Here is a 57,362-nt window from a genome sequence, read left to right as displayed (position 1 = left end):
CGGCGGCTGCGGGCGCCGTCGCGGCCCAGCACCCGCCGGAAGTCGCGCGCGACATCGCCGCCTTCGCCGCCGCCAGCAACATCATCACCACGACCGTGGGGACCTACTTCACCCTTTTCATCTCGCTGCCCGCCACGATCTTCGCCTACCGGGTGCTGGAGCCCCTGCTGGGCCGGGGCCGCAAGGCGCACCGCGCGCTCGAGCCGGATGTGGCGAGCGAGGACGAGGACCTCGAAGCGCCCGACTTCGAGGAAGGCAAAGACATCGGCCCCTGGGGCATTGTCGCCTGCTGGGCGGGCTGCGCCCTCATGGCGATCCTGGCCAATGCGCTCAACTACGAGGGTAGCTTCGATGGCCTGACCGCACTCGCCGCGCTCGCAACCGTGGGTGTTGCCGCGCTCGCAACGCTCATTGCCCGCCTCCTGCCGGTGCGCTTGCCGGTGGTGCTGTGGTGTTCGCTCTTCGGCATTCTAGCGACCTACCCGGCCATGCCCTGGTCGGCGACGATTGCCTCCCTGACCGAGCGCCTCAATTTCATGGCGCTCTCCACGCCGATCCTCGCCTTTGCGGGACTGTCGCTCGCCAAGGACATTCCCGCCTTCCGGCGCCTGGGATGGCGTATCGTACTCGTCTCGCTCTGCGCCAATGCGGGCACGTTCCTGGGGGCCACGATCATCGCCCAGTTCTTCGAACACCGTCCTCTCTGAAACCCGTCTGACACAAGGGCCCACGCTGCCATGGACCTCATCGCCCAAGTCGAACGTCTCGCAGGCGCCGAAATGCTGGCCCTGCGCCGCCGTATCCACCGCGAACCCGAACTCGCCTACGAGGAGCACCGCACCAGCGCGCTCGTGGCCGAAGTTCTCGAAGACATCGGCCTCGTCGTTACCACCGGCATCGCGGGCACCGGGCTTGTCGCCACCCTCTCGCGCGGCGAGGGCCCGACGATCGGCCTGCGCGCGGACATGGACGCGCTCCCCATCCACGAGCACGTCGAGGGGCGTGAGCATGCCTCCTGCACGCCCGGTGTCATGCATGCCTGCGGGCATGACGGCCACACCGCGATGCTGCTTGGCGCAGCGCGGGTGCTTGCCGCCGATCCCGACATTCGCGGCACCGTCCACTTCATCTTCCAGCCCGCCGAGGAGTGCGGAGGCGGCGCGCGCGCGATGATCGAGGATGGCCTGCTCGACCGCTTCCCCTGCCAGAGCGTCTACGCGATGCACAACTGGCCGGGCCTCGAGAAGGGGCACATCGCGGTCCAGCCCGGGCCGATGATGGGCTCGCTCGACACCTTCCGCATCGCCGTCACCGGCAAGGGCGCGCACGCCGCCATGCCCCACCTCGCCAAGGACCCGGTGGTCGCGGGGGCCCAGCTCGTCCTTGCCCTCCAGACCATCGCCAGCCGCACCACCGACCCGGCCGACAGCCTCGTCCTGACGGTGACCCAGTGCCACGCGGGCGAGGCCGACAACGTCATTCCCGAAAGCCTCGAACTGCGCGGCACGATCCGCTGCTATTCCGGCGAGGTGCGCCGTGCGACGCATGCGCGCGTGCGTGAGATCTGTGCAGGCCTCGAGGCGATGACCGGCTGCAGCGCCTCTTTCGAGCTCAACGCCGGCTACCCCGCCACGATCAATGCCGAGGCCGAAGCAGGTATCGCTGCGGACGCGGCACAGGCCCTGCTCGGGGCCGAGAAGGTCGCGCGCAGCTTCCGCCCCTCGATGGCCTCGGAAGACTTCTCCTTCCTCCTCGAAGCCTGTCCCGGCGCCTACGCCTGGCTCGGCATCGGCGAGGATGCCGCCCCGCTGCACAACCCGGCCTATGACTTTGCCGACGACGTGCTCACGACCGGCGCCGCGTTCTGGGTCACGCTGGTACGCCGCGAACTGGGCGCCTGACCGCCGCAACCTGTCCCGCCTGCCGCAAGGGGTAATCCATGAAGTCCCGCACGCCTGTCTTCGCCCTGTCGCTTGCAGGGGCTTCCCTCTGCGCCCTGGCGCTGCTGTCCCCCGGCAGCGCCCGCGAGGAGGAGCCGGTCACGACCATGCCGGTCTTCGCCAGCCTGCCCCAAGGGACACAGCCGCTTGCCTCGTCCGCCTTTGCCCAGGACTGCCGGGACCTGACGGCAACCTCGCTGGCGGGAGGCGAGGTCCTGTCTGCCGATCCCATCCGCGACACCCCCGCCGCCGCCTTCCTGGGACGAAATGGCGGCCAGGCCCTGCCACCCCATGCCGAAACGCCGCTGCCTCCGTTCTGCCGCGTTCGTGTGCGCATGGCGCCGGTCAGCGGCTCGCAGATCCACGTCGAGGTCTGGCTCCCATCGCCCGAGACCTGGAACGCGCGTTTCCTGGGTACCGGCAACGGAGGGCCGGGCGGCGCGATTTCCTACTTCGGTATGGCCGCAGGCCTGCACCGGGGCTTCGCCGTCGCCAACAGCGACCTTGGCACTTCGCCTGTCTCGGACAAGGCGACAATCTTTCCCGCCACCGCGCGCCCCGAAAGCGCGGTCGACCTCGGCCACCGCGCCGACCACCAGATGACGCGCGCGGCCAAGACGCTGATCGGCACACTTTACGGGAAGGCCCCGAAGACGTCGCTGTTCGAAGGCTGCTCGACCGGAGGACAGGAAGCGCTCGCCCTCGCGCAGCGCTATCCGGCCGACTACGACGGCATTCTGGCGGGAGCACCGGCCAACAATCGCACCCACCTCCACGCCTATTTCCTCTGGAACTTCCACGTGCAGCAGGCGATCCGCGGCGGGCTGACCCAGACCAAGCTCGCCATGGTCCACGACAAGGTCCTGGAGTCCTGCGCGGGGCGCGATGGCGGCCTTGCCGGCGACGACTTCCTGACCGACCCGCGCCAGTGCGACTTCGACATCACCACCTTGCCGATCTGCCCGCAAGGCAGCGATGCCGACACCTGCCTGACCCACGCGCAGTTCGATGCGCTGGGCCAGCTCTACCAGGGGCCGATCAACCCACGCACGGGCGAGCGGATCTTTGCGGGCGTCCCCTTCGGCGTCGACTGGTCGGGCGTGCTCGCCCATGGCCAGCCGTTCTGGCAGAACATCGACACCTATACGTGGAACTGGACCTTCGGGAACGGGTACGACTACCGGACCTTCGATTTCGACCGCGATCTCGATGCCGTCGATGCCAACAGCGCGTCCTACCTCAACTCGAACAGCGCGGATCTTTCCGAGTTCCGCAACCGGGGCGGCAAGCTCGTCCTCTATACCGGCTCGGCCGACCCGCACATTCCCTATCCTGACACGCTGCACTACTACGAGCGTCTCGTCGCCGCCAACGGGTCCGACCTTGCCGCGACCCAGGGCTTTGCCCGCTACTACGTCGCGCCCGGTATGGGCCATTGCGAAGGCGGGGCCGGCTTCGGCCACTTCGGACAAGGATCGCGCGTGCCCACGCAGCGCCGCAACGACATCCTCTTGCAGTTGCTCGACTGGGTCGAGACCAACAAGGCCCCCAGCCCGGTTGCGCAGCAACTCGCCAAGACCGGCTCGCAGATCACGGCCGAGCGTCCCTTGTGCGCCTACCCGGCCTACCCGGCCTACACCGGCGGGGAGCGCAGCTCGGCGACGAGCTACCAGTGCACCGTCCGCCAGCGGGGCACCGTGCCCACACCCGCCCCGCGCTATCTCAACGCCCCCTGACCGCACACGCCCCGGCCTCAGGTTCCACCAAAACTATGGCCCGCGCCTGCTTCGGCAGGCGCGGGCCTTCGCCGTTTTCCAAGCAACTTCGGGTTTCATTCGCGAACGCGCCTCGCCGCGACGACAGAAATCAACCCGGAACTGCCGCGGGCCTGAAACAAACTGCGGCTATTCGGTCAGGTCGCGTTTCAGTGTTGCGCTCAGGGCAACGCTGCGGTCTCTCCCATGCTGTTCCTAGCCTGTGCAAAGCACGTGATAGTCCGGGCATCCCGCGGGGAGCGGGAACAGAACAATGCCAAGACCAGGGGGGTCACAACGCGCATGAAGCATTCTCTCACACTCACCGCCATGCTCCTGACGAGCGCCGCCTTCGTCGCCGCCTCGCCGGCCGCACAGGCCCAGGACGCGGGCCCGACCATCGGCAATGACATCGTGGTGACCGCACAGAAGCGTTCGGAACGCTCGATCGACGTGCCCGCCTCGATCACCTCGATCGGGGGCGAGAAGCTTGAAGCCGCCCAGGTCGACCAGCTCTCCGACCTCGTCGGTTCGGTTCCGGGTCTCTCGATCTCGAACTACGGCGGGCCGGGCATGAACAGCATCCAGCTGCGCGGCCTTGCCGGGAGCTTCCTCGACGATTTCGCCGGGCCGCTCGTCGCCACCTACATCAACGACCTTCCGGTTGGCTCCTCCACGGCTGCGGGCCGCGGCAACCTCTTCACCCTCGACATCCAGCCCTATGACCTGGAAGCGCTCGAGATCCTGCGCGGTCCGCAGGGCACGCTTTACGGTGCCAACTCGATGGGCGGCCTGATCAAGTACACGCTCAAGAAGCCCGATCTCGACTATTTCGAGGGCCGTGTCGGCACGAACCTTGGTTACACCCACGGCGGAGGTGGTCTCAACGTCTCGCCGCGCGGCGCCTTCAACGTGCCGGTCATCGAGGGCGTGCTCGCCGTGCGCGGCAGCGCGTTCTACTCGAACACCCCGGGCTACATCGACAACGTGGGCACGGGTGAGGCCAACGCCAACAGCTCGGAAAGCTACGGCGGGCGCCTCGCCGCGCTGCTCCAGGCCACCGACCGCCTCTCGATCCAGGCCGGCGTCCTCTACCAGAAGGGCACCGCCGACGACGTCGCGACCGTGCTGGTCTCGCAGGACCTCGACTTCGTCTACGGTCCGCAAGACACCTATTCCGATTTCCCGACGACGATCTCGCAGGAAACGACCAACATGACGCTGGGCGCGGACTACGAGTTCGACTTCGCCACGCTGACCCTCTCGGCGGGCTGGGCCAAGCTCGACACCCTGCTCAATCAGGACATGACCTGGGGCTCGGACGCGCAGCTCTACAACCCGGATGGCTTCGTGCTCTTCGCGCTCGACGGCACCTTGCGCAAGTTCACCAGCGAGGCGCGCCTTGTCTCCGATGACACCGGACCGCTCGAATACACCGTAGGCGCCTACTACACCAACGAGCGCGCTGGCGAGGACACCGCCAACGACGCCTACACCGCCGATGGCCAGCTGCGCGACGACATCAACATCAACTCGGGTCGCTCGCGCTACCGCTACCGGGAAATGGCGGCCTTCGCGAACCTCACCTACAAGTTCTCCCAGGCCTTCGACGTCAGCCTTGGCGGGCGCTATACCAACTACAAGCAGACCGGTGCAGCCACGTCCTCGGGCCTGAGCGGTGGCGGCACCAACCCGGCCGATACCGGCAATGTCGACGTGGGCATCTGGAGCGTCAATGCACGCTACCACTTCAACCCCGACCTCATGGCCTTCGGCCGCTTCGCCACCGGCTACCGTCCCGGCGCCTTCAACAGCCCGACCAGTTCGTGCGACATTCCCGCCGCGAGCGATCCTGACCGTACCGACAACTACGAAGCGGGCCTCAAGGGCCTGATCTTCGGCAACAAGGTCAACTTCGAGCTCACCGCCTACCACATCAAGTGGAAGGGCATGCAGCTCAACGTCAGCCAGCAGCAGGGCGACAACACCTGCATCTTCGTCGACAACGGTGGTTCAGCGACGAGTGACGGCGTCGAGTTCAGCACCGGGATCAGCCTGACCAACGAACTGCGCCTCTCGGGCACCGTGAACTATCAGGACGCCTCGCTGGACGAGGATGTGCCCCAGTCGGGTGGCATGGCGGGCGACCGCCTCCCGCTTTCCTCGGACTGGCAGTGGTCGCTTGCCGCCGACTACCGCAAACCGCTCGATGGGTTCACCGCGCTGGCAGGTGCGAACATCTCCTACAAGAGCCCCTACGACAACTTCTTCGAGAGCCGGGGCGCCTACTACCCCTTCCCTTCGCTGACCCTTGCCGGGGCTTATGTCGGAGCCGAGATCGGCGATCTCAACGCCCGCCTCTCGGTCCAGAACCTCTTCAACGAGCGTTCGTTCGTGGGCATGCAGTACCCGTTCCGTCCCGACTTCGGCATCCGCGCAGTTCCCGCCCAGCCGCGCACCGTCGCGCTGAGCCTCGACTACCAGTTCTAAGCTTTCAGCCAGGGGAGCGCGGCCCACCTCTTCCGGGTCGCGATCCCCACGTCTGGAATCACCCTGACTTGGGCCCTTCCTGTACACCTGCAGGAAGGGCCTTCTTGTATCGGGCCTCGGCCGACACACGCCTCCCCGCAACTGGCCGCGTGCAGAGGGGCACGCGCATCGCGACGTTTGCATCATTGCCCCATCCCTGGTTGCCCCGGCCCCTCTCATCGAATAAAGTCGATGAATGGATTCCGATGCCGCCCTCGCCATACTCTCGGCGCTCAGCCACCCCACGCGCCTCGAGGCCTTTCGCCTGCTGCTGCGCCACGAGCCCGAAGGCCTGGCCACCGGCGCGCTGGTCGAAGCCTCGGGGCTGAGCCAGAGCACTTTCTCCTCGCACCTTGCGGTCATGGCAAAGGCCGGGCTCGTGCGCAGCGCGAAGCGGGGGCGCCAGAACATCCAGCGCGCCGATATCACCGCGCTCAAGGGCCTCATGCTGTTCCTTGCGACCGACTGTTGCCAGGGCCACCCCGAGCTTTGTCAGCCACTCGTTGCCGAACTCACATCCTGTGGCTGAGGCTGGTTGCGGTGCGCCTGGCCCGAAAGGTTCGGTCCCACCGCCTCACTTCCCCGCCTCCTCCTCCCGCTGATCCCAGAAGGTTTCTTTCGACCATGTCCGCACCCGCCCCACGCGCGCGCCTCGCCTTTCTCGACCGCTACCTGACCTTGTGGATCTTCCTTGCGATGGCGACAGGCGTCACGCTCGGCTCGGCCATCCCGGGCCTGCCCGCGGCGATCAACGGCCTCTCGTGGGGGACCACCAACATCCCCATCGCGATCGGGCTCGTCCTGATGATGTACCCGCCGCTGGCGCGGGTGCGCTATGAGGAACTCCCCCATATCCTCGACGACAAGCGCATCCTCGCGATCTCGCTGGTTCAGAACTGGATCATCGGGCCGGTGCTGATGTTCGCGCTCGCCGTCCTGTTCCTGTCCGACACGCCGGAATACATGACCGGCCTGATCCTCATCGGCCTTGCCCGCTGCATCGCCATGGTCATCGTGTGGAACCAGCTGGCGAAAGGCGACAACCAGTATGTTGCCGCGCTCGTTGCCTTCAACTCGATCTTCCAGATTCTGTTCTTCAGCGTCTACGCCTGGTTCTTCCTGTCGGTCCTGCCGCCGCTGTTCGGGCTGGAGGGGAGCGTCATCGACGTCAGCTTCTGGACCATTGCCGAGGCCGTGCTGATCTATCTTGGCATTCCCTTTGCCGCCGGGTTCCTGACCCGCAAGGTCCTCGTGCGCGTACGGGGCAACGCCTGGTACGAAGGCAGCTTCCTGCCCAGGATCGGTCCTGTCACGCTGGTCGCGCTGCTCTTCACCATCGTTGCCATGTTCAGCCTCAAGGGCAACGAGATCCTGGCCCTGCCCGGCGATGCGCTGCGCATCGCGATCCCGCTCACGATCTACTTCGTGATCCAGTTCACCATCAGCTTCTTCATGGGGCGCCTCATCGAAAGCGACTATCCGCGCACCACCGCGGTTGCCTTCACCGCGGCGGGCAACAACTTCGAGCTGGCCATCGCGGTCGCCATTGCCGCCTTCGGGCTGGCTTCGCCCGTTGCCTTTGCCGCCGTCATCGGCCCGCTGGTGGAAGTGCCGGTGCTGATCCTCCTGGTGGGCGTTGCCTTCCGCTTCGGGCGGCGCTGGTTTCCCGACACGGTCCCCGCAGAGGAACGCGGCTGAGCCTTACACGAAAAGGAGCCCCGGAACGCGATGTCCCGGGGCTCCTTTTTCATGGGTGGTTCAAGGCCGCTGCGATCAGAACAGGCCGAGCGCCCAGCCGATGCCGAAGACCGCGATGGAGAAGGCCCACATCGTCAGCAGCGAATAGCGGATGTGGCGCCCGATATCGGCCTGGGCCAGACCCAGCGCCAGCCACATGGCGGGCGAGAAGGGGCTTATGAAGGTGCCGATGATGTTGCCGATGATCATGGCATAGACAGTGGCCTGCGGAGTGACGCCCACCGGCTCGACGACCTGGAGCACCACCGGCAGCAGTCCGAAGTAGTAGGCATCGGTGTTGAGGACGAGTTCGAGCGGAAGCCCGAAGAAGCCGATCACGATATGCAGCATGGAGACGGCCGAGCTCGGCAGGAAGTCGACCAGCGCCTCGGCCATGGCCTTGAGCATGCCGCTGCCATCGAGCACGCCGAGGAAACTGCCTGCCGACAGGATGATCGCGCCCATCAGCAGCGCGGGACCCGAGTGGGAGCGCACCCGCTTCATCTGCTCGTCGATCGAGCGGTAGTTGCAGGTAAGGAGCACCGAAAGGCCGATCATAAAGGTATAGGCCGCAGGCAGGATCCCGGCGACGAGCACGGTCAGGACGGCCAGGAAGATCGCGGCATTCAGCCAGATCAGGCGCGGGCGCAGCAGTTCCTGCTCTTCCTCGCTCAGCTCCGGCGCGGCCTGGGGACGGGTGGCTTTCCCGGCCCCATCGACGTGCGCGATGTGGGTGCCATCGGCCTCCAGCACGGCCTGTTCGGGCGAACCTGCCGCGGCAATCCGGCGGCGCTCACGAAGGCCGAGGAACACGGCGAGAACCGCGAGCAGCGCAATGCCAGCGAGCTGGACCGGAATGAGCGGGCGCCACAGTTCGGTCACCTCGATGCCGGTCACCGCCGCAGCACGGCCGAGCGGCCCGGCCCAGGGCAGCATGTTGGCAATGCCGGCCCCCGTCGCGAGCAGCATGAGCAGGAGATAGCGGCTCATGCCCAGGCGCAGGTAAAGTGGCAGCAGCGCGGGAACGGTGAGAAGGAACGTCGTCGCCCCTGCCCCGTCCAGGTGCGCGCAGGCCCCCACCAGCGTCGTGCCGACCGCCACGTAGACCACGTTGCCGCGTGTCACCCGGATCAGGCCGTTGATGAAGGGGCGGAAGAAGCCAGTGTCCTGCAGCACGCCGAAGAAGATGATGGCGAAGATGAACATCGTCGCCACTTGCATGACCCGCGCCAGGCCATCGCCGAAGAAGGTGGACATCGCCTCGGGGCTGAAGCCGTAGACCAGTCCGGCCACGAGCGGGACCAGCACGAGCGCGACGATCGGCGAGGCCAGCCGCGCCAGCAGCAGGCCGACGACGCACACGACCGTGAGAAGTCCGAAGAAGGCTAACATGAAACTCTCCTGATGGCCTTTTGGCCTGTTTTAATGCGGTATTTCGACAAGGACCGAAGAGGCGCGCGGGGGAGGCCGCGCGCCCGGGCTGCGGTCAGAAGGTGACGCCGAGACGCGCGGCGAGGGTCTGGCCGCTGTCGCTTCCGGCGTAAGGGCCGGCGGCGTCGGTGATGCTCCAGTAGATCCCGTTGAGCTGGATGCGCGTGAAGCTGTTGAGGTACCAGTTGGCTCCCAGCGTCGCGGTCCAGCCGTCAGCGGGATTGGGAATATTGCGGAACGAGACTTCCTCGTAGCGGCTGGTCAGCTCCAGCGCGCCCGAGCCCCCGCCGAAGACGGGGTTGCGCACGTGCGGCTGCCCGAAGTTGCCGGTGCGCGGGTTGTAGGGCGGCAGTTCGCCCGTCACGAACCAGCCTGCCGAGGCGCTGTAGGCGCGAGTGCGGAAATCGGGCGGTCCCCCGGCGCGCCGGGCGTGGCGCTCGCCCGCCTCGGCCATGAACCAGACCGGTCCCTGGTAGCCACCGAATTCAAGACCGTAGCCGGTCGTGCCGGTGCCATCGGGCAGCGGCCCGGTGGAGACCCGCAGGGCCCCGTTGAAACGGGTGCCCATGAAGGTGTTGCGTGTCAGGTCGGTCGCCGAAGAGGCCAGCGCCTCGTCGAAGCCCCAGGCGCCCAGGTGCAGCGCGCCGCGTTTGGAGCGCAGCGGGTTCACGTGCACGCGCGCCATGACCGTGCGGCTGTCGCTGTCGCTCTGGTCGCCGTCGACCCGGTCACCGGTGAGCGAGAGCGAGACGTGCCCGCCCGGGAAGAACACCCGGCCCATCGCGCCCACTCCGTAATAGCCGCGCTCGGGGACCACCGTGTTGGGGACCACGCTGCGCTCGAGGAAGGCGGTCGAATCCGAGCCCGTCGCCCCATCGAAGGAGCGGTCGTTGAACAGGTGGCCCATGCGAAGATCGAAGCTGACGTCCTCGCTCAGACTGTCGCGCCAGCCCATGTAGGCGGTCATGATCTCGGCCCGGTTCTCCGAGAAGTCAGCCTCGATCTGGTAGAAGAAATGGGTGCCCACACCGCCCTCGAAGCCCAGCCGCAGCGCGCGCATGCCCGTGGTGGTCAGATTGCGCCCATCGTGGTCCGATCCGAAGGTCGATCCGACATCGGCCAGAATGCGCCCGCGCGGCTTGAAGGTGTACTGGCCGTCAGCGGAATGGAAGACAGGAAGGCCAGCGCCCCATTCGGTGGTCACGTCGGCCTGGTTCGCCGAGCGCGCCCGCGCGATGTCGCGCTCGGCCGGGCCCGGCGGCACCAGTTGCGGTGCGTAGGGCGGGGTCACGACCACGTGCACGGTCTTCGCTGCGGCATCCTTGGTCTTTGTCTCGGCCTCGACCTCAGCCTGGGGCGCAGAACCAGCCGCCAGCTGCACGGCATCGGCCTCACCCTGGCCTTCAAGCTGCTCGACACGCGCGCGCAGGGTCGCGATCTCATCGACGCGGCTGCGCAATTCGGCGATCTCGGCGGCCTGGCGGCGGACAAGATCGGCCAGGTCTTCACGGCTCGGGGTCTGGGCAAGGGCCGGGCTCGCCGCGACTAGGGCAACGAGCGCGCAGCTGGTGGGAAGAAGGCGCATTCAGGGGGACTTTCCTTGGGCAAGCGCGGCGTTCCACGTGTCGAGGACACGCTGGCGCTTGATCGGATCGAGATTGACGAAAAGACGGGGGCCGCCGGGAATGGCGCGGGCCTGTCCGGGAGCGAGGCGCGGCGGGGCCACATCGCCGCGCACCGGCGGCAGTCCGGCCCGCGCGAGGATGTTCTGGCCTTCACGCGAAAGCAGGAAATCGAGGAACAGGCGCGCGGCAGCCGGATGCGGGGCACCGTGCGCGATGAAGGCCACGCGCGAGGCCACGATGGAATAATCTTCAGGGTAGAGCACGCCGATGCGCGGATCGGCCTTGGCACGCTCCTCGGCGTAAGGACCCACCACGTTGTAGGCAAACGTCACATCGCCGCGCGCCACGGCATCGAGCATGGCGCCTGTGGTCTCCATCAGGACCGGCCGGGTTGCCCCCATCGCCTCGAGCAGGGCCTGCGTGTCGCGTGTCGCGGCGAGGTCCTGGGTGAGGAAGAGGTACCCGATCCCCGAGCGCGCGGGATCGTAGGTCGCGATCTTGCCGGCAAGATCCGTGCGCCGCGCCCGCAGCATCTGCGTAAAGGCCGCATGGGTGCGCGCAAGCTCTTGCTCAGCCACCTGCTCGCGGTTGTAGGCAATGGCAACCGGCTCGGCGGTGATGCGGTAGGACTGGTCATTCCACACCGTCTCTGCGGGAAGCGCCCCCTTTTCCGGGCTCGCATAAGTCTGCGCATAGCCGTCGTTGACGAGCTTGGCCTGCATGGCCATGGCCGAGGACCAGACAATGTCCGCGCCCACCTTGCCCGCATCGGCCTCCCGGCGGAAACGCGCATCGAGCGCATCGGCGCTGAGGTCATGGTAACGCACCCTAATGCCCGCACTGCGGCGCTCGAACGCGGCGATCAGCGGGGTGATGGCGTCCGCATCGACATTTGCGTAGACCTCGACCACGCCCCCTTCGCGCAGGGCCCGGGCCACACGCGCCGCCTCGCCATCCTGGCCGAGATACGACCAGACCAGAAAAGCCAAAGCCGCCAGCCCCCCTAGGAAGACACCGAAAATCAGGTATGAACGCACGACACTCAAGCTCCTCTCGCTCCCCGCACCTTGCGTCGGGTAAGCCGCCAGTGGCGTCGATCTAATCAAACTTGCTGTCAGCAACCTTTCAGGGGTCTTTCCCGCCTTGCGCATCCTCCTTGTCGAAGACGACGATCAACTCGCCCGCAGCCTCGTGAACCTGCTGCGCAGCTCCGGCCACGCTGTCGATCACGTCGCGAGCGGGCAGGACGCTTTGCTCTTCACGCAGCAGGAACCCTACGCCGCGCTCATCCTCGACGTGGGCCTGCCCGACATCGACGGCTTCGAGGTGCTGAGCACGCTGCGGCGGCGGGGAGAACGCATGGCCGTGCTCATGCTCACCGCGCGCGATGCGCTCGATGACCGGGTGCGCGGGCTGGACCTGGGCGCCGATGATTACCTGCGCAAACCCTTCGCGCCGGAAGAACTGGAAGCACGGGTGCGCGCGCTCGGTCGCCGCCGGGGCGGCGATCCCACCCCCGAACTCACCATCGGCACCTTGCAGATCAACCGCTCGACGGGAGCGGCCAGCGTGGCCGGGCGCACGCTCGACCTGCGCCGCCGCGAGGCCGCCGTACTCGACGCTCTGGCCACCCGCGCAGGCCAGCTGGTCACCCGTCAGGTCCTTCAGGGCGAGGTGTTCGGGCTCGACGAACCGGTCGGCCAGAACGCCCTGGAAGTCCACATCACGCGCCTGCGCGCCAAGCTGGCCCCGGACGGGCCCGCCATACGGACAGTGCGCGGGGTCGGCTACCTGCTCGATGTCGGCTGAGGCAACTTCCCCCATTCCGGCCCCCACTCCGGCCCTGCGCACGCGCCTGCTCGTCGCGATGCTCGGCCCGATGGTGGGCGTTGCCATCGTCCTGGGCGTGATCGGCGCGCTCATCGTCACCGACGCGGTGCGCCGCGCCAACGACCGCGTGCTGGGCGGCGCACTGGGAGCCATCGCCGAAACGGTCGAGGCCGAACGGGGCGAGGTCACGCTCGACCTTCCCGCCGCCGCGTTCGGCATGCTCGAAAACCCGCAGCGCGATGCCGTGTTCTACCGGGTCGCGGTGGGCACGAAAACGCTGACGGGCGACCCGGGGCTACCCCCGGCGCGCCCGCCAGCCCTGGAAACCGGCGATGTCACAAGCGAGCCCAGCTACCGCTTCGCCACCTTTCGCGGGCGCGTCATCCGCATCGCCGAACTGCACCGGCACCTCCCCGGCATCGCCGCGCCGGTGTCGGTCCAGATCGCGGAAACGCTGGAGCACCGCCGCGCGCTCGGCCGCCGTCTGATCCTTGCCCTGGTGCTGGGCGAGGCGCTTCTGATCGGCCTTGCCGTCCTCCTCCTGCGCCCTGCGCTCGGCTGGAGCCTGCGCCCGCTTGCGCGCCTGCGCGAAGCGGTCGCGCGGCGTTCGCGCCGGGCCGCGCCCGACCTGTCCCCGCTCGATGCGGGGCCCCTGCCGCGCGAACTAGTGCCCCTCTCGCGCGCCTTCGACAGCCTGCTCGAACGCCTCGATACGGCGACGGCGGGCATGCGCCGCTTCACCGCCGATGCCTCGCACCAGATGCGCACGCCCCTCTCCACGCTCAAGGTGCAACTGGCCCTGGCCCGGCGCGGCGATCCCGATGCCCTGCGCGAGATCGCCGATGCCGCCGATCGCCTCGAACACCTGATGACCCAGCTTCTTGCCCTCGCCCGTGCCGAGGAAGCCGGTGTGGAGCCGGAGCGCGAACAGGTGGACCTGCACGAAGTGGCCGTCGCCGTCATCAACCGGCGCATCGGACAGGCCATCGCAGGCCGTGTCGAACTTCAGCTCGATGCCCCCGACGAACCGGTCCGGGTCTGGGCGCACCGCACGCTGGTCTTCGAGATGCTCTCCAATCTTGTCGACAACGCGATCCGCTACGGCGGCAGCGGGGGCGAGGTGGAGATTGCGATCACGCAGGAAGGCGCCCTCTCGGTCACCGACCGCGGGCCCGGCCTTGCCGAGGCGGACATGGCGCAGCTTGGTCAGCGCTTCGTGCGCTTTCAGCCCGGCTCAGGTCCCGGCGGCAGCGGGCTAGGCTTTGCCATCGTACGCTCGGCCGCGCAGCGTGTCGGCGCGGCGGTCCATGTCGAGTCCATGACCCCCGGCCTTCGCGTCACGATCGCCTTTGCGGCCCCGGTCGAGGCGATGCCGCAGGCCCCAAGCGCCTGAAACCACGCCTCACATCGCGCCGTCTCAGGCGCGCAGCTGCAGGCCCATCGTTTCGCGCATCGCGATCCCGAGCAATCTCGGGAAGGCCGGATCCGCGAACGTGTAGGGCCCCGGCTGGTTACTGACGGTATTGTTGAGAACGCCATACATGACCTGGAAGGCAAAGCGGATGCGGCCTTCATCGATGCTCTCGGCAACGACGCCCGGTTCCGCGCGGACCCGTTCGAGATAGACCGAGGCCAGGTTGCGGGCGTTACGACGAAACGGCTCCCAGGCCTCCGGGTCGACCAGGCTGACCCGGAACGCAGAACGGAAGAAAGCGTCCTGTCCGTCGAAGCGACGCACCTGTTCGGCCAGTAACCGATCAAGGATATCCGGAAAGGGCGTCTCGCGCACGATTGTCTCGAGCAAGGGGCGCGATTCGGCCGCCGCCATGACCATTACCGCCTTGAACAGTGTCAGCTTGTCGGGAAATCGGGCGTAGAAGGCCCCCGTGGAACATCCGGCCTGCCCGCATATCTCGACGATGCCGACATCGTCGAAGGAACGACGCCGCGCGATATCCAGCGAAATCCGGATCAGGGTGTCGCGCAGGAGGCGGCTGCGCGACTGCAGCGCGCGCGGGACACCGGCGCGTTCGAAGTCCTCGTCGAGATCGTCTGACGGCGTGTTCATCGTGCGAGCCATCGCCGATCTCGGCGGCCGTGTCCACGCCACACAAAACAGAACCAGATTCTTATTCGTATTGACGCACGTCGCCGTGACCTGTAAATCGGCCCTCAAGCAGCCCGCAAAGGGTCAGATAAAAACGCGTGGAGAGGTCCTGATGAAGCCCCAATTCCATCCCCCCGTCCTTGGCCGTCGCGCTCTGCTGCGCGCCTCGCTGATGGGTGCCACCGGAGCCATGCTCGCCCTTCCCGGCGCGCGACTGCTGGCCCAGCCAGGTTCGGTTGGCGCCTCCGAGGCCGCCAGCGAGAAAGGCGCACGGCTCGTGCTGCTGGGCACCAAGGGCGGTCCGCGCGTCGGCGGCACGCGCTCGAACCCGGCCAATGCCATCGTCGTCGACGGCAACGTCTACATCATCGACTGCGGCATGGGCGTGAGCGCACAGGCCTTCAAGGCTGGCCTGGACATGGCCAAGATGCGCGCGATCTTCATCTCGCACATGCATTCCGATCACGAACTGGAATTCGGCAACCTCGTCTACAACACCTGGGTCGCAGGCGACCTGCGCCAGAAGATCGACGCCTATGGCCCCAGGGGCCTTGCCGACATGGCGCGCAACTACTGGGCCACGCACAGTTCCGACATCCACACCCGCATCGCGGACGAGGGCCGCACCGATCCCGCTACACTCCTGGAAGTCCATGAATTCGACGCCAGGGAGGGGCTAGTCATGGACGACGGTGTGGTTCGGGTGACTGCGCTCACCACCCCGCACCCGCCGATCAAGGACCTCGCCTACCGCTTCGAGACCCCCTACGGCAGCATCGTCATCTCGGGCGACACCGCCTACAACCCCGCGCTCGCCGAATTCGCGCGCGACTGTGACGTCCTCGTCCACGAGACGCTCTATATCCCCGGCGTCGATGCCCTCGTGAAGCGCGCCCAGCAAGGCGAAGCATTCCGCAACCACATCCTCAATTCGCACACGTCGGCGGAGGATGTCGGCAAGATTGCGACGCAGGCCCGCGCCAAGAAGCTGGTGCTGACCCACTTCGTGCCCGGCGACATGGAGTGGATCACCGACGCCATGTGGAAGGAGGCCGCCGCCACCAACTACGCGGGCGAGATCCTTGTCGGCCACGACCTCCAGAATATTGCGCTGGGATAACCCAGACACCCAAGGCCATAGATCTAACGGGAGAAACCTGATGCGCAGCCACCGCAAGGGATGGCGCGTTGGCGGGTGGGCCGGATGCCTGACGCTGGGACTTGTCGCGCCCGGCCTTGTCCCCACTGTCGCCTTCGCGGCCGACAGCGCCGGGCCAACGGCAGACCTGCCCGCCAACCGCACCGAGAGCGAGCCGAAAGGCGTCCCGGTGCCCACCCCCGCTCCGGCGGACAAGGACGCGCTTGCCTCGCCCTTCCCTGTCGAGGCGGACGGCCTTGGCCCACGCCTTGGCCCACACTACCGCCTGCTGCGCGGCGCCGAGGACTGGCGCTTCATGGGCAAGGAGGGAGCCCCCGATGACCGCTTCGCGCCGCTCAAGGCGATCCCGCTCGATGGGGACGGCAATGTCACCCTGTCGCTGAGCGGAGGGCAACGCACCAGTGTCAGCCATTCGACGCGGCCGCTCCTCAACGACACGCGCAGCCGTACTGAATGGCTCTCGCGCACGAACCTGGCCGCCGACCTGCGTCTGGGGCCTGCCGTGCGCATTTACGGCCAGCTCGTCTCGGGCCACATCTTCGGCACGAACGAGACCCGCCACGTACCGGTCTGGGAAAACGACCTCATCGTCCAGCAGCTCTTCACCGAGCTCCGCGCGCCAGTGGCCTCGGGCGTGGCGCGCATCACGATCGGCCGCCAGGAGTTCTTCGACGGGCCGCGCTTCCTGATCAGCCCGCGCGAAAACCCCAACATCCGCGTCTCGATGAACGGCGCACGGCTCTCGATGGACTGGTCGCGCGTACGTTTCACCGTCTTCGACTTCACCCCCACCGCGCAGGGCAACGGGGTCTTCGACGATGGGATCGGCAACGGCGAGACCCTTTCGGGCGGCATCGCCAGCCTGCTCCTCGCCCGGGACAATGCGCAGGGCCACAACAATGCGATCTACCTCGATCCTTTCTACTACCACTACACCCGTGAGCAGCGCACCAGCGGCCTCCTTTCCGGATCGGATCGGCGCGAGACCTGGGGCGCGCGATTGTGGGGCCACTGGGGGCGCGTTGCCTTCGACTGGAGCGCCATGAAGCAGGACGGGCGCTTCGCCGGACGGCCCGTCGACGCCTGGGCGCTCTCCACCCGGCAGTCCGTGGCACTGGGCACGGGCAAGCAGGCCCCGCGCCTTGGCTTTCACGCCGACTACGCCTCGGGCGGTGGCAGCTACGCCGCCGACGGCAAGGTCGGTGCCTTCAACATCCTCTACAACGCCACGATCATCTTCAGCGACGACAACTATATCGGCGCGAGCAACGTGATGGGCGTGGCCCCCACACTCAGTCTCCCCATCACCCCCACGCTCAAGGTCGCGACGGAAGTCGGCTTCTACTGGCGCCCGAATGAAAACGACGCAGCCTATCGCGGCAACGCGGTCGTCTATGCGGGCACGCAGAATGTGCAAGGACGCCACCTTGCCAACATCGCCCGCGCCCGGATCGACTGGTCCCCCGACCCGCATGTCGTGCTCTCGGGCATCGCCAACTACGTCGATGCCGGCAAGGTCCTGACACGCGCGGGCTATGGCGATAACCTCTTTCTCCAGACACGTCTGACGCTGCGCTTCTGATGGCGGTGCGCGGTCTCCTGGCGCAGGCGCCTGCGCCCCTTGTCCGCGCCGTGTCGGGGAGAGGAAGACAGGCTGCCATGCGTGCGCATCACCGCGAACACCTCATCACGCTGAGCTGCGCCAGCGTCCTCTTCACCGCCGGGTACGCGCTTCAGGCCTTCGCATTCTCCATGCCCGGCCTCGTGCGCGACTGGAACCTCGACGCGCAGGCGGTGGGCCCCCTGCTCGCCAGCGCCATGCTCGGGCTGATGCTCGGCTATCTCGCCCTGTCCCCCCTTGCCGACCGGATCGGGCGCCGCCCGACCGTGCTCGGCTGCCTGGTGGTGATGGCAGGCGGCATGGCTCTGGCGACACTGGCAAGTTCGGTCACGATGCTGGGCGTGATCCGCTTCCTCACGGGACTGGGCATCGGGGGCATGCTGGCCTGCACCAACGCCATCGTCGCGGAATTCTCGAATGCACGTCACCGCAACCTGGCCGTCGCGATCATGGCCTCGGGCTATCCGATGGGCGCAATCCTGGGCGGCTCGATCGCGAGTTCACTGCTGGCAGACGGCAACTGGCGCGACGTCTTCATCTTCGGCGCGCTCGTCAGTGCGGCCTTTCTGCCGCTGGCCTGGTTCCTGCTGCCCGAATCCATCGGATTTCACGTGCACCGCCGCCACCCCGACGCCCTGGCCCGCATCAACGCAGTGCTTGGACGCCTGGGCCACCACGCTGCCGAGGGGCTGCCCGCCGCACGCGACAGCGCCCCCAAGCCCTCGCTCGCCGCGCTCTTCGCACCCCGGCTCGCGCGCAGCACGATCCTGCTCACGCTTGCCTATTTCTGCCACATCATGACCTTCTACTTCATCCTGAAGTGGATCCCCAAGATCGTGGTCGACATGGGCTATCCCGCCGCGCAGGCGGGCGGCGTCCTGGTCTGGGCCAATGTCGGCGGCCTCCTGGGCGCAAGCCTGCTCAGCTTCCTGACCTACCGCATCCAGGTGCGCTGGCTGGTCATCGGCGCGATGCTCGTCTCGACAGTCATGGTCACGGTCTTCGGGCAGGGACAGACGAGCCTTGGCGGCCTTGCCACGGTCGCAGGCGCGGCCGGCTTCTTCACCAACGCAGGCGTGGTCGGCCTCTACGCGATCTTTGCCAGGGCCTTTCCGACCGAAGTGCGCGCAGGCGGAACCGGCTTCGTGATCGGCGTGGGGCGCGGCGGCGCGGCGCTGGGTCCGATCGTGGCCGGGTTCCTGTTCACCGCGGGCTTCGGCCTTGCCGAAGTCGCCCTGCTGATGGCCTGCGGATCGCTGCTGGGTGCCGCCGCGCTCGTCTTCCTCAAACAGGACTGAGCACGGCGGCGTTCTCTGTCAGAACAGGTAGCCGATCCCCCAGAGCGGATCGTCGGAATTGAGGAGAAGGATCTCCTTGCGCGCCATGCGCAGGCCCTCGCCCGTGCGCACCAGGTGGTAAGTGACGTCCGCGCCGATGACGCGGGTGCGCTCGAACTTGTACTCCACCAGCATCTGCGCGCAGCGCACCAGGACGCCGCCGTCGGGCGCCTCCTCGAGCACGAAGCGCGAGGTCGTGCGCACCGTGCGCGCCGAGGGTGCCGACGAGATCGAGAACCCGCTCTTGAGGCGCTTCACACGCATCGCGCGCATCTCGGCATCGTCATAGGCGATGTTGAGTTCGCCGGCGCGGTCCTCGGCCTCGCGCTCGATCGGGATCACGTAGAGCCCTTCGGGCGTGAACAGGGGAAGCCAGGCCTTGTAGTCCTGACGGTCGAGCAGTTCGGCTTCGCGCCAGATGAAGGCGCTCGCCTCTTCCAGCGTGATGGCGGCCAGATCGCTGCGGGTCATTTCGGTCGTGCTCATGCCGACATCATCCTCTTCCATTCCTGATAGGCCGCGCGCATGCCGGTCTCGGCGCTGACGTCGGTGACGTGATCGCCCGCCGCATGGCCGATGATCGGCGCCTGCCCCCGGTTGACCAGTATCCACAGGTCATCGCCCGCCGCCGAGCCGCGCTGGACGCGCTCCCAGCCCTCGGCATCGTCGGGCGATCCAAAGCCCATCGGCCCCTGAAAGTGCTCGTGCAGGCGCAGGCGCATGCGATTGCCCGCCTCGGGGCCGCCATCCATGCCGATGGCGATGTGGCGGATCTCGGTCTCATCGACGCTGACCGGGCGCAGCACGCGGAAGAACGCCATCGAACAGGCGACGTTGGGAAAGAGGTTGAGGTTGAAGCCCCCGCCGCCCACGGCGCGCACGATGCGGCGCACCTCGTGGTCGGAATAGCCCTCGCCGCGCAGTTCCTCGGCCAGATCGGCGAAGCGCTCGGGGATCGGCGCCTCGAGGTTTTCCTCCAGGTCGACCAGTTCAGGCATCATCACCATGACCGAGTGGCCATGGCCCAGGTCCTCGACCCAGCCGCCGCGCCCCAAGACGTCGAAGACGTTGCCGGTCTCGGCATCGAGGCTGTCGAGGAAGGTCTTGTGGACGATCGGGAAATGGTAGGCGTCGGTGGTGTTCTCGAGCTGGATCTTCCAGTTGCCCGGGAAACGGAACTGGTGCTCGCCCAGCGTCTTCACCGGGTAGCCCGCGCCCTGCTTCATGAACAGGTCGATCCACTTCTTCGCGCTGCCGAGGAAATCCTCGAGCGGCTCGATGTCGTCGCGGAAGGTCGCGAAGATCATCCCGTTGTACTGCTCGGTGCGCAGCGAGACGAGCGGGAACTCGTCCTTGTCGAAATCCTCGCCATAGACCGAGGCGTGCGGCACCGAGCGCAGCTTGCCATCGAGATTGTAGCTCCAGCCGTGATAGGGGCACACGAAGACCGAGGTCTTGCCCGCCTTCTTCTCGCACACCGTCGCCGCGCGGTGGCGGCAGCGGTTGAGGAGGACGTGGATCTTCTCCTCCTTGTCGCGCGTCACGATCACCGGCTGCTTGCCCACGAAGGACTTCTTGAAGGTGTTTCTGCCCGGCACCTCGCTCGCGTGCGCGACCCAGACCCAGGTGTTCTTGAAGATGCGCTCCATCTCCTCGTCAAAGATCGCCGGATCCTTGTAGAGCGAGGTGTGGACGCGGTCATCCTGCACGAGGCTGGCGTAGTCCTCGTGCGCTCGCGTCATGTCCGTCGGCATGTCCATGGCGTTCATTCTCCTGTCCTGTGTCCGGGCACCGGGACCGGTGCCGGATCGTCCCACCGGCTCACCGGCCGGCTGAAAAGGTTCTCGGTTTCGAAACGGGCGATGCGCCAGGCCCCGTCCTCCAGGGCAAAGCCGACATTGAGACGCGCGGAGCGCAGGTCGCTGCGCCCATCGGCGTAGGTCGAGGTCTGGAGCATCATCCATTGCCCCTGCGCCTGCTCCGCTCCGTCGGCCACGCGGATCGTCTCGGAGGAAAGGAAGTGCGCGTTCATCGCAAAGTGCGGCGGCGTACCGCCCTCCTCGCCCTGGTACTGCGCCAGCATGGCGACGATCGCCGCGCGGCCGCGATGGCCGCCAAAGGCGCCCGCATAGCGCGCACCGACCCCGGTCCAGACTGCCTCGCGGGTGAACAGCGCGCCCAGTTCCTCCATCGGCGAGGTCGGCGAAAGCGTGTCGCAGATCTCCATGTAGCGGGCCATGACGCCGCGGATCGCGCTTTGCGCCTCCAGCTTTTCCAGCCGGGCGAGCACGGCAGTGTAGTTGTCCTGCGCCATCACAGGGCTCCTTCCAGGGCCAAGGCGATGGCGCACAGACGCGCCTCCGCGCCCTTGGCCGCAACGAGTTGCACGCCAGCCGGAAGGCCCTCACTCGTGAGGGTCGGCAGGGTCAGCGCGGGATGGCCCGAAAGGTTGAAGGGCCGCACCAGTTCAGTGAGGCGCAGCGCCCCTTGCGCATCGCCCGCCTCGTGCACGAGAAGCGGCACGCTGGGCAAGGTGGGCAGGACCAGCGCGTCACAGGTCTCCAGCGCGGTGTCGATTTCACAGGTGATGCGTTGGCGTACCGCTTCGGCCTCGGTCAGGGCCGCCGCATCGACCTTGAGGCCCGCGGCCAGACGCGCGTCGATGTCGGGGCCCAGCTTGCCCGAGCCCACGAGATGCCCGAAAAGCCCGGCCATTTCGGCGGCCATGATGGTGATTCCGGCGCCGTGCGCCTCGGCAAGCGAGAACAGTGCAGCCGCATGAACCTGCGCACCGCTGCGCGCCAGCACGGTATCGAGCGCGGCCTCCACATCGCCATCGGCCGAGGTCGGTACCCGCCCGAGCGTGAAATCGCGCGCGGCCTCGGGCCTCTGGAACCCCGGACAGATCGCCTCCATCGCCGTGATGAGCGTGCGCATATCGCGCGCGAAGGGACCAATGCAGTCAAGCGAACTCGACGCCGGGACAGCCCCCATGCGCGGCACCGCGCCGAAGGTCGGCTTCAGCCCGAAGATTGCGCAGCAGGCCGCGGGCATGCGGATCGAGCCCCCCGTGTCGGTGCCGATGGCAAAGTCCACCAGCCCTGCGGCGACCGCCGCCGCGCTGCCACTGGAGGAGCCGCCGACGATGCGCTCGGGAAAATGCGGATTGCGCGGCGTGCCGGTGTGCGCGTTGGCCCCGGTCACCCCGTAGGCGAGCTCATGCATGTTGGCCTTGCCCACGATCCGGCAGCCCGCCGCAAGCAGCGCCTCGACGACGGCGGCATGGTGGGCTTCGGGCGCAGTCTCATCGAAGGCCGCGCTGCCACAGCCGGTGCGGGTGCCCGCGATGGCAAGGCAGTCCTTCACCGCGACGCGCGGGGCCGCGCGGCCCGGATCACGCGCCAGATCGAGGTGCTGAACGAGGATTGCAGTGTCGGGGGGATTTGCCATAAAGCAAAAGCAACACGAATCACGTGATTAGTCAACTATTTTAGGGCTTGTACAAATGCCGCAGATCCACGAGCTGATCGCAATGGATCACGATCATCGCCTGACCTACGATGCCTGGCCGTTCTACTGGCTGACCCGGGCGCACACGCGCTACCAGACCGCGCTCAGCTCCGCGCTCGAGGACACCGGGCTCGATCCGACGAGCTGGCGCATCGTCATGGTGCTCAAGGAAGAGCGCTGGATGACCGTGAGCGACATCGCCGCGCAGGCCAATTCCAAGCTCTCGGCCATGACCCGCGCGATCCAGCGCATGGAAGGGCAGGGGCTGGTCGAGCTGCGCAGCGGCCAGCGCGACCGCCGCGCGACCGAAGTGGCGCTGAGCCCGGCGGGCGAGGCGCTCGTCGCACCGGCCGTGGACGCCGCACGCCATGTCTTCAACCGCGCCTTTGCCGGGTTCGACGAGGAAAAACTCTCGCTCCTGCGCACACTGCTTGGGGACATGGCCCAGAACCTGCGCTAACCGGCTGGCAGCAAATCTCCGGTATGTTCCCCAGAGGGCCGGTCCAGGCCCTTCCAGATCAAGGACACGTCATGACCGTCGCCCCCACCGAAGCCGCCCGCGTCTTCGTCCTCAACCGCTACAACAAGGTCGGCTTCGACGAATTTCCGGGCATCATGCCCTCCAATCCGGACGAAGCCTACGCGATCCAGGACGCGGCCATCGCGGAGTGGAACAGCCCGGTCGTGGGCTGGAAGGTCGGCCGGATCACGGGCGAACTGGAAAGCCGGTTCGGGGAGAACCGTTTCCTCGGCCCGATCTTCGAGGAGGACGTGTGGCCGCTCGAACGCGGGGAGCCCACCCCTTTCCCGATGATCCGCGGCGGCTTTGCCGCGCTCGAGGCCGAACTGGTGGCGCGCATCTCCGCGCCCGGGGACCGCGATGACTGGACAGCCAAGGACTGCGCCTCTCTCGTCCAGGCCTGGCATGCCGGGATCGAGGTGGCCGGAAGCCCGCTCGCGACCATCAACGACCTGGGCCCTCTCGCCAGCATTGCTGGCTTTGGCAACAACATGGGCCTCATCCTGGGGCCCGAGATCGCGCTCGACGATCCCGACGCGGTGGAGGCCACCACCACCATCTCCGGCACGACCTTCGGGCCGCGCACGGCGGGAATGCTGCCTGGCGGCCCCCTCACCGCAATCGCCTTTGCGCTCAACCGGCTGGCCCGCATGGGCGAAACCGTGCCCGAGGGCTGTCTGATCTCGACCGGCGCGGTCACCGGTGTCCATGTGGTGGAAGAGGGTCAGGAATGCCGGGTGCAGTTCGCGCCCGACATCACGCTCGAGTGCGTCGTCACCCCGCTCTGAGCGGCACCTGGTGGAAGGCCCTGTCGAAGTAGACGAGGCCTTCCACCGCCCCCTCGTCCCCCGCGCCAAGGACGACTTGCTCGACCTCGGCCATGACCACCGCGTGGGTGCCCACCTCGCAGACCTGCACGAGACGGCAGGCCAAACGCACCAGCGCCCCCTCCAGCCCCGGCGCGCCGTTGGCCATGACCTGCCAGTCGCTTGCCGCGAAGCGCTCTGCCTCGCCAAGCCCCGGGGTTGCGAACCGGGAGCACAGGTCCCGGTGCGCAGGCGTCAGCACGTTGACGACCAGCACCCCGTTCGCCTCCACGAGTGCGCGCATCCGCGACGCCTGGTTGACGCAGACAAGCAGCGAAGCGGGCGTATCGGAGACGCTGCACACCGCCGAAACGGTGATCCCGTAACGGCCCGCCGGGCCATCGGTGGTGACGATGTTCACCGCTGCAGCGAGCTGCGCCATGGCGGCACGGAACAGCTGCGGTTCGACGGGAGCGCTCATCGCATGTTGAGCCCGCCGTTGATGTCCCAGGTCGCCCCGTTCGCAAAGTGCGCCTCCGGGTCTGCCAGGTGGACAGCGGTGCGCGCGACATAGCCCGGCGCGCCCAAAGCGCGCACCGGAATGCCCGCGACAATGCCTTCCAGCTTGTCGGGCGGTACCAGCGCGTGGACCGAGGGCAGGTCGAGCGGTCCGGGCGCAATGGCGTTGACCGTCACTCCGAACGGCCCGAGATCCCGTGCGAAGACCTTGGTCAGCGTTATGATCCCGCCCTTGGAAGCGGCATAGTGCGCGCCGGTCGCCGTGCCGCCGTTCTGCCCGGCCAGCGAGGCGATGTTGACGATGCGTCCGGCGCCGACCTCGCGGAAATGACGGCCCAGGACCTGGCAGCCCACGAACGTGCCGCGCAAGTTGACGCCGACCACCGCGTCGAAGTCGTCGGGGTCGATCTCCAGCACCGGCTGCGCGCGGGTGACGACCGCGTTGTTGACGAGAACATCGATGCACCCCCACGCCTCCAGCATGCGCGTCTGCGCCGCGGCGAAGGCTTCGGGGTCGCGCACATCGAGGGCGAGCCCGAAGGCACGCTCCCCTTGCGGGTCAAGCTGGGCGGCAAGATCGGCTGCGCCCTTGCCATCGACGTCGCTCACGCAGACCCGGTAACCGGCGGCGAAGAAGGCGCGCACGAGGTACTCGCCCAGCCCCTTCGCCCCGCCCGTCACGAGAACGGTGCGTTGGCCGTCGGCGCCGCTCATTCCGGGATTACCAGTTCGCGGCCAAGGCGCGCCTCGACGCGCATGTACTTCCACAGCCGGTATTCGCCGACCTCGACCGTGCGGAAGAGGTTGCACGCGGCAATCGCGGTCTCGCGGTCGGGCACGTCGGCCAGGATGTAGAACGTCCAGGGCCAGCCGGTGGGCGAGGTGCCCACCATCGTCTCGTCATCGTCGAGGGTGCCAAGCACGTTGACGCCGGGCAGATCGCGAATGCCCTTTAGCATCTCGGCAACGCCAGCCCAGACCTTGCCGATCTCGCTGGCGGGAAGATCGAAGAAATTCTGCAGGACGGCGGCGCAGAACAGCGTGCGGATGGGCTTTGCGGGGGGCGTATCGGTCATCGTATCAGGTATCCTTCAGCGGTGGGAGCAGGCGCGGCAGACGCGCGGAAAATCAGGGGTAACCGGCCGGCGCATCGAGGCCGAGCGCGACACGCCCCGCGCTCTGCCATGTCCCCTCGGAGAGGAAGGCATGCTGCGCAACAACGGTCGCATCATGGAGGTAGGCGGCGAGCGGATGGTCGCTGTAGATGCCCGCCGTGCCCGACAGGCGCAGCGCCATCTGCGCGACATCGCAGCCCGTGCGCGCGACGTGGCTGGACGCAAGGCGCAGGCGCATCGCCTGCTCGCGGCTGGCCTCTTCTCCGCTGCACAGGGTCGCCCAGGCATCCTCGGTTGCCTCGTAGAAGAACGCGCGCGCCGAACGCAGGCTCGCCTCGGCCTTGGCGATCTCGGACTGCACGTACGCGCGTTCGGCCAGCTTGGGCGCCCCGGTGATCGAGCCGCGCCCCGCCGCCATGGCCGCGATCTCGTCGAGCGCGGCGCGCGCCACCCCGATCCCGACCACGGCCAGCACCTGCGCGGCCAGCGCCATCGCGGGGTAGCGGTAGAGCGGCGTATCGAGATTGGGCGCGCTGCCGCGCACGAACGTCCAGTCTTCGGCCACGAGAGCCTCGTCGACAACGATGTCATGGCTCCCCGTTCCGCGCAGGCCAATGACATCCCAGTTCGGCTCGATCCGGGCCTTGTCGGCGGGCATCACCGCCATGCGCGGCAAGCCCGCCCCGGCCGCGTCCGCGACCTTGATGCCCACGCCGATGAGGTCGGCCCCGGTCGAGCCGCTGCCGAACGGCCAGCGCCCCGAGATCCGCAGGCCATCCGGGGTCCGCTCGGCCGCCTGTGGGGGGAACAGCGCCCCTGCAAAGATCACATCCGGACCCTCGGCATAGATCGTATCGAGCGTCGCAGCGGGCAAGGCGGCCAGATACATGCTCGAGACGCCGAAGCTCGCCACCCAGCCTACCGATCCATCGGCCTGCGACAGCTTCTCGATCACCTTGAGAAAGGCGCCGGGCGAGGCTTCCATGCCGCCATAGCGGCGCGCAACGAGCGCCCGGTAGACCCCCAGCTCGCGCAGGCGTTCAACCACGTCGCGCGGCAACTGGCCGAGCTTTGCAAACTCGGCGCGGCGCGCGCGCAGGTCCGCGAGGAAATCGTCCGGCAGGGCAATCAGGTCGGCCTCGGCCGTGGTGGGATCAAGGCATTTCATCTGGTTCATCTAGCGCTCCCCAAGCTGGAGTTCGCGCCGCCCCGCAGCCCGGAAGGGGTGCGCCCGCGGCGGTGGAGGTATCGTGACCCGCGTAGTTTCAGAAGGACCGACGTCATCCCGGCCTTGCTGGAATGCTACGAGAACATTACTTGAATAGTCAACTATTATTCGCGTTGTCTCACGGCTCGCTCCGGGATAGGGCAAAGTCTGGGCGAGGAGGGAACGGCCCCGGCGCGAATGCGTCCGCCCGCCTCGATCCGCCAGGCACGCGCAGGCCGCTGGCCGCGCCAGAGAGAGTACCAAGCGATGGATGCAGGCGGCGAGACAGACTTCAACATGGAAGAGTGGCCGTTCTACTGGCTCACCCGCTTCTCCGGACGCTATCTCCAGCAGATGGAGCTTGCCCTCAAACCCATCGGCCTCGACGTTGCGCAGTGGCGCGTGCTCATGGCGCTGCGCGACCGCGAACGCCTGAGCGTCAGCGAGATCGCCGACCACGCGATTGCCAAGCTTCCGACCATGACGAAGATCATCAAGCGCATGGAAAGCGACGGCCTGGTGGCCTGCGCGCCGCGTCCCAGCGACCAGCGCGTGACCGAGGTGCGCCTGACGCCCGAGGGCGAAGCCGCCAGCCGCGAGGCCTGGGCCGCCGCGAACCGGATCTACGCGCGCACCTTCGAGGGGGTTTCGGCCAGGGACGTCGCCAGCCTCAACCGTTTGCTGCGCACCATAACCCGCAACATCGTGCTCTAGGCCACACGGGAAGCCGCCCCGAAACCGCGCCGAAAGAGCCCGCCGCGCAAGGGTGCGCGGCGGGCAGGCTCGAGCTTGCGGATCAGAGACGGCCGGCGCGAAGTTCGCCATCGATGTGCTGGGCCTGGCGCATGGCCAGCGCCACGATGGTGAGCGTCGGGTTGCAGCCGCCCGCAGTGGGGAACAGGCTGCCGTCCGAGACGAAGAGATTGGCGACATCGTGGGTGCGTCCATAGGGGGTACACACGCTGGCCTTGGGGTCTTCGCCCATGCGCGCGGTGCCCATGTTGTGGGTGGCGGGGATGTAATCGCCCATCTCCACGATCTCTTCGGCGCCCATCGCCTCGTAGATGCGGCGGCCCGCCTTCCAGGCGTATTCCTTCATCGCGATGGTATTGGGATGGTCCTCGTAGTGGATCACCGGGACCGGCAGGCCGTTGGCGTCACGCGCCTCGGGGTGCAGCGTGATCGCGTTGGAATGCTGGGGCGGGTCCTCGCCCGTGAGCAGCATCCCTGCGAGGTACTCGTACTTGTCGAGCACCCGGGTGAGATCCCGTCCCCAGCCGCCGACCAGCATGTTCTTGGCCAGGACCTCGGGCGTGAAGGGCACCGTGGAGATGAGGAAGCCCCCGGCAAAGCCGCGCTCGGGCCGGTGCGCGCGTTCGTCGCGCACGACGCCTGCCAGGTGGGTCTGGCGGTAGAAATGGACCTTGCCCGGCATCACCCCCATGACCTGGATCGTGAAGTGGCGCATGTAGTTGCGCCCGACGAGGCCACTCGAATTGGCAAGCCCGTCCGGATGGCGCTCGGAGCGGTTGTTGAGAAGGAGCCGGGTGGTCTCCACCACGTTACCCGCGATCGAGACCGCGCGCGCCTTCTGCGTGATGCTCTGCCCTTCATGGAGGTACGTGACCGAAGCAATACGTCCGTCCTCGCCGACCTCGAGTCCTGTCACCATGCACCCGGGGCGCAGCTCGAAATTGCCGGTTTCCTCGGCGGCCGGGATCTCGGTGTAGAGCGTCGACCACTTGGCGCCGAGCGCGCAGCCCGAGGTGCAGAAGCCCAGCTGGCGGCAATGGGGACGGCCATCGCGCGCGACCGAGTTGATCGCCATGTTGTGGGTGTCCATGTCGGTATAGCCGCACTTGCGCGCGCCCGCTTCCAGGACCTTGTAGTTGTTGCCGGGCGGCAGGTGCGGATTGCCGTGTGTGCCGGTCACCCCCATGCGCATCTCGGCCTTGTCGTACCAGGGCGCCATGTCCTCGGGACTGACCGGCCAATCGACCAGCGTGGTGTCGGGCATATCGCCATAGGTGCTGCGCGCGCGCATCTCGTGCGGTTCGAAGCGCGGGCAGGCCCCGGTCCAGTGCATGGTCGTGCCGCCCACCGTCTTGCAGCCCCAGACCGGGAACCTGGGATCGGGCTTGCCGGTCGCCATGCGCGGGTCGAGCCAGGTGAGCTTGTTGAACATCTCGGTCTCGTCGTTGACGATATCGCCAAGCGTCAGGCGGGGCCCGGCCTCCAGGCAGACCACCTTGTGCCCCCGGCTCGCCAGCTCGCGCGAGAGCACGCCGCCGCCCGCGCCCGACCCGATCACCACAAAAACCGAACTGTCATCCAGCGAATAGGTCGTCACTGCATCTCTCCTGCACCCGGCAGCCAGTCGATGTCGTCGAAGCCCCGGTCGAGATAACCGCCGTATTCAACCGAGGAACCCTCGTAGCCGAGCGCGTCCCAGACCCGCGCGTCGCGGTAGACGAGTTCGGCCCCGCGCATGAGGTAGGCGGTAAAGAACGGCTCCTGGTCGACCCGCGCCACCAGCGCGCGCTGGATGACGGCGGGAAGCTGCGCGAAGGGAGCGATGTAGGAAGCATCGAGCAGAGCAAGGCCCCGGCGATGCTCGGCGAGTGCTTCGGGACGCGCGGCCAGTTCCTCCAGATAGCGCCCCGCCATCTCGTCGTAGAAGGCGGGCGCGAAAGCCGCGTGCGGGAACATCTGGCGTAGCAGCGCCGCGCTGGTTTCCCGCTCGCCTGGGCCCTCAGCGTCCAGCTCAGCCGCATGCAGCGGCGCGGCCAGCCCTCCCAGGGCGGGAAGAAGCGCGCCCAGCGCGATCCCCCTCAGGACCTCGCGCCGTGCAAGGCCGGTGTGTGTGTCCGCCCCCACCATCAGAACGCGTACCCGAGCTTGGCGTAGTACTGTCGGCCGCGGTCGAAGCCCTGCATGAAGAAGCCGAAGGAGGGCTGGTAGTCGCCGAAGATACGGAACTTCTTGTCGCCGATATTGTCGATGCCCAGCGTCAGCGAGAGGTGCTCGTCCGCATCGCGCCAGCGCAGGTTCGCGTTGAACAGGCTGTAGCCCGGCTGGTAGAGTTCGGGCGTGTTGATGCCGTTCGCATTGGTGAAGAAGCCCGAGCGGTAGGACCAGTCGACGTGCGGCGTGAGCGTGCCCGAAGTGCCAAGGTCGAAGTCCTTCTCGCCCGACGCGCTGGCCGTCCACTTGGAGACGAACACGAACTTGCTGTCGAGAGTGAGCCCCTGCACGCCCTCGTTCAGTTCCTTGTAGTCGGCATCGGTCAGGCCGAGCGCCGCGTTGAGGCGAATGCCATTGCCCGGCGCGAAGTTGGTCTCCAGTTCAAAGCCCTGGATGCGTGCCTTGCCCGCGTTGGTGAAGAAGGGGCCGACACGGGTCGCATCGGCGACCAGCAGCTGCATGTCGTTGTAGTCGGCATAATAGGCCGAACCGTTGAGGCGCAGCATGTTGTTGAGCGCCATGAGCTTGAAGCCGGCTTCGTAGGAATCGACCGTTTCAGGACGGAAGCTGGGCAGCGATTCCTCGGGCGGGAAGACACGCTGGGTATAGCCGCCGCCCTTGAAGCCCTGCGAATAGGTCGCGTAGAGCATGAGGTCGGGCGTCGCTTCCCAGGACGCATTGACCATCGGCGTCCACTTCTGGACGTTGTTGTCGGCCCACTCATACGGCGCAAGGCGCGTGCCGGGAGGGAGCGTCACGAACGGGGCCAGACCCTCGATCACGTACTGATCGGGCAGGAACGACTTCTTGTCGTCGGTGTAGCGAAGCCCGCCGGTCAGGGTCAGGCCATCGACGACCTCGTAGCCGAGTTGCGCAAAGCCAGCCCAGTTCTCGTAGTCATAATAGCCGCCCGACTGGGCGTGGACGACGAGGAAGTCGATCGGGTTGATGTCGCGCCCGGACTCGGTGAAGTAGTAGAGGCCCGTGACCCAGTTGAGCCGACCGTCCAGCGCGCTCCCCACCAGCTGCAGTTCCTGGCTGAACTGCTTCTGCTTGAAGTCGTCGTAGACGTAGTTGATGTCGAGGTTCGAGCCGTCGCGGTCCTGCGCGAAGGTGCCGTTGATGCGGCGCCAGGCGCTGATCGACTTGATCTCGATCTCGTCGGTGAGGTCATAGGACACGGTCAGCGAGGCCGACCACAGTTCCAGGTCCGAGAACGTCTCTCCAGTCGAGTAGTTGGTGTCGCGGCTGAATAGGCGCGAGTTGTAGCAGGCGGTGTTGTTCGCCTGCGCCGGGGTCAGGCAATAACCGGGATCGGTCATGCCGCTGGCGATGAGGTTGTTGAGCACGGCAAAGCCGTCCACCGCGTTCGGGTCCATGCCAGTCACGACAACCGGGGCGCCATTGCTCTTGTCGCGGGTGTAGTCGGCGGCCAGCGTCACGTCGAGGCGGCTGCCGACAGGTGCGAAGCGCAGCGCGCCGCGCACCATCTTGCTGTCCTTGTTGCCGAACGTAGTGCCCAGTTCAGGCGCATCGACATAGCCGTCCTGGCTGAACAGCCCGCCCGAGATCTTGGCGTAGAGACCTTCGGTCAGGGGGCCCGAAATCATCGCGCGCAGGTTTACGAGGTTATCGGTGCCGTACTTGGCATCGGCCTTCACCCGCAGCGTCTCGTCGGGCTGGATCGTTGTCAGGTTGATCGCGCCGCCAACCGTGTTGCGCCCGAACAGCGTGCCCTGCGGCCCGCGCAGAACCTCGACCGAGGCCACGTCGATGAGGTCGAACACGCCGCCCGCCGTGCGCCCGAGGTAGACCCCGTCGATGTAGATGCCCACTCCCGGCTCGGTGGTCGGCGCGAAGTCGCTCTGGCCGATGCCGCGGATGTAGACCGCCGCGTTCGAGGCAATGCCGCTGTTCGAGGGGACGTTGGCAAAGGTCAGGTTGGGCGTGAAATCCTGGATGCGGTTGATCTGGGTGATCCCCTGCGCCTCAAGCCGCTCGGCACTGAAAGCGGTGATCGAGATCGGCGTGGACTGGAGGTCCTCGGTCTGCTTGCGCGCGGTGACGGTAATCACCTCCAGACCGGCAGTCGCTTGGGCCTGGGCCGGTGTGGCTTCCTGCGCGCAGGCCGGAAGCGCCAGCGAGGCGGCCGCAATGGATAGGAAAGCACTGGTGCCTGCCCGGAATGCGGACAGGCGGCGCGCGCGACGATGTGATCGAGCCATGAATATTTCCCCCTTGAATGCCTTGGAAAAAGAGTCCTGCGAACATCGCCGGTCTTCGCGCCGGTCCTTGCAGGGGAAGCTGTCACCAAGCGGGAGGGGCGGCTATTCGGATTGCGCAGCCAATGTGCGCGTTGGGAACAAAAGCCGCGCCTCAGCCCCTGCGCGGCGTGGCAGGGGCAGCACTGTCCCGAAATGGGTCCGCCAGCCGCGCGGCAAGATGCAGCAAGGCGCGGTCGCGCCCTCTCGCGCCGGTCAGCATCATGCCGATGGGAAGCCCCGCCGCGTCCTCCCCGGCAGGGAGCGAGATCGCGGGAAGACCAGCCATGCTGTCCGGGCGCGTAAAGCGGCTGAGCGTCGGGAATGCGGGCACCGCCTCCCCACACAGCGTGACCGTCTCGCCGCCGCCCAGCGACGGGGCCACCATCGGCACGGTGGGTTGCAGCACGGCATCGATGCCGCCTGCGAAAAGATCGGCGAAGGCGGCGCGCAAGGCGGGCCAGGTTGTCCCGATCGCCTCCTCATAAACCGCCTGCGGGACCGCGTCACCAGAAAGCGCGCTGGCCACCAGCTCGCGCACGTCCGCGCCTGCGATGCGCCCCAGGCTGGAGGCCAGATCGCGCCCGGTCAGGGCTGGAACGCTCGCGGTCAGGGAGCGTGCCGCCTCGAAAAGCGCGATGGGAAAGCCGCAGGCCTCATCGAGCGCGGTGATGCGCGACAGATCGCAAGGGACGATGCGCGCGCCCAGCGCTTCCAACGCCGCAACCGTGCGCGCAAACGCAGCCTCCACGGCGGGCTCGAGCGTGCCCAGCGCGTGACGGTCAGGCACCACAATGGTAGGAGACCCCGGCAAGTCTGGCTCCTCCTTCGCCTCCCCCGCGATCACGGCGTCGGCCCAGAGGATCGGCGCAAGCGCGCGCGCCATCAGACCCAACGTGTCGCGGCTGGGCGAGAGGCCGATAAGGCCCTCGGCCGGGTAGCGCCCGGTCGAGGGGCGAAAGCCGATCACCCCGCACAGCGCGGCCGGAATGCGCGCCGAGCCTCCGGTGTCGGTGACAAGGGCCAGATCGCCCAGGCCCAGCGCCAGCGCAGCGCCCGCGCCGCCGCTCGATCCGCCTGCGATCCCGCCCGGATCGTGGGGATTGGCGATGTCCCCGCTCCAGGCGTTGGCGCCCGTCACGCCGAAGGCCAGTTCGTGCAGCGTCGTGCGAATGGGAAAGCACGCGCCAGCCTGGCGCAGCCTGTCCACCGCGCCCGCATCGCGATCCGCACGGCACCCGGCAAAGAGCGGGCTCCCCGCCGTCCAGGATTGCCCGCGCACCGCAATGTTGTCCTTCACCAGAACGATGGGCGCGCTTCCCGGGGAAAGCGCGCCCTCCCGCGCATCGTGCGCGGCTATGGCGTTGAGCCCGCGCGCGGCGGCCAGCCGCCACGCGCTGTCTTCGCCAGCCCCGCTCACAGCGGCATCGTGACCGACTTCGATTCGGTGTAGAGGTTCTGCACCGCATGGCCCAGTTCACGGCCATAGCCCGACATCTTGTAGCCCCCGAAAGGCACCGCCGGATCGAGCAAGTTGTGCGCGTTGACCCAGACGTTGCCCGCCTTGAGCGTGCGCACGAAGCGGTTGGCCAACTGCAGGTTGCCGGTCCACACGCTCGCCCCCAGGCCATAGGCACTGTCGTTGGCCATGCGCGTCACCTCGTCGAGGTCATCGAAGGGCGTTGCGGCCAGCACCGGACCGAAGATCTCCTCGCGGTAGATCGTCATGTCGGGGCGCACGTCAGCAAAGACCGCCGGGCGCAGGAAGTGGCCGGGCCCATCGATCGCCTCACCGCCGGTGACCAGCCGTCCACCCTCGGCGCTACCCTTGTCGAGATAGGACTGCACGCGGGCGCGCTGCGTCGCCGAAATGAGCGGGCCCATCTGCGAGTTGGGATCGAAACCCGAGCCGACCGTAAAGCTGTCGGCGGCCTGAGCCAGCCCCTCGATCACCGCGTCGTAGAGCGGGCGCTCGACAAAGAGGCGCGAGCCGGCGGTGCAGACCTGCCCATGGTTGAAGAAAACCGCCTGCGCCGCGCCCTGCACGGCCATCTCGACGTCCGCGTCCTTGAGGATGACGACCGGCGACTTGCCGCCCAGTTCAAGCGACAGCCGCTTCATCGTGCCCGCCGCGCGCTGCTGGATGATCTTGCCCACCTCGGTCGAGCCGGTGAAGGCGATCTTGTCGACATCAGGATGGTCGACGAGCGCCTGGCCGGGCTCGGCATCGCCGGTGACGATGTTGACGACGCCCTCGGGGAAGCCCGCCTCGCAGATCAGCTCACCCAGGCGCAGCGCGCTGAGCGGTGTGTCCTCGGCGGGCTTGAGCACGACCGTGCAGCCCGCCGCCAGAGCCGGGGCAATCTTCCAGATCGCCATGACCAGCGGGAAGTTCCAGGGAATGATCTGGCCGACCACACCCACCGGTTCGCGCAGGGTGTAGGAGGTGAACTGGACGTCGGGCACGTAGGCAAAGGACGGTGAAATCGTGGTGCCCTCGATCTTGGTGGCCCAGCCCGCCATGTAGCGCAGCGAATCGATGGCGAGGTTGAGGTCGGCGTGGCGCGACATCATCAGGATCTTGCCGTTGTCGAGCGTCTCCAGTTCGGCAAACTCGTCGGCCCGCGCTTCCAGCATGTCGGCGAGCTTGAGCAGCAGGCGCTCGCGCTGCACCGGGCGCACCTTGGCCCAGTCCCCTTCGAAGGCGCGCCGCGCGGCGGCCACGGCCTTGTCGACGTCCGCCGCGCCGCCAGCGGGCACGCTGGTGATCTCCAGCCCCGTCGCCGGATCGCTCACGCAGATGGTGCGGCCCGACTGCGCTGCGCACCATTCCCCGTCGATCAGCATGCCCTTGGGGGCCGAGACAAAGGCACGGGTGGCCTCGGACAGAAGGGTCTTCTGGTCGATCATCTTGCTCATATGGACTCCGCAACAAACTCGAAGAAACGTGATGTCCCGAGCTAGGCCGCGAAGTCCCCCTGCCGCTATTCAGATCGCGCAGGCAGGAACCGGAATTGGCAGCGAAGTCGCGCAAAAGGAGCCAAGACAGAACACTTGACTTTTCAATTTATTCCAACATCCTGAGGTCATAAGTGGGGAATCAGAAATAGTACTGTCTCAATGATTTGACTGCCCGGAAGGGCGGCAGGGAGGAGTCATGCTAAGTTCGACTGGCATTTCGAAGCGCGCCGCGATGCGCGACTTCAGATCCAAAGACAAAGACGAGATTATTGACTTCGTAGGGAAAAGACTGGCGCCGCACGATCTGGACATCAGCAATCCGGGCGCCATGAACGTGCGGCTTCGCTGCATGAACGTCGCCGAGACGCAGCTGGTCGATATCCAGTACGGGTCCGAAGTCGTGATCGATCCGATCGATCTCGATTCCCATTTCCTGATTCACGCCGCGATCCAGGGCCACACCTCGGTCTGGTCCGAGGGCGTTCATGGGATCATCCAGCCCGACAACCTCTACATTACCTGCCCCGGGCACACGACGCGCATCCACATGACCGAGGATTCGCGCAACCTGACCGTGCGCATCGCGGCCAGCGCCTTCGAGGACTACCTCACCAAGTGCCTGCACATTCCGGTCAACCGCCCGGTGCTGTTCCATCCCGGCAACCAGAAGGGCCGCGAGCTGCCCCAGGTCTGGCGCAACCTGCTGCAGCATCTGATCCTGCAGATGGAGCTCGCGCCCGGGCTGATGTCGGTGCAGCACACCCAGCGCCAGTACGCGATGCTGATGGTGGAGATGCTGCTCAACCACTACTGCAACACCTATTCCGACCAGATTGCGCTGCATGGCAACGACGTCGCGCCCTGGCATGTGCGCCGCGCGCGCGAGATCATCCACGATTCGATCGAGGAGACGATCTCGGTTGCCGACCTTGCCATCCAGGTCGGAGTCAGCGTGCGCAGTCTCCAGACCGGATTTCGCCAGTTCCTGGGGCAGACCCCGGTCGAATACGTGCGCCGCCACCGGCTGGAAAAGCTGCACGCGACACTTGCTACCGGCAATCCGAAAGGCAGCGTGACCGAGATGATGCTCGACTGCGGCATCGTCAATTTCGGGCGCTATGCGCAGTACTACCGCCAGCAGTACGGATGCAGCCCGTCCGAAACGCTGCGCAACCACCGCGTCTGAGAAGCCCGCAAAAGCGGCGGTCCGCGTTCGTACCGGACCGCCCTTGCACCTGGCGCTCAGCGCCCCTTGGCCGCGGCGAGGTAGGCAATGATCTTCGCGCGTTCCTGGGCTGAGGGAACCTTCACCGCCATGCGGGTGCCCGGCACCATCGCGCGCGGATCGGCGAGCCAGGCATCCAGGCGCGCCTTGTCCCAGGCCCCCTTGGCCTCGGCCAGACCCGGTGAGTAGCGGTAGCCCTCGACCGAGCCGACCGCGCGCCCGACAACACCAGCAAGCGAAGGCCCATTGAGATTGCGCCCCGCTTCAAGCGAGTGGCAGGCCGAACAGGCGCGCGCGCCGAACAGCGCCTTGCCCGCCGCCAGGGTATCCTCGCCCGCCCGGGCCGAACCGGCTGACAAACACAGCGCCGCGAACGCCACAGCAGGCGCAAGACGGGACAGAGACGAAAGGGGGGGCTTCATCATCGCGGGGTCTCCATGTCGAAAATACGTCCGGGATTGAGAATGGCGTGCGGGTCGAGCGCGCCGCGCAAGCGCCGCATCAGCGCGATCTCGTCGGCACTGCGCGTGTGACCCAGCCAGCCGCGCTTGAGCAGGCCAATGCCGTGCTCGGCCGAGACGGTTCCTCCAGCCTCGCGCACGGCGGCATAGATCACGGCCTCGGCGGCGTGGCGCTGGTCCTCACGCGCCAGTTCGAGCGCGATGTGCAGATTGCCATCGGCAACATGGCCAAAGCAGACCATGCGCGTGAGGCCCAGTTCCTGCGCCAGTCGTACCCGGATCGTCTCCACCAACTCGCCGATCTGCGCGGTTGGCGCGCCGACATCGAACGGCTCGAACAGCGCCATGGTACGGGTGATCTCACCGATCGCGTCGCGGTAGGCCCAGAACCGGGCGCGCTCGGGACCGGACTGCGCCAGCAGCGCATCGCCCAGGATGTCCTGCGCCATGGCCTCTTCAAGCGCGGCGCCCAGAGCGCCGTCCTCGGGCCCCTCGGTCTCGACCAGGACGCAGCAAGGCCAGGCCTGTTCGAAAGGAGCACGCAGGTCCGAGACGGCAACGGCCTCCTGCATGAAGTCATCCCACATCGCCTCGAACGAGGCGAGACGCGGGCCCAGGCGCGCTTGCAGCAGCGCCAGCAGCCGTACCAGCGCTGTGTAATCGGGAAGCGCGCAAAGCGCTGTCTCGTGGCCCGCGACGGCAGGCTGCAAGCGCAGGAGCGCGCGCGTCACCACGCCCAGGGTCCCCTCCGCCCCGATCAGGAGATGCGTCCAGTCGTAGCCGGTGTTGTTCTTGAGCATAGGCTGCATGGCGCTGACCACGCTGCCGTCGGCCAGGACCGCCTCCAGCCCGAGCACGTGGGCGCGCATCATGCCGTGGCGAAAGACCTGGTGCCCGCCCGCATTGGTTGCGATCATCCCGCCGATGGTGCAGCTGCCGCGCGCGCCGATATCGACCGCAAGGCGCCACCCAGCCTCTGCCGCTGCATCCTGCGCCACCTGCAGCACGGTACCTGCTCCCAGCGTCATCGTGCCGCTTGTCGCATCCACCTCCTCGACCCGGTTCAGCCGTTCGAGCGAGAGCACCAGTTCGCCGGTTCGCGGCAGGGCCGCACGGGTGAGCCCGGTGCGCCCGCCCTGCACCACCACGGCCTGCCCCGCCGCATGGCACAGGCGCAGGACTTCGGACACGTCGCGGGTAGAGCCGGGACGGACCAGCCCCACCGGCGCGCCCGGTGTGCCGCCCGTCTCGTCATCGAAATAGCGCGGTGCGATGGCCTCGGGCCCCAGCACCTGCGCCTCGCCCAGCGCCGCGCGGAGGGCTGCCAGGATCATGCGGGCAAGGTTCCGTGCACGAAGGGCGGTACCAGCCCGCGCAGGCGCAGGAGCGCGGCAAAATCGCCCAGCCGTCCGGCGCGGTAGACTTCCGCGTTGACGCCCGCGTAGTCGTAGAAGCCTGCCCCATCGCGCAAGCCCCGGCGTTCCTCGGCCATGTTGCGCGAAACGATCTCGGGGGCCGCAAAGCGCTGCGCATCGACCTTCTCGGAGAGGTAGTTGCTGGCGTGGAACAGGATGTCGCCCCCGCCCCAGTCGATGAATTCGAGGAGCCCCAGCACCGCAAAGCGCAGGCCAAAGCCCGTGCGCACGGCCAGGTCCACGTCCTCGGCACTGGCAATGCCTTCCTCGACGATGCGCGCCGCCTCGTTCATCGCCAGCGCCTGGATGCGCGGGACGATGTAGCCCGGCGCGTTGCGGCAGACGATGGGCACCTTGCCCGCTGCGCTGAGGACGGCCTTCAGGCGCGCGACAACTTCGGGATCGGTGACCGAAGACGGCGCAAGTTCGACCAGCGGCATGAGATAGGCCGGATTGAGCCAGTGCGCGTTGAGGAAGCGCTCCGGCCCCTCGACCATGCCGACAAGATCCTCGGGATCGATGGTCGAAGTAGTCGAGGCGATGATGCAGTCGGGCGCTGCATGCGCGCAGATGAAGGCGAAGCCCTCGCGCTTGGCCTCCAGCGTCTCGGGCACGCCCTCGAAGACGATGGACGCGCCCGACAGGGCCTCGGCAGCTGTGTCGCGTCCGGCAAAGGCGACGCGCTCCAACGCGCCTTCCGCGCCCGCCCTGTCAATGAGCCCCAGCGCGACGAGGAACGCAAGGTCCGCCTCGATCTCGGCCATCGCCGCTGTACGCAAGGTGTCCAGGGCATCGGCGTTGCGGGGCTTGGCATCGACCAGCGTCACCGGCACGCCGATGGCCGCAAAGGCAATGGCGATGCCCCGCCCCATTCGTCCGGCCCCGACTGCGGCCACGGACCCGATGGTGGCTGGCGAAAGCGGGGCGCTGTGCTCGCCTGCCATATCAGATCCCCTCGCGCAGGTAGGTGGTCATCGCCGCACGGTCGAACTCGGCGAGGCCCAGGCGCTCCAGGGTGCGCCCTTCGGCGTAGAGATCGCGGCCCGTGATCGCGCTCGCCATGGCCAGAAGTCCCGAGGCAAGCGGCGCCTCGTGCCCGGCCCAGCGCGCGATCGACGTGATCATGCTAAGGCCAAGGCGCGTGTCTTCGACCATGTAGCGGTGACTCTGCAGATCGATCTTCTCACGCCAGTCGCCGCTGTCGGTGAGTTTTTCGTGCGCGGCATAGCCGTACATCCACTCCTCGCCGTCCTGCGGCCCGGCATGGTAATGGTCGGCGAGCGGAAAGTGCGGCGCGCCGTAGCCCAGCGCCTCGCGCAGGGCCATGCGCTCGGCATCGAGCGCGCTCGTCACCGCGCGGATCGAGGGCTGGGTTCCCTCGTTGTGGATGTCCCAGGCCGGGAAATGCTCCAGCGGCCCGGCGTTCATCAGGATCAGCGGGGGGTGGATGATCGGCCCTGCATTCATCAACCCGCCCGACAGCGCATCCTCGATCGGCTCGACCGCCGGGTAGACCTGTTGCAGCAGGGCGATGGCGCGTTCGGCGTTGCGGGCGGGAAACACACCTGTCGGCAGACGCGTGGCGTAGACGCTGATGACGATTTCGGCAGGCCCGTGCTTACGCACGAGATAGGGCAACGTGCCAGTTTCTGCGAAGCTGACATCGGCCCGGTTGCCCGCCGCGCGCGCGGCCTGGGCAAAGATGATCGAGCCCAGCGTGCCGGGCGGCAGGAACACGACCTGGCCGTCCTTCCAGTAGGGCGCGCAAGCCTCAGCGAGGTTCTCGTGGGTCGTCGCGGGCAGCGGGATGATGACCACTTCGGCCTGGCTGATCGCCTCCTCGAGCGAGGTGGTGGGATGGGCGATGACGACCTCGCGCGTGCCCTTGTGGTCCTTCACCTTGATCGCGCCGGTTTCCAGCACCGGCCCGAAGGCCTCGGCATCGCGCCTCCAGAACCAGACCTCGTGGCCCATTTCGCTCATTTCGACGGCGGCGGCATAGCACCCGTGCCCCCCGCCCAGAACGGCAACGCGCATTCGTATTTCCTTCCTGATCGCTTACAGGACCGATCTTGGGCGAAGGTCCGTGCGGGCTCTATTCGCTATCGGCAGGCGGGGTGCGAAATCCGCAGCAAAGGGCGTTGCGCAAGGGCGCTCTCAACGGCGCACAAGACGGGCAAACGGTGCGCAGCCGCGGCTCAGCACAAGCGCGCAGACCAGCGCCGCACCGCCGGTCACGCAGGCGAGCGAGGCGGCCACGCCACCGCCCTGCCCTGCGAACACCCGGTCATTGAGCAGACCGACGAAAAGCGCGCCCAGCGTCGATCCGATCAGCGAATTGCTGCACAGGAAGATCGCCGAGACGCGCGAGCGCATGGCTGGCGGCGCGGCCATCTGCATGACCGCCGTGGAGGGCGGCATGGGAAAGGAGGCAAAGAACATGAGCCCGCACAGCGCCGCGATCAACGCGGCGAAGCCATCGGCAAAGGGTAGGAGCGCGGCGAAGAGAAGCGTGCCCACCGCGCCCACGATTCCGGTCGTGAAGGGCGAAGCGAGATGCCCCTTGCGGGTCAGCACATCCATGATCCAGCCGCTGGCGAGCACACCGCTCACCCCGAAGACAAGCGCGATCATGCCAAGCCAGCCGCCCGCCTCGCCCGGGCTCAGGTGCTGCGTGCGCATAAGCAGCGCGGGCGCCCAACCCAGCAGCGCGAACAGGGCCATCGCCGCAAAGGTGTAGCCCACAACGTGGGGGATATAGATCGCGCGGTGCTCCCCCATGTGGGCGAGAACGCGGAGAAGGCCAGGCACCTGTGCCGCCCCGCCCGAACGGCCCGGATCACGCACGCTCAGCGCCATGATCGCGGCAAGGAGGAACCCGGGCGCGCCGACGATCAGGAAGACCAGCTGCCAGGCGCGCAGGGGATGGCCCAGCAGAGATACCTCGCCGATCCCGCCGACCGCCGCGATGACCGCGCCGCCCGCCAGAAAGGCCAGCCCTGCGCCCAGGAACGAGCCCATCGAGTAGACCGCATAGGCCCGCCCCAGCCGCTCCCTGGGGAACAGGTCGCTGATGAGCGAATAGGTTGCAGGCGAAAGACCCGCCTCGCCCGCGCCCACGAAGATGCGCGCAATGAACAGCTGGGTGAACCCGCGCGCGAGCCCGCACATGAGCGTTGCCGCGCTCCACACCGCGATCCCGACCGATATGACGAGAGGGCGCGAAACACGGTCGGCAAGGCTGGCCAGCGGAATGCCCATGGTCGCGTAGAAAATCGCGAAGGCCAGGCCATGGAGAAGGCCGAACTGGGTGTCGGAAATGCCGAGGTCCGCCTGGATCGGCCCGATCATCAGAGCCAGGATCTGGCGGTCCACGAAGGAGAGGACATAGGCCACCATGCAAATCCCGACGACGTACCAGCCGTTCTGAGCAGCTTGTCCTCCCGCCGCCGAATGCGCGCCGTCTTCGCCGATGCTTGCCATGCCCCTTGTCCCCCCTCGTGTGCTTCGCCCCCTGTCGGGGCGCGTTTTGGTTCAGCCTCAGCGCGCGCTCATGCGGTCGTTCGCGCGCTTGATCACATAGGCGCGGATCGCCTCGGTCTCCTGCGCGTCCAGTTCCTCGCCGAAGTTGGGCATGCCGCGCGGCTCAGCCACGCCCTCGCGCACGAAGGCGGCAAAGACACCCGCATCGGTGATCGCAGGCGAAGCGCGCAGGTCCGGGATACCGCCGCGATTGACCGCGGTGTCGCCGTGGCACATCCAGCAGCGTACGTGGTAGAGGTGGCGCCCCTGCGCGACCGTCGCCGCGCTGGCGTCCGAGGCAATGCGCGCGAGGGGCGCTTCGGGCGCGGGTGCCGGGATCGGCAGTTCGCCGTGTGCGCCAAGCCGGAAAGTCACCACCCGGTTGACGCGCGGGCGCTGCGCGTCCTTCAGCGCCACGCCCAGATTGAGCGGCAGGATACCCCCCCAGCCCACCGCGACCGAGACGTACTGCACGCCGTCCACCGCATAGGTCACCGGCGGCGCAACGATGCCCGAGCCCATCTGGCGCGCCCACAGCTTGCGCCCGTCTTTCGCATCGTAGGCGACAAATTCGCCGCTCGCGTTGCCCTGGAAGACAAGCCCGCCGGCCGTGGAAAGGACGCCCCCGTTCCAGGGCGTATCCATCGGCACCGACCAGGCCCGCTCGCCCTTGACCGGATCCCACGCGACAAGCGCGCCCTTCATCATGGCGGCGATCTGCTTTCGCACCTCGGGGTCCTCGGGCATGGAGCTTTTCGCCTCGTCCTGCCCGGTGTTCCAGCCGTGCGGATCAAGCGTGAAGGCCTTCGCGTCCCCGGCGACATAGCCATAAGGGATCTCGGCGGTCGGGAAGTAGACGAGGCCGGTCGCGGCATTGTAACTCATCGGCTGCCAGCTGTGCCCGCCTGCGGGCGAGGGCATCCCCAGGAACGGCGCGCCCTCTTCGCTGTAGCGCGCGGCGGGCACGATGTCCGGGCGGCCCGTCTCGGGATCGAGCCCCTTGGTCCAGGTGACAGGAACGTAAGGCGTCCCCGAAAGAAACTCCCCGGTCTCGCGGTCGAGCACGTAGAAGAAACCGTTCTTGGGCGCCTGCATCAAGACCTTGCGGGGGCGTCCTTCCCATTCCATGTCAGCCAGGATCATGTGCTGGGTGGCGGTGTAGTCCCATTCATCGCCGGGCACTTCCTGGAAGTGCCAGACATATTCGCCGGTCTCGGGCCGCACCGCGAGGATCGAGGAGACGAAGAGGTTGTCCCCCTCCCCTTGCGAGCGCACCTCGCGGCTCCAAGGCCCGCCGTTGCCCACGCCAATGTAGAGAAGGTCGAGCTGGGGATCGTAGACCATCGAATCCCAGGCCGTGCCGCCCCCGCCATATTTCCACCATTCCCCGCTCCAGGTCTTTGCGGCCATTTCCATGGCGGGACTTTCAAAGCCCTTCGCCGGGTCTCCGGGCACGGTGTAGATGCGCCAGGCCCGCTCCCCCGTCGCGGCATCGTAGGCACTGACATAGCCGCGCACGCCATATTCCGCGCCGCCGTTGCCGATCACGATGCGCCCCTTCACCACGCGCGGCGCGCCGGTGATGGTGTAGGGCCTGTTGCCCTCGGTGGTATCGACCTGCCAGACGACGGCGCCCGTCGCAGCCTCGAGCGCAATCAGCCGTCCGTCGAAGGCGCCCAGGTAGATGCGCCCCTCGTGGTAGGCGACGCCCCGGTTGACGACACCGCAGCAGCCCTCGCGCGCGGCGCTGCCGGGCACCTCGGGATCGTACTCCCAGAGCTTGCGCCCGGTCACCGCATCGAGCGCCAGCACCTTGCTCCACGCCCCCGTCGCGTACATCACGCCATCGACGACAAGCGGCGTACCCTCGACCCCGCGCAAGGTGCGCGTGTCGAAATCGGCGAACCAGGCAACGCCGAGGTCTGCGACATTATCAGAGGTAATGGCATCGAGCGGACTGAAGCGGGTCTCGGCGCCGTCGAGCCCATGGCTGGCCCAGTTCACGTAGTCGGGCGTGCGCCCCTGCAAGCTGCAACCGGCCAGTGCGGCAAGGAGCGATGCTGCCGCTCCTGCCGCCAGACCGCTGGCCCACACCTTTGCCCTGCTTTGCACCCTGTCCTGCCCCACGCGCACTCCCGCTCGCTGCCCTGCCGCGGCGACGTGCCGCAAGGAAGTGAGGCTAGGCCGCAAGGCGCGGGGCGAACTATGCGCAAGGCGAAGCGCAAAGCCGGTATTGGCACGAAACCGACAGGCTGATCTAGCAGGCCGGGATCAGGTGGAGGGGGTGTAGCGCTCGTTCGCGGTGACCGGAAAGAAGGCCGGGCTCCCGCGCCCAGTGGTGTAGACCTCGGCGCGCAGCCAGGCTTCCTCCTCGGCCCGCTCGGCCTCGGGAATCTCGCGCGACCAGAAGCGCAGCACCGCGTTCCAGCGGTAGCCGCGCGCCTTCAGCTTGTCCTTGGACTCAAACGGCGCATCCACTGCGTTGACCCGGTAGCTGGGCGCCTCGGAGCGCGCGACGAGATCGGCAAGGACGGTCCGCCCCTCGGGGAGGTCGTGGGCCAGGAGGTAGATCAGCGCGAGGATGTCGTTCTCCGCGCGGTGGCCTTCGTAGAACCAGCCGCACTGGAACACGAGATGCGCCAGTGCGCGGCCATCAAAGCCCAGCTCCAGCCAATCGGGCTCGGCCATCGAACAGGCCCAGGCCTTGCCCGCAAGCGCGGGCAGGCGCTTGTCGACGAAGGGGCGGTCGAAGGCGGCGTTGTGCGCGACGATAAGATCCGCCGAGCCAAGGATCTCGACGGCCGTCTCCTCGTCGATCGCCTCGTCCTTGAGAACCGCGTTGGTCAGCCCGGTAAGCTGGGTGATGCGCGGGTCGAGCTCGCGGCCCGGATCCTCGCGCCAGACACGCGGCTGGCCGACCTGGACGATGCGCCCCTCGGCATCGAAGCGGAAGCGCTGCACGGCCAGTTCGATGATGACCTCGCTCTCATGGTCAAGACCGGTCGTCTCGACATCGACCGCCACGCCCACGCGCGTCTCCACGCCGGGCCGGGGCGCGTGAAAACCCCGCACGCTCTGCAGCTTGCGCAGGACGCGGTAGTCGGGGCTCGTCTCGAGAAAGCGGGCGGCCCGCTCGAATTCGGTCTGGGTCGACAGGAGCGCAGAACTGGACATCGCCGGGGCGATAGCGCCCCCCATGCCGCGAGGAAAGGCTCTCTTGCGCCAAAGCGGAACAGGCCGGACGTGCCCCGCGCCCGGACGTGCTGGACACATGCCAAGGCCAGTGGTCGCGTCCAGCGGACGGTCGGGCGCAAGGGACGTTGACGCAGCCCCTGCCGCTACCCAACAGCGGCGCCTCGCTCCGGACCGCCGACCGGAACCTGCCTGCAGCCGCCGTGGCACCACGGCCGCGCCCCTTGTGGAAGATTGATCACCCGAATGCGTCTATCAGATCTGTTTGCCTTTCCCTCGCACGACATGGCCATCGACCTGGGAACCGTGAACACGCTTGTCTATGTCCGTGGCAAGGGCATCGTCCTCAACGAACCCTCGGTGGTGGCGCTGGAGACGCGCGGCGGCATCCGCCGCGTGCGCGCGATCGGCGACGAGGCCAAGCTGATGATGGGCAAGACGCCGGAAAACGTCGAGACGATCCGCCCCTTGCGCGACGGCGTGATCGCCGACATCGAAGTGGCCGAACAGATGATCAAGCACTTCATGAGCAAGGCCCACGGCCGACCGGGGCGCCTGCCGCGCCGCCCGGCCGTCGCGATCTGCGTGCCCGCCGGCTCCACCCCGGTCGAGCGCCGCGCGATCCGCCATGCCGCCCAGTCGGCGGGCGCCTCGCGGGTCTGGATCATCGAGGAATCGATGGCCGCCGCCATCGGCGCGGGGATGCCCGTTACCGAGCCCATCGGCGGCATGGTCGTCGACATCGGCGGGGGCACGACCGAAGTCGCCATCCTCTCGCTCAGCGGTCTTGCCTACAGCACCTCGGTGCGCGTGGGCGGCGACACGCTCGACGATTCGATCGCGCTGGCCATCCGCCGCAAGCACAACCTGATGGTCGGCGAAGTGACCGCAGAGCGCATCAAGATCCAGATCGGCACCGCTCGCGCGCCGGCCGAAGGACGGGGACGCACCATGCAGTGCAAGGGCCGCGACCTGGTGCGCGGCGTCCCTGCCGAGATCGAGATCAGCCAGGCCGAAGTCGCCGAGGCGATCTCCGAGCCGGTCAACCAGATCGTCGAGGCCGTGCTCAACGCGCTGGAGAACACCGCGCCTGAACTTGCCGCCGACATCATCGAGCAGGGCATCGTGATGACGGGCGGCGGCGCGCTCCTCACCGATCTTGCCGAGACCCTCTCACAGGCAACCGGCCTTCCCGTGGTGGTGGCCGAGAACGCCCTCTTCTGCGTGGCCGAGGGCGCAGGCCGCGCGCTGGAGGAAACGGTCTACCAGGGCGTTCTCAACGAAGCCTGAGCGCGCTGGCACGCACGCGAAGTCAGAAGGATACGCGACGGGCCATCGCCCTCGGGCTTGTGCGACCTTTCTGGAAAATGCGGACAGGGCGCTTGAGGAATTGCGCCTGTCCGCTACCACGTTCGGCACCGCCGATGGGGGCTCGGCGCAAGGACACCAGGAGGAATTGGCCCGTGACGACGTTTGGTGAGAGCCCAAGGATCCTGTCCACTCGGCAGATGCGCACGACCACGCGTCGCAGGATGGCGTCTGCCTGGGGCGTGATCACGGCAGGTCTCCTTTGCGCGGCCCCTACGCCCACCTTTGCCGCAACCACAAACCACGAGGCGCAGGTGTCGGGCGAAAAGGCTGATACCGGCGCCGAATTTCTGGCCAAGTACGCCGCGTGGGCGAAAGGCATCGAAGCCGAGGGGCAGGCGCGCGGGACACCGCTGACAGCCGAACAGACCGAACTTGCACGGCAGGTCGGCATTGCGCACCCCGAGAAGGTCCGCCTGGTCCATGTCGAGGCCGTGCCGTTCCCGACGCAGGACGAGGCCATGCGCAAGATGGGCGAAAGCCTCGGCTTCATCGGGCCCGGCATTACCAACAACGCGCAGGCCTTCGGGTATACCATCTGGGTGCGCGACGGGTTCACACTGGATCGGCCCAGCCTGGCGCACGAACTGGTCCACGTGGCCCAGATTGAACGCAGTGCGAGTTTCGATGCCTACGTGCAGCGCTACATGCAGGAGCTGCAGACCTACGGCCATGCCAGGATGCCGCTCGAAGTCGAAGCTTACGAAGCCAATCGCACCTATCGGTAAAACTGGCTAGGCTGGCGCGACCAAGGGTCCCGGCCCGCGATCCATTTCCTCCCCGCCCCTTGCGTGGGCCGCCGTGTCCCGGCTGCCGTACACGCCGCTATGGGTCCGTGCGGCCCGAGGCCTTGCGCCCCTGCCCGCAGACCGGGCACGCCCCGTGCAAAAATGGATTTGCTCTATTCATCCTGGATTGTTGCACATGCGAATGACTCGCGATAGCTGGTGCGAATAATTCGCAATATCATAGTGTGGGTGTCGAGGGGCGCCCATCCGCTTTCGCAAAGACCATCCGAAAAAGGGGCTGCCCGTGCGGCCTGCCGGATGACGCGCGATTGCGGCGCATTCGTATCCAGGGGGCCACATGCCGAAGACCAACCGCCACATCCTTTCCACCGCCTCGCTGCTCGCGCTGGCTCTGCTGCCGGCACAGGGCCATGCGGCCGATGCCGCTGCGGACGCCGCGACCGCAGCCAATGCGCAGTCGGTAGGCATGAACCGGGACGAGGCCGCCCCGGCGGACATCGTGGTTTCGGCCACGGGCTACGAACTCAATGTCCAGGACGCGCCTGCGACCATTTCGGTCATCACCGCCGACGAGATCAAGCAGCGCTCCTACACCGACATCACCGACGTGCTGATGAACGTGCCGGGGGTCCACATCCAGGGCGGCGGTGTCGAGCAGTCGGTGATGATCCGCGGCATGAGTTCGGACTACACGCTGTTCCTGATCGATGGGCGCCGCGTGCAGGACAACCAGGCCTTCGGCCTCAACGGCCAGCAGGCGGGCACCCCGATCAACTTCCTGCCTCCGCTCGATTCGATCGAGCGCATCGAGGTCATCCGCGGCCCGGCCTCCTCGCTCTACGGCTCGGACGCCATTGGCGGCGTCATCAACGTCATCACCAAGAAGGTCATCAACGAATTCGGCGGCAGCTTCTCCACCGAGTACATCAAGGCAGGTCCCGGCAATGACGTCACCAACGACGGCATCAACGCCAGCCTCGCGCTCAACGTGCCGCTGATCCGCGACCGCCTCTCGGTCCAGTTCACCGGCGGCGTGCGTTACCAGGACGAATCCGACTTCGTGGGCGGGGGAGACAGCGCTGCGGCCGATCCCGAATTCAAGCGCCGCAATGTCGGCGCCAAGCTCAGCCTGCGCCTCGACGATGACAACACCTTCACGGCAGGGGGCACCCACACCATCCAGGAGCGCACCTCGACGCCGGGCAAGAGCCTGGCCGAGGACGACGACCTGACGTTCACCAAGACCCTGCGCGACAACTTCTTCGCCACCCACGAGGGCACCTACGGCGACCTCATCTGGAACTCCTACGTCACCTACGACAAGTCCTCCAACCCCACCCGCACCAACGCGGAGACGGGCAACGGCGTCGATTTCGACACGCTGGTGGCCAATTCGCAGATGGCGATCAGCCTGGAGCGCCACAAGATCGTGGCCGGCGTCAACTACTTCCACGAAAGCCTGGAAGATGGCGCCACCAACGGTCTCAACCTGCCCGGCATGGTCGTGCCGACCGACATCGTCTCGATGACCCGCAACCAGTACGCCGCGTTCCTGGAGGACAACTGGGAGATCGTCGATGACCTCTCGATCCTGCTGAGCGGGCGCGTCGACCACAGCGGCGCCTTCGGCACGCGCTTCAGCCCCAAGGCCTACGCCGTGTTCCGGGCCACCGGCAACCTCACCGTCAAGGGGGGCGTGACCACCGGCTACAAGGTGCCGAGCCTGCGCCGCGCGGCGACCGATTTCGGCTCGATCTCGCGCGGGGGCGTCATCATCGGCAACCCCGACCTGATGCCCGAGAAGACGGTGAACTACGAGGCGGGCGTCAGCTACGTGAACCACGACCTCGGCGTTTCCTCCAGCGTCACGGCCTACCAGAGCAACTTCAAAGACAAGCTGATGCGCACGGGCCGCATCTGCGAGGCCGACCAGGTCTGCGAATACAACGGTACGACCTACCCCGCGCACCAGTTCGGCTACACCAGCTACATCAACGTCGACACCGCCGAACTCAAGGGCGTCGAATGGACGCTGGACTGGCGCGTGATCGACGGCCTGCGCTACCGCCACAGCTACACCTACTCCCACACCGAGCAGACCTCGGGCGACAACGAGGGACGTCCGCTCAACGACATTCCCAAGCACATGTTCAACGCCTCGCTGGACTGGGATCTCAATGACATGATCCGGGCCTGGGGCCAGCTCAACTACCGTGGGCGCACCTCGGGGCGCTCGACCAATTCGAGCGGGTCGCAGACCAACGGCTTCACCTACGCGCCCTACACCTTCTACAATCTGGGCTTCAACATCGAGCCCAAGGACGGCCTGCGCGTGAACCTGGGCGTCTACAACGTCACCAACAAGCAGGTCACGCCCGAGGACGGCTTTGCCTATGTCCTCGACGGCCGCCGCTTCAGCGCTTCGCTGATGGTGGACTTCTAAGAGCACGCAGGGGCGTATCCCGGGACACGCGGGCCGGGATACGCCCCCCCTGAATACGGGGTATTCATTCTTGAGGGTTGCACCCGATGCCCATCGGCTGCACTCGCTATTGCGAAATATTCGCAATAAATGATAGTCCTTCCCCCGACAGGACCATCACACCGCACCGGAAGGACCCCCATGCACGCAAGGACCAGCGAGGCGAAAGGAACGCGCCACACAGCTCCGGCCCCAACCCCGGGTACGGCACGTCGCCCTCGCAAGGCCCGCGCCTTCTGGATGAAGCAGCTCCACACCTGGCACTGGATCAGCGCCGCGCTCTCGCTCGTGGGCATGCTGCTCTTCACCGTCACCGGCTTCACCCTCAACCACGCCGCCGACATCCCGGCCGAGCCCGTGCGCGCCGAAATGGAGGGCGCCCTCTCGAGCCAGACGCTGCGCCTGCTGGACACCGAAGACACCCAGGCCCGCCCGCTGCCCCCGCCCGTCGCAGCCGCCGTGCGCGACATCACCGGCCTCGCCACAGCCGGGATCGAAGCCGACTGGAGCGCGCCGGGCGAGATCTACCTTGCCATGCCCGGCCCCGGCAGCGACGCCTGGGTCAGCATCGACACCGAAACCGGCGAGGTCCTGGCCGAACGCACCGACAGGGGCTGGCTCTCCTACCTCAACGATCTCCACAAGGGCCGCAACACCGGCTCGGCCTGGGGCTGGTTCATCGACCTCTTCGCCTTTGCGTGCCTGGTCTTCACCCTGACCGGCCTCGTCCTCCTGCAACTCCACGCGCGCAACCGCCCGCTGACCTGGCCGCTGACCGGCCTCGGCCTCGTGATCCCGCTCGCGGTTGCGCTTCTCTTCATCCACTGATCCGAGCGAAAGGCTTTTTGCACGATGCCACGGCTTGCAACTACCACCGGCGCCACCGCCCTTGTCGCAGGTGCGGCCAGCGCCTTGGCCGTCCCGGCGAACGCCGAGACGATCCGCGTCACCATCCCGCGCATCAAGGTCGCCGAGTACCATGCGCCCTATGTCGCGGCCTGGCTCGAACCCGAGACGGGCGGCGCGGCACGCACGATCTTCGTGTGGTACGACATCAAGAAGAAAGGCGCGGAACCGGGCACCAAGTGGCTGACGGACCTGCGCACCTGGTGGCGCAAGGGCGGTCGGCGTCTAAAACTCCCGGCGGACGGTGTGAGCGGGGCAACCCGCACGCCCGGCTCCTACGACATTCCCCTCCCCGCCAATCTTCCCAAGGGCGCCTATGTCCTCAAGGTCGAGGCGGCGCGTGAGACCGGAGGCCGCGAGATCGTCTCGCTGCCGATCACCGTGCCCGGCGCCAAGGGCACGGCCTCGGGCAAGACCGAGCTTGGCGCCATCACCATCCGCTGACGACGTCCGCTTCCCATTTCCTGTCACGTACCGGCCCGGGAAAGGGCCCAGAAAGGTTCTGCCATGAACTCCCGCACTCTCTTCTCGCGCCTCGCGCTCGCCTCGGGGCTGTCGCTGGCCTCGCTCGCGCTGACGACCAGCCCCGCCTCGGCGCACCGCTTCTGGCTGGTCCCCTCGGCGACAACGCTCTCGGGCACCGACCAGACGATCTCCTTCGACGGGGCGATCTCGAACGACCTGTTCAACCCCGATCACGTGGCCATGCCGCTCGAGATCCTCACCATCGTCAAGCCCGACGGCAGCAAGGGCGAGATGCTCAACGCCGCCAAGGCGCGCCACCGCAGCACCTTCGATGTCGCCATCGACCAGGAAGGCACCTGGTGGGTGGGCGTCACGCGCCAGGGCTACTTCGGCTCGTTCAAGCTGAACGGTGAGGAATGGCGCGTAGGTGGACGCGGGCGTCCGCGTCCCGGCGACAAGCGCGTGGACGGCGTCGACGCGATCCCCGATGGCGCCAGCGATATCGACCTGACAGAGAACCTCAGCACCAACGGCACCTTCGTGACCTCGGGCATTCCCGATACCGACGCCTTCACGCCGACCGGCAAGGGCCTGGAACTCCAGCCGCTGACGCACCCCGATGACCTTGTTGCGAACGAGCCGGGCCGCTTCCGCTTCCTCATCGACGGCAAGCCCGCCGCCGGGGTCAAGGTCACTGCGGTTCCGGGCTCCAAGCAGTACCGTTCGAGCGAAATGGTGACCACGGTCGAGACCGGCGCGGACGGCATCGCCACCATCGCCTGGCCGACGCCGGGCATGTACTGGATCGACGCCAAGGCCGAGGATGCGAACCCGGCCGAGCCGCGCGCGACCAGGCGCCGCATGGGCTACACCTTCACCGCCGAAGTGGTCGCCCCCTGAGCGCCAGGATCGACACCACCGGGGAGGACGGCGCCCGCATCGCCGTCCCCCTCGACATCTCGCCCGACATCCTCACCGGATGGCGCGAGGGCGCGCCGGTCCATGCCCTGGAGGGCGAGACCATGGGCACGCGCTGGAGCCTGAAGGCCCTGCTGGGCGAAGGCACCGCGCCCGCGACAATCGCCGCGCTCCTGCACGCACGGCTCGACACGCTGATCGACCAGCTCAGCCACTGGGAAAGCGACAGCGCCATCACCCGCTTCAACCGCGCGGAGGCGGGAAGCTGGCACACCCTCGGACCCGATTTCGCGCAGGTCATGGCCACCGCGCTGGACCTGGCCGCGCGCAGCGAAGGCACCTTCGACCCTGCCATCGGGGTACTCGTGAACCTGCACGGGTTCGGGCCACGCCCCGCCCCGCACCAGCCGCCATCCCGGGACGCCATTGCCGACGCGCTCGCCGTCTCGGGCTGGGCACGGCTGGAATGGGACGCCGAAACCTCCCGGCTCTACCAGCCCGGCGGACTGCACCTCGACTTTTCGGGCATCGCCAAGGGGTATGGCGTCGATGCCCTCGCCCAGACACTGGAGGAGGCGGGCCTGCGCCACTTCCTCGTCGAGATCGGCGGCGAGTTTGCCGGGCGCGGCCTGCGCCCCGATGGCGATCCCTGGTGGGTCGAACTCGAAATCCCGCCGCCTGCCCTCGCGCAGGGCATCGCGCCCTTGCGGCTGGCGCTGTGCGGGCAGGCTGTCGCCACCTCGGGCGACTACGTGCGCGGGTGCCACACGATCGACCCGCGCGACGGCCAGCCCGTCCACCATGTCCTGGCGCTCAGCGTGATCGAGCAGACGACGATGCGCGCGGATGGCTGGGCCACCGCGCTCGGCGTCCTGCCCCTGTCCGAAATCGAGGCGCTCGCCACGCGCGAGAACCTTGCGGTCCGCGCGCTCGTCCGCCGCGGCGAGGAAATCGTGGAATGGATCAGCCCTGCCCTGGCGCGCATGATGGAATGACACTGCGCCCCAGTTGTGCATATTTTGACGCACACCCCGGGATATCGGCCTGAAATATGCACAAATGCGCCTCCTGCGCTAAACTAATTAATTTATTTTCAAATACTTACATCAATCTCGAATCGGTTTGACCTCCGCCAGAGCGATGGGGATAGGGCGGCCATCACACGCGGCGAACGTCCCGGGACGCTCATACCGCGCACCAGGCATTCCCCCTCCCAGGGTCAGCAGAGAAGAGACACGATGTTCACCACGCCCCCCATCGCCTCCTCCAAACGGGTGCAGCCCGCAGCGAGGCGCGCATGAAAAAAGCTCTCAAGATCGTCGGCGGCCTCGTGGCCGTCTGCCTTGTGGCCGCAGCCGTGTTCCTGCTGCGCCCGGTCAGCTGGGGCGGCACCCCCGAGGCCGAGAACGAAGAGCCGGTCGACGTCGTCCTGATCGGCGGGGGCATCATGAGCGTGACGCTCGCCACCTACCTGCAGGAGCTCGAACCGACCTGGGACGTGCACCTCTACGAACGCCTCGACCAGGTCGCCGAGGAAAGCTCGAACGGGTGGAACAACGCGGGCACCGGTCACTCGGGCTATGCCGAGATGAACTACACCCCCGAGATGCCCGACGGTTCGATCAACATCGACAAGGCCGTCAAGACGGTCAGCGAATTCGAGAAGTCGCGCCAGTTCTGGGCGCATGAAGTGGAACTGGGCAACCTTCCCGAGCCCTCCACCTTCATCAACCCCACCCCCCACATGGCCGTCGTCTTCGGCGAAAAGCGCATCGAATTCCTGCGCAAGCGCTGGGAAGCGCTGACCGCGAACCCGATGTTCTATGGCATGGAGTTCAGCACCGACCCCAAGCAGATCGCCGACTGGGCCCCGATCCTGATGGATGGGCGAGACCCGGCCGAGAAGGTCGGCGCGACGTTCATGCCGCTGGGCACCGACGTCAACTACGGCGCGATCACGCGTGGTCTGGCCGATGGCCTGCGCCGCAACCCGCGCTTCCACATGCACCTCTCCAACGAGGTCCGCGGCCTGCACCAGAACGCGGACAAGACCTGGAACGTGACCGTGCACGACCTCGCAGCGAACGAGAATCACACGATCAAGTCGCGCTTCGTCTTCATCGGGGCCGGCGGCGCGGCGCTCAAGCTGCTGCAGCTTTCGGGCATTCCCGAAGGCAAGATCTACGGCGGCTTCCCGGTTGGCGGCCAGTTCCTGGTGATGGACGATCCCCGGATCGCCGACCGCCACAACGTCAAGGCCTACGGCATGGCGGACGAAGGCTCGCCCCCGATGTCGGTCCCGCATATCGATGCGCGCAAGATCGACGGCAAGAACTACGTCCTGTTCGGCCCCTTCGCGCTGCAGAGCACCAAGTTCCTCAAGAACGGCTCGTGGTGGGACCTGTTCTCCTCGGTCTACGACAACAACGTGGGCACCATGCTCAAGGTCGGTGCGGACAATTTCAACCTCGTCTCCTACCTTGCCGACCAGGCCGCCCTCACCGATGAGGACCGCCAGAAGCAGCTCGCGCAGTACTTCCCCAAGGCGCAGCGTTCGGACTGGAAGCTGATTACTGCGGGCCAGCGCGTCCAGATCATCAAGAACGATCCCGAGAAGGGCGCGATCCTGCAGTTCGGCACCGAGATCGTCTCGGCCAAGGACGCCTCGATCGCCGCGCTGCTGGGCGCCTCGCCCGGCGCCTCGACCTCGCCCTCGATTGCCTACAACGTCCTCAAGAAGGTCTTTCCGGACCAGGTTGCAGGCCGCTGGAAGGGCAAGCTCGACGCGATCTACCCGGCGCAGGACAAGGTCCTGAACGATGACCCCGCGCTGGTAAACCGCATCCGCAAGACCACCAGCGACGCGCTCAAGCTGCCCTACATCACGGTCCCGGAAGACCTTAAGGGCGCCAAGGACGCGAAGGCCCCGGCCAACGACAACGCGCCCGCCCCGGGCAATCTCAACTCTGAGATGCAGGCGCTTTAAGGCACACAGACCAGTCACCCACGGGAAAGCCCGGAAGGAGAGATCCTTCCGGGCTTTTTCGCGCGCGCAGGGCCTGGGAGGTCAGCGTGCGGCGACCGGAGCCTCGGGCGAACGGGCTGGAGCAGGGCCGCCTCCGATCCGCTCGGACAGGCGGATCTGGGGAATGCGCGTGGCGACCAGCGCGGCCAGCACGGTCAGCACGCCCCCCATTGCGAAGTTCACAAGGAAGGCATTCTCGTAGACCTGCGCAAGGCGGGAGAGACCTTCCGGGCCCAGTGTGCGCGCCAGCACCGCGCCCTGGCTGACGACCTCCTCCACCCGCTCGGCCGGGAACCAGGCGAGCGCATTTGCCCGGATCTGCTGCGAGAGGATCAGCCCGGCAATGCCCACTCCGGCCACGGCCGCCAGCTGGTTGCAGAACTGCATCGAGGAGGTGCCAAGCCCCAGGTCCTCGCGCGGGACGGTGTTCTGGAGCGCGACCATCAGGTTGGGCATGCACAGCCCGCCGCCTGCCCCCATCATCATGCAGCTCACGATCCAGGCGGGCAGTCCTAGCTCCAGACGCGTGACGGCGGCGAGGCAGAAAAACCCGCAGGCCAGAAGCGCCATGCCGCCCACGATGGGCGCCTTGTAGCGTCCGGTGCGCGCGATGATCTGCCCCCCGATCAGAGAGACCGCGGTGCCCGCGATCACATGAGGCAGCAGCATCAGCCCGGACTGCGCGGTGGAGAGCCCGCCCACCATCTGAAAGAACAGCGGCAGGTAGACCGAGGAGCCGAAGAAGGCGAGGCCGATCATCGCGCTCGACAGGACCGTGCGGGCAAAGACCGGGTTCGCCAGCATACCGACCGCGAGGATGGGCTCCGCCGAGCGCCGCTCCTGCCAGACCAGCAGCGCGAAGGCGCCGATGCAGGCCAGCGCCATGCCCGCCATTTCCCAGACAGAGGCCGCGCGTGTTCCCTCCAGCGCGCCCAAAAGCAGCAGGAAGCTGACCGTGCCGACCACCAGCAGGGCAATGCCGGGAAAGTCGATCACGTGCTCGCGGCGATGGGCAAGACGGCGCGGCAGGACGAACCACAGGACCGCCAGCGCCAGCGCGCCAATCGGCAGGTTGATGTAGAACACCCAGCGCCATCCCCAGACTTGCGTCACCGCGCCTCCCACCACCGGCCCGGCAATCCCGGCGAGCAGATTGGTGAGGTTGAAGAGGCCCTGGTAACGCGGCCGCTCGCGCGGGCTGACGATGTCACCCATGGTCGTCATCGCCAGCACCTGCACGCCCCCTGCCCCCAGCCCCTGCACCGCGCGAAAGAGGATCAGCTGGAGCATCGAGCCAGCCAGGCCGCACAGCAGGGAGCCCAGAAGGAAGAACGTGATCGAGACCGTGAACAGCGCGCGCCGCCCATGGATGTCGCTGAACTTGCCGTAGAGCGGCATCGTCACCGTCGAGGCCAGCATGAAGGCGGTCATCACCCAGGAGAGGCGCTCCAGCCCGCCGAACTCGCTGACGATGAGCGGCAGCGCGGGGTTGATGATGAAATTGTCGAGCGAGGCGAGCGCGGTGGTCATCAAAAGCCCCACCAGCGTCACCCAGAAGCGCAGACGCCCCTGCGCTTGTACCTCCACGCTATCCGCCGCGCTCATCCGCTCACTCCGACAGAGGCCGCGCCATCCTCGAGCGCTGTCGGTGCACCGCCGCGCCGGCGGCACACGCCAAGGTACGCCAGCGCCGCAACCGAGAAGATCATGTGCAGGACGCCGATCATCACGAAGGGCGCGGTCAGCCCGATGATGTCGAAGAGGTAGCCCGCGACGAAGGAGACCACGACCACGCTCACCGTCCCGAAGAAGGCGAGGAGACCATAGGCGGTGCCGCGAAGGTCGGCGGGCGCCTCTTCGCCAAAGAGGGCCTGCTGGGCGATGGTCTGGGTGCTCTCGGCATGGCCGATGAACAGCGCGAGGATGAAGATGCCCCAGCCCGTCACGCTGTCGACCAACGGTGCGCACAGGAACGCCGCGCCCACCAGCACGAGGCTGAGGATATAGATGAAAAGACGGTCCACCTTGTCGAGGATCGGGCCCAGGATCGGAGGCACGACGAAGGAAGAAACGCGCATCAACGCCATGACCGTGCCCGCAATTGCCAGCGCCTCGGTGGTCGAGACGCCCTCCTGCGCGCCGCGCAGCGTGATCCACAGCGCAAAGAAGGAGCCCACCACCGCCTCGTCGGTGCGCACCACAAAGGAGGTCAGGAGCAGGACGCCGAAACGGCGGTTGGTGCGGGTGTAGCCTAAGATGCGGCCGAAATTGCGGGTAAGGTCGCGAAAGCCGCTTGTCCCGCGCGCCATCAGCGGTGCGCGCACGGTGCCCGGCGGCGGGCCTTCGGGCCTGTCGGGCAGCAGGAACAGCGCGGTGATGATGGCTGCGCCAAAGCCCACCGCGCCGCACAGCCAGAGCGCAAAAGTGCCTGCCTGCGCCACGTCATACCCGGCCGCATTCAGCCAGCCGGGCAGCGCGCCCCCGATCACGCCCACCATGAGGATGTTGATGAGCCCGTAGAAGATCATCACCAGCGCCATGAATTTCCCGCGCGAACCGTTGTCGACATAGTCGTAGAACTTGGGCGGTCCGCTTGCGGTGTGGGTGCTCGAGGCAATGCCGAAAAAGAAGCGGATGACGAACAGCGTGACGACACCGCCCGCCAGCGGATAGGCAACGGCCGCGAGGCTGTAGCCGGTCA

The 57,362-nt window shown here is 67.2% G+C and carries 49 protein-coding genes (2 of these 49 running past the window's edge); 23 read left to right on the top strand and 26 right to left on the bottom strand.

Annotation, left to right across the window (positions count from 1 at the left end):
• The 6 genes from LC060_RS01240 to arsB form a co-directional block, all read left to right on the top strand.
• On the top strand, positions 1–707 hold the 3' portion of the coding sequence (locus tag LC060_RS01240) for a DUF3100 domain-containing protein (protein ID WP_226632006.1). 688 nt of this gene lie to the left of the window's left edge; 707 of the gene's 1,395 nt are visible here — the last part of the coding sequence; its start codon lies beyond the left edge, outside the window; its stop codon occupies positions 705–707.
• Positions 708–737: 30 nt separating this feature from the next.
• Positions 738–1,901, top strand: coding sequence for a M20 aminoacylase family protein (locus tag LC060_RS01235; RefSeq protein WP_226632005.1), 1,164 nt, complete (start codon positions 738–740; stop codon positions 1,899–1,901).
• A 38-nt stretch (positions 1,902–1,939) separates the two neighbouring features.
• Positions 1,940–3,676, top strand: coding sequence for a tannase/feruloyl esterase family alpha/beta hydrolase (locus LC060_RS01230; RefSeq protein WP_226632004.1), 1,737 nt, complete (start codon positions 1,940–1,942; stop codon positions 3,674–3,676).
• A 321-nt stretch (positions 3,677–3,997) separates the two neighbouring features.
• On the top strand, positions 3,998–6,184 hold the full coding sequence (locus LC060_RS01225) for a TonB-dependent receptor (protein ID WP_226632003.1): 2,187 nt from the start codon (positions 3,998–4,000) through the stop codon (positions 6,182–6,184).
• 235 nt (positions 6,185–6,419) lie between these two features.
• Positions 6,420–6,752 carry an ArsR/SmtB family transcription factor gene (locus LC060_RS01220; protein WP_226632002.1) on the top strand — a complete coding sequence of 111 codons (333 nt, stop codon included), beginning with the start codon at positions 6,420–6,422 and terminating at the stop codon, positions 6,750–6,752.
• Positions 6,753–6,847: 95 nt separating this feature from the next.
• Positions 6,848–7,921, top strand: a complete 1,074-nt coding sequence (arsB, locus tag LC060_RS01215; RefSeq protein ID WP_226632001.1) for an ACR3 family arsenite efflux transporter — start codon at positions 6,848–6,850, stop codon at positions 7,919–7,921.
• Between the two features lie 75 nt (positions 7,922–7,996).
• On the opposite strand, the gene LC060_RS01210 is transcribed toward arsB, so the two are convergent.
• The 3 genes from LC060_RS01210 to LC060_RS01200 form a co-directional block, all read right to left on the bottom strand.
• Complete coding sequence (locus LC060_RS01210; protein WP_226632000.1) at positions 7,997–9,352, bottom strand: CitMHS family transporter; 1,356 nt, start codon at positions 9,350–9,352, stop codon at positions 7,997–7,999.
• A gap of 94 nt (positions 9,353–9,446) precedes the next feature.
• Complete coding sequence (locus tag LC060_RS01205; protein ID WP_226631999.1) at positions 9,447–10,976, bottom strand: OprO/OprP family phosphate-selective porin; 1,530 nt, start codon at positions 10,974–10,976, stop codon at positions 9,447–9,449.
• Complete coding sequence (locus tag LC060_RS01200; protein ID WP_226631998.1) at positions 10,977–12,053, bottom strand: ABC transporter substrate-binding protein; 1,077 nt, start codon at positions 12,051–12,053, stop codon at positions 10,977–10,979.
• A gap of 106 nt (positions 12,054–12,159) precedes the next feature.
• Here LC060_RS01200 and LC060_RS01195 point away from each other — a divergent pair, with 106 nt between their 5' ends.
• Positions 12,160–12,825 carry a response regulator transcription factor gene (locus LC060_RS01195; protein ID WP_226631997.1) on the top strand — a complete coding sequence of 222 codons (666 nt, stop codon included), beginning with the start codon at positions 12,160–12,162 and terminating at the stop codon, positions 12,823–12,825.
• Positions 12,815–14,239 carry a sensor histidine kinase gene (locus LC060_RS01190; protein WP_226631996.1) on the top strand — a complete coding sequence of 475 codons (1,425 nt, stop codon included), beginning with the start codon at positions 12,815–12,817 and terminating at the stop codon, positions 14,237–14,239. The genes LC060_RS01195 and LC060_RS01190 overlap by 11 nt, the downstream gene beginning before the upstream one ends.
• 24 nt (positions 14,240–14,263) lie before the next feature.
• Here LC060_RS01190 and LC060_RS01185 read toward each other — a convergent pair whose 3' ends face one another.
• Positions 14,264–14,914: a TetR/AcrR family transcriptional regulator gene (locus LC060_RS01185; protein WP_226631995.1), complete on the bottom strand. Its 651-nt coding sequence runs from the start codon at positions 14,912–14,914 to the stop codon at positions 14,264–14,266.
• Positions 14,915–15,065: 151 nt separating this feature from the next.
• Here LC060_RS01185 and LC060_RS01180 point away from each other — a divergent pair, with 151 nt between their 5' ends.
• The 3 genes from LC060_RS01180 (at position 15,066) to LC060_RS01170 (ending at position 19,031) form a co-directional block, all read left to right on the top strand.
• On the top strand, positions 15,066–16,073 hold the full coding sequence (locus LC060_RS01180) for an MBL fold metallo-hydrolase (RefSeq protein WP_226631994.1): 1,008 nt from the start codon (positions 15,066–15,068) through the stop codon (positions 16,071–16,073).
• A gap of 40 nt (positions 16,074–16,113) precedes the next feature.
• Positions 16,114–17,694 carry an alginate export family protein gene (locus LC060_RS01175; protein WP_226631993.1) on the top strand — a complete coding sequence of 527 codons (1,581 nt, stop codon included), beginning with the start codon at positions 16,114–16,116 and terminating at the stop codon, positions 17,692–17,694.
• Between the two features lie 77 nt (positions 17,695–17,771).
• The gene (locus LC060_RS01170; protein WP_226631992.1) at positions 17,772–19,031 is read left to right on the top strand and encodes an MFS transporter; all 1,260 of its coding nucleotides are present in this window, start codon (positions 17,772–17,774) and stop codon (positions 19,029–19,031) included.
• An 18-nt stretch (positions 19,032–19,049) separates the two neighbouring features.
• Here LC060_RS01170 and LC060_RS01165 read toward each other — a convergent pair whose 3' ends face one another.
• The 4 genes from LC060_RS01165 to LC060_RS01150 are packed head-to-tail and all read right to left on the bottom strand — an operon-like array spanning position 19,050 to position 22,520.
• Complete coding sequence (locus LC060_RS01165; protein ID WP_226631991.1) at positions 19,050–19,556, bottom strand: aromatic-ring-hydroxylating dioxygenase subunit beta; 507 nt, start codon at positions 19,554–19,556, stop codon at positions 19,050–19,052.
• A complete protein-coding gene (locus tag LC060_RS01160) occupies positions 19,553–20,830 on the bottom strand; it encodes an aromatic ring-hydroxylating oxygenase subunit alpha (protein WP_226631990.1) in 1,278 nt (425 codons plus the stop codon). Before LC060_RS01160 ends, LC060_RS01165 begins: the two co-directional genes overlap by 4 nt.
• Positions 20,831–20,835: 5 nt before the next feature.
• Entirely contained in the window at positions 20,836–21,384 is a 549-nt protein-coding gene (locus LC060_RS01155; RefSeq protein WP_226631989.1) for a nuclear transport factor 2 family protein, read from the bottom strand.
• Positions 21,384–22,520, bottom strand: a complete 1,137-nt coding sequence (locus LC060_RS01150; RefSeq protein WP_226631988.1) for an amidase — start codon at positions 22,518–22,520, stop codon at positions 21,384–21,386. Before LC060_RS01150 ends, LC060_RS01155 begins: the two co-directional genes overlap by 1 nt.
• Before the next feature lie 55 nt (positions 22,521–22,575).
• On the opposite strand from LC060_RS01150, the gene LC060_RS01145 reads away from it, so the two are divergent.
• Positions 22,576–23,040 carry a MarR family winged helix-turn-helix transcriptional regulator gene (locus tag LC060_RS01145; RefSeq protein ID WP_226631987.1) on the top strand — a complete coding sequence of 155 codons (465 nt, stop codon included), beginning with the start codon at positions 22,576–22,578 and terminating at the stop codon, positions 23,038–23,040.
• A 71-nt stretch (positions 23,041–23,111) separates the two neighbouring features.
• Positions 23,112–23,888 (top strand): 2-keto-4-pentenoate hydratase, encoded by a 777-nt coding sequence (locus LC060_RS01140; protein ID WP_226631986.1) that lies wholly within the window; start codon positions 23,112–23,114, stop codon positions 23,886–23,888.
• Here the strand turns inward: LC060_RS01140 and LC060_RS01135 are convergent.
• Genes LC060_RS01135 through LC060_RS01120 form a run of 4 tightly spaced genes read right to left on the bottom strand, consistent with a single transcriptional unit; the run spans position 23,875 to position 26,717 of the window.
• Positions 23,875–24,387 (bottom strand): flavin reductase family protein, encoded by a 513-nt coding sequence (locus LC060_RS01135; protein WP_226631985.1) that lies wholly within the window; start codon positions 24,385–24,387, stop codon positions 23,875–23,877. The genes LC060_RS01140 and LC060_RS01135 overlap by 14 nt on opposite strands.
• Entirely contained in the window at positions 24,384–25,139 is a 756-nt protein-coding gene (locus LC060_RS01130) for an SDR family NAD(P)-dependent oxidoreductase (protein WP_226631984.1), read from the bottom strand. Before LC060_RS01130 ends, LC060_RS01135 begins: the two co-directional genes overlap by 4 nt.
• Positions 25,136–25,501, bottom strand: coding sequence for a hypothetical protein (locus tag LC060_RS01125; RefSeq protein ID WP_226631983.1), 366 nt, complete (start codon positions 25,499–25,501; stop codon positions 25,136–25,138). Before LC060_RS01125 ends, LC060_RS01130 begins: the two co-directional genes overlap by 4 nt.
• A gap of 52 nt (positions 25,502–25,553) precedes the next feature.
• Positions 25,554–26,717, bottom strand: coding sequence for an acyl-CoA dehydrogenase family protein (locus tag LC060_RS01120; protein WP_226631982.1), 1,164 nt, complete (start codon positions 26,715–26,717; stop codon positions 25,554–25,556).
• 228 nt (positions 26,718–26,945) lie between these two features.
• Here LC060_RS01120 and LC060_RS01115 point away from each other — a divergent pair, with 228 nt between their 5' ends.
• Positions 26,946–27,461, top strand: coding sequence for a MarR family winged helix-turn-helix transcriptional regulator (locus tag LC060_RS01115; RefSeq protein WP_226631981.1), 516 nt, complete (start codon positions 26,946–26,948; stop codon positions 27,459–27,461).
• Between the two features lie 82 nt (positions 27,462–27,543).
• On the opposite strand, the gene LC060_RS01110 is transcribed toward LC060_RS01115, so the two are convergent.
• From LC060_RS01110 to LC060_RS01090, 5 genes are all read right to left on the bottom strand, one after another.
• Positions 27,544–29,097, bottom strand: coding sequence for a GMC family oxidoreductase (locus LC060_RS01110; RefSeq protein WP_226631980.1), 1,554 nt, complete (start codon positions 29,095–29,097; stop codon positions 27,544–27,546).
• Positions 29,094–29,627 (bottom strand): hypothetical protein, encoded by a 534-nt coding sequence (locus tag LC060_RS01105; protein WP_226631979.1) that lies wholly within the window; start codon positions 29,625–29,627, stop codon positions 29,094–29,096. Before LC060_RS01105 ends, LC060_RS01110 begins: the two co-directional genes overlap by 4 nt.
• Entirely contained in the window at positions 29,627–31,936 is a 2,310-nt protein-coding gene (locus tag LC060_RS01100; protein ID WP_226631978.1) for a TonB-dependent receptor, read from the bottom strand. Before LC060_RS01100 ends, LC060_RS01105 begins: the two co-directional genes overlap by 1 nt.
• A gap of 151 nt (positions 31,937–32,087) precedes the next feature.
• Positions 32,088–33,392 carry an amidase family protein gene (locus LC060_RS01095; protein WP_226631977.1) on the bottom strand — a complete coding sequence of 435 codons (1,305 nt, stop codon included), beginning with the start codon at positions 33,390–33,392 and terminating at the stop codon, positions 32,088–32,090.
• Complete coding sequence (locus LC060_RS01090) at positions 33,389–34,891, bottom strand: aldehyde dehydrogenase family protein (RefSeq protein ID WP_319005393.1); 1,503 nt, start codon at positions 34,889–34,891, stop codon at positions 33,389–33,391. Before LC060_RS01090 ends, LC060_RS01095 begins: the two co-directional genes overlap by 4 nt.
• Positions 34,892–35,129: 238 nt before the next feature.
• Between LC060_RS01090 and LC060_RS01085 the strand changes: the two genes are divergently transcribed.
• Positions 35,130–36,119: an AraC family transcriptional regulator gene (locus tag LC060_RS01085; RefSeq protein ID WP_226631976.1), complete on the top strand. Its 990-nt coding sequence runs from the start codon at positions 35,130–35,132 to the stop codon at positions 36,117–36,119.
• 56 nt (positions 36,120–36,175) lie between these two features.
• On the opposite strand, the gene LC060_RS01080 is transcribed toward LC060_RS01085, so the two are convergent.
• The 7 genes from LC060_RS01080 to LC060_RS01050 all read right to left on the bottom strand — a co-directional run bounded on the left by LC060_RS01080 (position 36,176) and on the right by LC060_RS01050 (position 44,730).
• Entirely contained in the window at positions 36,176–36,583 is a 408-nt protein-coding gene (locus LC060_RS01080) for a c-type cytochrome (RefSeq protein ID WP_226631975.1), read from the bottom strand.
• Positions 36,580–37,953: an FAD-binding oxidoreductase gene (locus tag LC060_RS01075; protein ID WP_226631974.1), complete on the bottom strand. Its 1,374-nt coding sequence runs from the start codon at positions 37,951–37,953 to the stop codon at positions 36,580–36,582. Before LC060_RS01075 ends, LC060_RS01080 begins: the two co-directional genes overlap by 4 nt.
• On the bottom strand, positions 37,950–38,978 hold the full coding sequence (locus tag LC060_RS01070; RefSeq protein WP_226631973.1) for a 3-hydroxybutyryl-CoA dehydrogenase: 1,029 nt from the start codon (positions 38,976–38,978) through the stop codon (positions 37,950–37,952). Before LC060_RS01070 ends, LC060_RS01075 begins: the two co-directional genes overlap by 4 nt.
• A gap of 1 nt (position 38,979) precedes the next feature.
• Positions 38,980–40,071: an NAD/NADP octopine/nopaline dehydrogenase family protein gene (locus LC060_RS01065; protein WP_226631972.1), complete on the bottom strand. Its 1,092-nt coding sequence runs from the start codon at positions 40,069–40,071 to the stop codon at positions 38,980–38,982.
• A gap of 120 nt (positions 40,072–40,191) precedes the next feature.
• Entirely contained in the window at positions 40,192–41,517 is a 1,326-nt protein-coding gene (locus LC060_RS01060; protein ID WP_226631971.1) for a spinster family MFS transporter, read from the bottom strand.
• 57 nt (positions 41,518–41,574) lie between these two features.
• On the bottom strand, positions 41,575–43,650 hold the full coding sequence (locus LC060_RS01055; RefSeq protein ID WP_226631970.1) for a PQQ-dependent dehydrogenase, methanol/ethanol family: 2,076 nt from the start codon (positions 43,648–43,650) through the stop codon (positions 41,575–41,577).
• Between the two features lie 177 nt (positions 43,651–43,827).
• Positions 43,828–44,730 carry a 3'-5' exonuclease gene (locus LC060_RS01050; protein ID WP_226631969.1) on the bottom strand — a complete coding sequence of 301 codons (903 nt, stop codon included), beginning with the start codon at positions 44,728–44,730 and terminating at the stop codon, positions 43,828–43,830.
• Positions 44,731–44,994: 264 nt separating this feature from the next.
• On the opposite strand from LC060_RS01050, the gene LC060_RS01045 reads away from it, so the two are divergent.
• The 8 genes from LC060_RS01045 (at position 44,995) to mqo (ending at position 54,622) form a co-directional block, all read left to right on the top strand.
• Positions 44,995–46,038: a rod shape-determining protein gene (locus LC060_RS01045; protein ID WP_226631968.1), complete on the top strand. Its 1,044-nt coding sequence runs from the start codon at positions 44,995–44,997 to the stop codon at positions 46,036–46,038.
• 173 nt (positions 46,039–46,211) lie between these two features.
• Positions 46,212–46,844, top strand: coding sequence for a hypothetical protein (locus tag LC060_RS01040; protein WP_226631967.1), 633 nt, complete (start codon positions 46,212–46,214; stop codon positions 46,842–46,844).
• Between the two features lie 358 nt (positions 46,845–47,202).
• Positions 47,203–49,308 carry a TonB-dependent receptor domain-containing protein gene (locus LC060_RS01035; protein ID WP_226631966.1) on the top strand — a complete coding sequence of 702 codons (2,106 nt, stop codon included), beginning with the start codon at positions 47,203–47,205 and terminating at the stop codon, positions 49,306–49,308.
• 279 nt (positions 49,309–49,587) lie between these two features.
• Positions 49,588–50,175, top strand: a complete 588-nt coding sequence (locus LC060_RS01030) for a PepSY-associated TM helix domain-containing protein (protein WP_226631965.1) — start codon at positions 49,588–49,590, stop codon at positions 50,173–50,175.
• 24 nt (positions 50,176–50,199) lie between these two features.
• The gene (locus LC060_RS01025) at positions 50,200–50,697 is read left to right on the top strand and encodes a DUF2271 domain-containing protein (RefSeq protein ID WP_226631964.1); all 498 of its coding nucleotides are present in this window, start codon (positions 50,200–50,202) and stop codon (positions 50,695–50,697) included.
• Positions 50,698–50,760: 63 nt separating this feature from the next.
• Positions 50,761–51,618, top strand: a complete 858-nt coding sequence (locus LC060_RS01020) for a DUF4198 domain-containing protein (RefSeq protein ID WP_226631963.1) — start codon at positions 50,761–50,763, stop codon at positions 51,616–51,618.
• A gap of 122 nt (positions 51,619–51,740) precedes the next feature.
• A complete protein-coding gene (locus LC060_RS01015; protein WP_226631962.1) occupies positions 51,741–52,631 on the top strand; it encodes an FAD:protein FMN transferase in 891 nt (296 codons plus the stop codon).
• Positions 52,632–52,933: 302 nt separating this feature from the next.
• Entirely contained in the window at positions 52,934–54,622 is a 1,689-nt protein-coding gene (mqo, locus tag LC060_RS01010; protein WP_226631961.1) for a malate dehydrogenase (quinone), read from the top strand.
• 81 nt (positions 54,623–54,703) lie between these two features.
• On the opposite strand, the gene LC060_RS01005 is transcribed toward mqo, so the two are convergent.
• Both LC060_RS01005 and LC060_RS01000 read right to left on the bottom strand, forming a co-directional pair.
• On the bottom strand, positions 54,704–56,266 hold the full coding sequence (locus tag LC060_RS01005) for an MDR family MFS transporter (protein WP_226631960.1): 1,563 nt from the start codon (positions 56,264–56,266) through the stop codon (positions 54,704–54,706).
• Positions 56,263–57,362 carry the 3' portion of an MFS transporter gene (locus LC060_RS01000; protein WP_226631959.1) on the bottom strand. It continues 319 nt past the right edge of the window, so the window shows 1,100 of its 1,419 coding nt (coding positions 320–1,419); its start codon lies beyond the right edge, outside the window; its stop codon occupies positions 56,263–56,265. Before LC060_RS01000 ends, LC060_RS01005 begins: the two co-directional genes overlap by 4 nt.

Source organism: Novosphingobium profundi (genome assembly GCF_020524485.1).
Taxonomy (GTDB): domain Bacteria; phylum Pseudomonadota; class Alphaproteobacteria; order Sphingomonadales; family Sphingomonadaceae; genus Novosphingobium; species Novosphingobium profundi_A.
The sequence above is the reverse complement of the archived record's forward strand: the minus strand, read 5'-3'. Positions and strand labels throughout refer to the sequence as shown.

Coding starts and splice junctions, on each gene's coding strand:
- LC060_RS01210 (WP_226632000.1), bottom strand. CDS start 9,352: ATGTTAGCCTTCTTCGGACTTCTCACGGTCGTGTGCGTCGTCGGCCTG.
- LC060_RS01075 (WP_226631974.1), bottom strand. CDS start 37,953: ATGATCCTGGCAGCCCTCCGCGCGGCGCTGGGCGAGGCGCAGGTGCTG.
- LC060_RS01085 (WP_226631976.1), top strand. CDS start 35,130: ATGCTAAGTTCGACTGGCATTTCGAAGCGCGCCGCGATGCGCGACTTC.
- LC060_RS01015 (WP_226631962.1), top strand. CDS start 51,741: ATGGGCACGCGCTGGAGCCTGAAGGCCCTGCTGGGCGAAGGCACCGCG.
- LC060_RS01190 (WP_226631996.1), top strand. CDS start 12,815: ATGTCGGCTGAGGCAACTTCCCCCATTCCGGCCCCCACTCCGGCCCTG.
- LC060_RS01090 (WP_319005393.1), bottom strand. CDS start 34,891: ATGAGCAAGATGATCGACCAGAAGACCCTTCTGTCCGAGGCCACCCGT.
- LC060_RS01160 (WP_226631990.1), bottom strand. CDS start 20,830: ATGGACATGCCGACGGACATGACGCGAGCGCACGAGGACTACGCCAGC.
- mqo (WP_226631961.1), top strand. CDS start 52,934: ATGAAAAAAGCTCTCAAGATCGTCGGCGGCCTCGTGGCCGTCTGCCTT.
- arsB (WP_226632001.1), top strand. CDS start 6,848: ATGTCCGCACCCGCCCCACGCGCGCGCCTCGCCTTTCTCGACCGCTAC.
- LC060_RS01140 (WP_226631986.1), top strand. CDS start 23,112: ATGACCGTCGCCCCCACCGAAGCCGCCCGCGTCTTCGTCCTCAACCGC.
- LC060_RS01045 (WP_226631968.1), top strand. CDS start 44,995: ATGCGTCTATCAGATCTGTTTGCCTTTCCCTCGCACGACATGGCCATC.
- LC060_RS01125 (WP_226631983.1), bottom strand. CDS start 25,501: ATGACCGATACGCCCCCCGCAAAGCCCATCCGCACGCTGTTCTGCGCC.
- LC060_RS01030 (WP_226631965.1), top strand. CDS start 49,588: ATGAAGCAGCTCCACACCTGGCACTGGATCAGCGCCGCGCTCTCGCTC.
- LC060_RS01115 (WP_226631981.1), top strand. CDS start 26,946: ATGCGTCCGCCCGCCTCGATCCGCCAGGCACGCGCAGGCCGCTGGCCG.
- LC060_RS01105 (WP_226631979.1), bottom strand. CDS start 29,627: ATGGTGGGGGCGGACACACACACCGGCCTTGCACGGCGCGAGGTCCTG.
- LC060_RS01225 (WP_226632003.1), top strand. CDS start 3,998: ATGAAGCATTCTCTCACACTCACCGCCATGCTCCTGACGAGCGCCGCC.
- LC060_RS01180 (WP_226631994.1), top strand. CDS start 15,066: ATGAAGCCCCAATTCCATCCCCCCGTCCTTGGCCGTCGCGCTCTGCTG.
- LC060_RS01185 (WP_226631995.1), bottom strand. CDS start 14,914: ATGAACACGCCGTCAGACGATCTCGACGAGGACTTCGAACGCGCCGGT.
- LC060_RS01120 (WP_226631982.1), bottom strand. CDS start 26,717: ATGAACCAGATGAAATGCCTTGATCCCACCACGGCCGAGGCCGACCTG.
- LC060_RS01060 (WP_226631971.1), bottom strand. CDS start 41,517: ATGGCAAGCATCGGCGAAGACGGCGCGCATTCGGCGGCGGGAGGACAA.
- LC060_RS01020 (WP_226631963.1), top strand. CDS start 50,761: ATGAACTCCCGCACTCTCTTCTCGCGCCTCGCGCTCGCCTCGGGGCTG.
- LC060_RS01165 (WP_226631991.1), bottom strand. CDS start 19,556: ATGAGCACGACCGAAATGACCCGCAGCGATCTGGCCGCCATCACGCTG.
- LC060_RS01025 (WP_226631964.1), top strand. CDS start 50,200: ATGCCACGGCTTGCAACTACCACCGGCGCCACCGCCCTTGTCGCAGGT.
- LC060_RS01150 (WP_226631988.1), bottom strand. CDS start 22,520: ATGGCAAATCCCCCCGACACTGCAATCCTCGTTCAGCACCTCGATCTG.
- LC060_RS01050 (WP_226631969.1), bottom strand. CDS start 44,730: ATGTCCAGTTCTGCGCTCCTGTCGACCCAGACCGAATTCGAGCGGGCC.
- LC060_RS01065 (WP_226631972.1), bottom strand. CDS start 40,071: ATGCGCGTTGCCGTTCTGGGCGGGGGGCACGGGTGCTATGCCGCCGCC.
- LC060_RS01175 (WP_226631993.1), top strand. CDS start 16,114: ATGCGCAGCCACCGCAAGGGATGGCGCGTTGGCGGGTGGGCCGGATGC.
- LC060_RS01235 (WP_226632005.1), top strand. CDS start 738: ATGGACCTCATCGCCCAAGTCGAACGTCTCGCAGGCGCCGAAATGCTG.
- LC060_RS01130 (WP_226631984.1), bottom strand. CDS start 25,139: ATGAGCGGCGCCGACGGCCAACGCACCGTTCTCGTGACGGGCGGGGCG.
- LC060_RS01005 (WP_226631960.1), bottom strand. CDS start 56,266: ATGAGCGCGGCGGATAGCGTGGAGGTACAAGCGCAGGGGCGTCTGCGC.
- LC060_RS01145 (WP_226631987.1), top strand. CDS start 22,576: ATGCCGCAGATCCACGAGCTGATCGCAATGGATCACGATCATCGCCTG.
- LC060_RS01155 (WP_226631989.1), bottom strand. CDS start 21,384: ATGGCGCAGGACAACTACACTGCCGTGCTCGCCCGGCTGGAAAAGCTG.
- LC060_RS01170 (WP_226631992.1), top strand. CDS start 17,772: ATGCGTGCGCATCACCGCGAACACCTCATCACGCTGAGCTGCGCCAGC.
- LC060_RS01080 (WP_226631975.1), bottom strand. CDS start 36,583: ATGATGAAGCCCCCCCTTTCGTCTCTGTCCCGTCTTGCGCCTGCTGTG.
- LC060_RS01035 (WP_226631966.1), top strand. CDS start 47,203: ATGCCGAAGACCAACCGCCACATCCTTTCCACCGCCTCGCTGCTCGCG.
- LC060_RS01070 (WP_226631973.1), bottom strand. CDS start 38,978: ATGGCAGGCGAGCACAGCGCCCCGCTTTCGCCAGCCACCATCGGGTCC.
- LC060_RS01230 (WP_226632004.1), top strand. CDS start 1,940: ATGAAGTCCCGCACGCCTGTCTTCGCCCTGTCGCTTGCAGGGGCTTCC.
- LC060_RS01205 (WP_226631999.1), bottom strand. CDS start 10,976: ATGCGCCTTCTTCCCACCAGCTGCGCGCTCGTTGCCCTAGTCGCGGCG.
- LC060_RS01220 (WP_226632002.1), top strand. CDS start 6,420: ATGGATTCCGATGCCGCCCTCGCCATACTCTCGGCGCTCAGCCACCCC.
- LC060_RS01100 (WP_226631978.1), bottom strand. CDS start 31,936: ATGGCTCGATCACATCGTCGCGCGCGCCGCCTGTCCGCATTCCGGGCA.
- LC060_RS01135 (WP_226631985.1), bottom strand. CDS start 24,387: ATGAGCGCTCCCGTCGAACCGCAGCTGTTCCGTGCCGCCATGGCGCAG.